The 57,169-nt window shown below is 58.0% G+C and carries 52 protein-coding genes and 4 pseudogenes (2 of these 56 only partly in view); 31 read left to right on the top strand and 25 right to left on the bottom strand.

Translation table 11 applies throughout. The features are described from left to right. Positions 1-903, bottom strand: partial view of a hypothetical protein gene (locus tag JFU37_RS01590; protein WP_201112175.1) — the 5' portion only. It extends 450 nt beyond the left edge of the window; only the first 903 of its 1,353 coding nucleotides appear in the window; the start codon lies at positions 901-903; its stop codon lies beyond the left edge, outside the window. A 196-nt stretch (positions 904-1,099) separates the two neighbouring features. On the opposite strand from JFU37_RS01590, the gene JFU37_RS01585 reads away from it, so the two are divergent. Continuing rightward, positions 1,100-2,674, top strand: coding sequence for an MFS transporter (locus JFU37_RS01585; protein WP_201112173.1), 1,575 nt, complete (start codon positions 1,100-1,102; stop codon positions 2,672-2,674). 31 nt (positions 2,675-2,705) lie between these two features. Then, complete coding sequence (locus JFU37_RS01580; RefSeq protein ID WP_201112170.1) at positions 2,706-3,626, top strand: TauD/TfdA family dioxygenase; 921 nt, start codon at positions 2,706-2,708, stop codon at positions 3,624-3,626. A 60-nt stretch (positions 3,627-3,686) separates the two neighbouring features. Here the strand turns inward: JFU37_RS01580 and JFU37_RS01575 are convergent, their stop codons facing one another. From JFU37_RS01575 to JFU37_RS01535, 9 genes are all read right to left on the bottom strand, one after another. Continuing rightward, a complete protein-coding gene (locus tag JFU37_RS01575) occupies positions 3,687-4,544 on the bottom strand; it encodes a metalloregulator ArsR/SmtB family transcription factor (protein ID WP_201112168.1) in 858 nt (285 codons plus the stop codon). A gap of 86 nt (positions 4,545-4,630) precedes the next feature. After that, on the bottom strand, positions 4,631-6,283 hold the full coding sequence (locus JFU37_RS01570; RefSeq protein ID WP_201112166.1) for an AMP-binding protein: 1,653 nt from the start codon (positions 6,281-6,283) through the stop codon (positions 4,631-4,633). Then, a complete protein-coding gene (locus tag JFU37_RS01565) occupies positions 6,280-7,119 on the bottom strand; it encodes an SDR family NAD(P)-dependent oxidoreductase (protein WP_201112164.1) in 840 nt (279 codons plus the stop codon). The genes JFU37_RS01570 and JFU37_RS01565 overlap by 4 nt, the downstream gene beginning before the upstream one ends. A gap of 28 nt (positions 7,120-7,147) precedes the next feature. Next, positions 7,148-7,921 (bottom strand): SDR family NAD(P)-dependent oxidoreductase, encoded by a 774-nt coding sequence (locus JFU37_RS01560; RefSeq protein WP_201112162.1) that lies wholly within the window; start codon positions 7,919-7,921, stop codon positions 7,148-7,150. A gap of 54 nt (positions 7,922-7,975) precedes the next feature. Beyond that, complete coding sequence (locus JFU37_RS01555) at positions 7,976-8,734, bottom strand: SDR family NAD(P)-dependent oxidoreductase (RefSeq protein ID WP_201112160.1); 759 nt, start codon at positions 8,732-8,734, stop codon at positions 7,976-7,978. 15 nt (positions 8,735-8,749) lie between these two features. After that, positions 8,750-10,048, bottom strand: a complete 1,299-nt coding sequence (locus JFU37_RS01550) for an acyl-CoA dehydrogenase family protein (protein WP_201112158.1) — start codon at positions 10,046-10,048, stop codon at positions 8,750-8,752. 34 nt (positions 10,049-10,082) lie between these two features. Further along, complete coding sequence (locus tag JFU37_RS01545; RefSeq protein ID WP_201112156.1) at positions 10,083-11,150, bottom strand: phosphotransferase family protein; 1,068 nt, start codon at positions 11,148-11,150, stop codon at positions 10,083-10,085. Positions 11,151-11,254: 104 nt separating this feature from the next. Further along, a complete protein-coding gene (locus tag JFU37_RS01540) occupies positions 11,255-11,776 on the bottom strand; it encodes a MarR family winged helix-turn-helix transcriptional regulator (RefSeq protein WP_201112154.1) in 522 nt (173 codons plus the stop codon). 157 nt (positions 11,777-11,933) lie between these two features. After that, positions 11,934-12,668, bottom strand: coding sequence for an SDR family NAD(P)-dependent oxidoreductase (locus JFU37_RS01535; protein WP_201112152.1), 735 nt, complete (start codon positions 12,666-12,668; stop codon positions 11,934-11,936). 233 nt (positions 12,669-12,901) lie between these two features. Between JFU37_RS01535 and JFU37_RS01530 the strand changes: the two genes are divergently transcribed. The 5 genes and pseudogenes from JFU37_RS01530 (at position 12,902) to JFU37_RS01510 (ending at position 19,020) form a co-directional block, all read left to right on the top strand. Further along, complete coding sequence (locus JFU37_RS01530) at positions 12,902-14,092, top strand: amidohydrolase family protein (protein ID WP_201112150.1); 1,191 nt, start codon at positions 12,902-12,904, stop codon at positions 14,090-14,092. Positions 14,093-14,204: 112 nt separating this feature from the next. Beyond that, a pseudogene (locus JFU37_RS01525) lies at positions 14,205-15,458 on the top strand (IS3 family transposase). 365 nt (positions 15,459-15,823) lie between these two features. Beyond that, complete coding sequence (locus tag JFU37_RS01520) at positions 15,824-16,291, top strand: MarR family winged helix-turn-helix transcriptional regulator (protein ID WP_201112146.1); 468 nt, start codon at positions 15,824-15,826, stop codon at positions 16,289-16,291. Beyond that, a complete protein-coding gene (locus JFU37_RS01515) occupies positions 16,284-17,489 on the top strand; it encodes an HlyD family secretion protein (RefSeq protein ID WP_201112144.1) in 1,206 nt (401 codons plus the stop codon). The genes JFU37_RS01520 and JFU37_RS01515 overlap by 8 nt, the downstream gene beginning before the upstream one ends. Beyond that, positions 17,482-19,020: a DHA2 family efflux MFS transporter permease subunit gene (locus tag JFU37_RS01510; protein ID WP_201112142.1), complete on the top strand. Its 1,539-nt coding sequence runs from the start codon at positions 17,482-17,484 to the stop codon at positions 19,018-19,020. The genes JFU37_RS01515 and JFU37_RS01510 overlap by 8 nt, the downstream gene beginning before the upstream one ends. A gap of 167 nt (positions 19,021-19,187) precedes the next feature. Here the strand turns inward: JFU37_RS01510 and JFU37_RS01505 are convergent, their stop codons facing one another. From JFU37_RS01505 to JFU37_RS01495, 4 genes and pseudogenes are all read right to left on the bottom strand, one after another. Next, complete coding sequence (locus JFU37_RS01505; protein ID WP_201112140.1) at positions 19,188-19,376, bottom strand: AbrB/MazE/SpoVT family DNA-binding domain-containing protein; 189 nt, start codon at positions 19,374-19,376, stop codon at positions 19,188-19,190. 266 nt (positions 19,377-19,642) lie between these two features. After that, positions 19,643-20,356: a methyl-accepting chemotaxis protein gene (locus JFU37_RS31200; RefSeq protein WP_446738732.1), complete on the bottom strand. Its 714-nt coding sequence runs from the start codon at positions 20,354-20,356 to the stop codon at positions 19,643-19,645. A 144-nt stretch (positions 20,357-20,500) separates the two neighbouring features. Beyond that, positions 20,501-20,704 (bottom strand): annotated as a pseudogene (locus JFU37_RS31195) (HAMP domain-containing protein); the annotation flags it as partial. 983 nt (positions 20,705-21,687) lie between these two features. Next, on the bottom strand, positions 21,688-23,271 hold the full coding sequence (locus tag JFU37_RS01495) for an MFS transporter (protein ID WP_201112136.1): 1,584 nt from the start codon (positions 23,269-23,271) through the stop codon (positions 21,688-21,690). Between the two features lie 181 nt (positions 23,272-23,452). Here JFU37_RS01495 and JFU37_RS01490 point away from each other — a divergent pair, with 181 nt between their 5' ends. Genes JFU37_RS01490 through JFU37_RS01470 form a run of 5 tightly spaced genes read left to right on the top strand, consistent with a single transcriptional unit; the run spans position 23,453 to position 28,075 of the window. Further along, positions 23,453-23,824, top strand: coding sequence for a Zn-ribbon domain-containing OB-fold protein (locus JFU37_RS01490; protein WP_201112134.1), 372 nt, complete (start codon positions 23,453-23,455; stop codon positions 23,822-23,824). Between the two features lie 10 nt (positions 23,825-23,834). Then, complete coding sequence (locus JFU37_RS01485) at positions 23,835-24,608, top strand: SDR family NAD(P)-dependent oxidoreductase (protein ID WP_201112132.1); 774 nt, start codon at positions 23,835-23,837, stop codon at positions 24,606-24,608. After that, on the top strand, positions 24,605-25,846 hold the full coding sequence (locus tag JFU37_RS01480) for a CaiB/BaiF CoA transferase family protein (RefSeq protein WP_201112130.1): 1,242 nt from the start codon (positions 24,605-24,607) through the stop codon (positions 25,844-25,846). Before JFU37_RS01485 ends, JFU37_RS01480 begins: the two co-directional genes overlap by 4 nt. 10 nt (positions 25,847-25,856) lie before the next feature. Next, positions 25,857-27,017, top strand: a complete 1,161-nt coding sequence (locus tag JFU37_RS01475; protein WP_201112128.1) for an acyl-CoA dehydrogenase family protein — start codon at positions 25,857-25,859, stop codon at positions 27,015-27,017. Positions 27,018-27,025: 8 nt separating this feature from the next. Beyond that, a complete protein-coding gene (locus tag JFU37_RS01470; protein ID WP_201112126.1) occupies positions 27,026-28,075 on the top strand; it encodes an acyl-CoA dehydrogenase in 1,050 nt (349 codons plus the stop codon). 56 nt (positions 28,076-28,131) lie between these two features. Here JFU37_RS01470 and folE read toward each other — a convergent pair whose 3' ends face one another. From folE to JFU37_RS01455, 3 genes are all read right to left on the bottom strand, one after another. Further along, positions 28,132-28,692: a GTP cyclohydrolase I FolE gene (folE, locus tag JFU37_RS01465; protein WP_150752559.1), complete on the bottom strand. Its 561-nt coding sequence runs from the start codon at positions 28,690-28,692 to the stop codon at positions 28,132-28,134. Positions 28,693-28,806: 114 nt separating this feature from the next. Then, positions 28,807-29,994 carry a thiolase C-terminal domain-containing protein gene (locus JFU37_RS01460; protein ID WP_201112124.1) on the bottom strand — a complete coding sequence of 396 codons (1,188 nt, stop codon included), beginning with the start codon at positions 29,992-29,994 and terminating at the stop codon, positions 28,807-28,809. Positions 29,995-30,045: 51 nt separating this feature from the next. Beyond that, positions 30,046-30,909 (bottom strand): SDR family NAD(P)-dependent oxidoreductase, encoded by an 864-nt coding sequence (locus JFU37_RS01455; protein ID WP_201112122.1) that lies wholly within the window; start codon positions 30,907-30,909, stop codon positions 30,046-30,048. A gap of 193 nt (positions 30,910-31,102) precedes the next feature. Between JFU37_RS01455 and JFU37_RS01450 the strand changes: the two genes are divergently transcribed. The 3 genes from JFU37_RS01450 to JFU37_RS01440 are packed head-to-tail and all read left to right on the top strand — an operon-like array spanning position 31,103 to position 33,708. After that, positions 31,103-31,972 (top strand): MaoC/PaaZ C-terminal domain-containing protein, encoded by an 870-nt coding sequence (locus JFU37_RS01450; RefSeq protein WP_201112120.1) that lies wholly within the window; start codon positions 31,103-31,105, stop codon positions 31,970-31,972. A gap of 20 nt (positions 31,973-31,992) precedes the next feature. Next, the gene (locus tag JFU37_RS01445; protein WP_201112118.1) at positions 31,993-32,793 is read left to right on the top strand and encodes an enoyl-CoA hydratase; all 801 of its coding nucleotides are present in this window, start codon (positions 31,993-31,995) and stop codon (positions 32,791-32,793) included. A 57-nt stretch (positions 32,794-32,850) separates the two neighbouring features. Then, the gene (locus JFU37_RS01440; RefSeq protein ID WP_201112116.1) at positions 32,851-33,708 is read left to right on the top strand and encodes a MaoC family dehydratase N-terminal domain-containing protein; all 858 of its coding nucleotides are present in this window, start codon (positions 32,851-32,853) and stop codon (positions 33,706-33,708) included. Positions 33,709-33,710: 2 nt separating this feature from the next. Here the strand turns inward: JFU37_RS01440 and JFU37_RS01435 are convergent, their stop codons facing one another. Further along, complete coding sequence (locus JFU37_RS01435) at positions 33,711-34,463, bottom strand: TetR/AcrR family transcriptional regulator (protein ID WP_201112114.1); 753 nt, start codon at positions 34,461-34,463, stop codon at positions 33,711-33,713. Positions 34,464-34,779: 316 nt separating this feature from the next. Here JFU37_RS01435 and JFU37_RS01430 point away from each other — a divergent pair, with 316 nt between their 5' ends. From JFU37_RS01430 to JFU37_RS01410, 5 genes are read left to right on the top strand one after another with little or no spacing between them, the layout of a single operon-like run. Then, positions 34,780-35,682: an SDR family NAD(P)-dependent oxidoreductase gene (locus JFU37_RS01430; protein ID WP_191633593.1), complete on the top strand. Its 903-nt coding sequence runs from the start codon at positions 34,780-34,782 to the stop codon at positions 35,680-35,682. Positions 35,683-35,723: 41 nt separating this feature from the next. Beyond that, on the top strand, positions 35,724-36,200 hold the full coding sequence (locus JFU37_RS01425) for a MaoC family dehydratase (protein ID WP_201112112.1): 477 nt from the start codon (positions 35,724-35,726) through the stop codon (positions 36,198-36,200). 22 nt (positions 36,201-36,222) lie between these two features. Continuing rightward, positions 36,223-37,242 carry a zinc-dependent alcohol dehydrogenase gene (locus JFU37_RS01420; protein WP_201112109.1) on the top strand — a complete coding sequence of 340 codons (1,020 nt, stop codon included), beginning with the start codon at positions 36,223-36,225 and terminating at the stop codon, positions 37,240-37,242. A gap of 52 nt (positions 37,243-37,294) precedes the next feature. Next, positions 37,295-37,462: a rubredoxin gene (locus JFU37_RS01415; RefSeq protein WP_201112107.1), complete on the top strand. Its 168-nt coding sequence runs from the start codon at positions 37,295-37,297 to the stop codon at positions 37,460-37,462. 26 nt (positions 37,463-37,488) lie between these two features. Next, positions 37,489-38,751, top strand: coding sequence for an NAD(P)/FAD-dependent oxidoreductase (locus JFU37_RS01410; RefSeq protein ID WP_201112105.1), 1,263 nt, complete (start codon positions 37,489-37,491; stop codon positions 38,749-38,751). Positions 38,752-38,802: 51 nt separating this feature from the next. On the opposite strand, the gene JFU37_RS01405 is transcribed toward JFU37_RS01410, so the two are convergent. Further along, entirely contained in the window at positions 38,803-39,663 is an 861-nt protein-coding gene (locus JFU37_RS01405; RefSeq protein WP_201112103.1) for a cache domain-containing protein, read from the bottom strand. Between the two features lie 260 nt (positions 39,664-39,923). On the opposite strand from JFU37_RS01405, the gene JFU37_RS01400 reads away from it, so the two are divergent. After that, positions 39,924-41,249 carry an amidohydrolase family protein gene (locus JFU37_RS01400; RefSeq protein WP_201112101.1) on the top strand — a complete coding sequence of 442 codons (1,326 nt, stop codon included), beginning with the start codon at positions 39,924-39,926 and terminating at the stop codon, positions 41,247-41,249. 40 nt (positions 41,250-41,289) lie between these two features. Here the strand turns inward: JFU37_RS01400 and JFU37_RS01395 are convergent, their stop codons facing one another. Genes JFU37_RS01395 through JFU37_RS01385 form a run of 3 tightly spaced genes read right to left on the bottom strand, consistent with a single transcriptional unit; the run spans position 41,290 to position 44,055 of the window. Next, a complete protein-coding gene (locus JFU37_RS01395; protein WP_201112099.1) occupies positions 41,290-42,318 on the bottom strand; it encodes an aldo/keto reductase in 1,029 nt (342 codons plus the stop codon). Positions 42,319-42,375: 57 nt separating this feature from the next. Further along, positions 42,376-43,305 carry an electron transfer flavoprotein subunit alpha/FixB family protein gene (locus JFU37_RS01390; protein ID WP_201112097.1) on the bottom strand — a complete coding sequence of 310 codons (930 nt, stop codon included), beginning with the start codon at positions 43,303-43,305 and terminating at the stop codon, positions 42,376-42,378. Continuing rightward, positions 43,306-44,055: an electron transfer flavoprotein subunit beta/FixA family protein gene (locus tag JFU37_RS01385; protein WP_201112095.1), complete on the bottom strand. Its 750-nt coding sequence runs from the start codon at positions 44,053-44,055 to the stop codon at positions 43,306-43,308. 179 nt (positions 44,056-44,234) lie between these two features. Here JFU37_RS01385 and JFU37_RS01380 point away from each other — a divergent pair, with 179 nt between their 5' ends. The 8 genes and pseudogenes from JFU37_RS01380 to JFU37_RS01345 all read left to right on the top strand — a co-directional run. After that, the gene (locus tag JFU37_RS01380) at positions 44,235-44,534 is read left to right on the top strand and encodes a hypothetical protein (RefSeq protein ID WP_201112093.1); all 300 of its coding nucleotides are present in this window, start codon (positions 44,235-44,237) and stop codon (positions 44,532-44,534) included. Positions 44,535-44,545: 11 nt separating this feature from the next. Further along, positions 44,546-44,998: a MaoC/PaaZ C-terminal domain-containing protein gene (locus tag JFU37_RS01375; protein ID WP_201112091.1), complete on the top strand. Its 453-nt coding sequence runs from the start codon at positions 44,546-44,548 to the stop codon at positions 44,996-44,998. Continuing rightward, positions 44,995-46,494: a glycolate oxidase subunit GlcD gene (gene glcD / locus JFU37_RS01370; RefSeq protein WP_201112089.1), complete on the top strand. Its 1,500-nt coding sequence runs from the start codon at positions 44,995-44,997 to the stop codon at positions 46,492-46,494. The genes JFU37_RS01375 and glcD overlap by 4 nt, the downstream gene beginning before the upstream one ends. Next, entirely contained in the window at positions 46,494-47,552 is a 1,059-nt protein-coding gene (glcE, locus tag JFU37_RS01365) for a glycolate oxidase subunit GlcE (protein WP_201112087.1), read from the top strand. Before glcD ends, glcE begins: the two co-directional genes overlap by 1 nt. A gap of 2 nt (positions 47,553-47,554) precedes the next feature. Further along, positions 47,555-48,787: a glycolate oxidase subunit GlcF gene (gene glcF, locus JFU37_RS01360; RefSeq protein WP_201112085.1), complete on the top strand. Its 1,233-nt coding sequence runs from the start codon at positions 47,555-47,557 to the stop codon at positions 48,785-48,787. Further along, the gene (locus JFU37_RS01355) at positions 48,784-49,185 is read left to right on the top strand and encodes a heme-binding protein (protein ID WP_201112083.1); all 402 of its coding nucleotides are present in this window, start codon (positions 48,784-48,786) and stop codon (positions 49,183-49,185) included. The genes glcF and JFU37_RS01355 overlap by 4 nt, the downstream gene beginning before the upstream one ends. Before the next feature lie 11 nt (positions 49,186-49,196). Then, a pseudogene (locus tag JFU37_RS01350) lies at positions 49,197-51,375 on the top strand (malate synthase G). Between the two features lie 1,060 nt (positions 51,376-52,435). Continuing rightward, positions 52,436-52,720, top strand: a pseudogene (locus JFU37_RS01345) (helix-turn-helix transcriptional regulator); the annotation flags it as partial. An 11-nt stretch (positions 52,721-52,731) separates the two neighbouring features. Here the strand turns inward: JFU37_RS01345 and JFU37_RS01340 are convergent. Continuing rightward, positions 52,732-53,103: a hypothetical protein gene (locus JFU37_RS01340; RefSeq protein ID WP_201112081.1), complete on the bottom strand. Its 372-nt coding sequence runs from the start codon at positions 53,101-53,103 to the stop codon at positions 52,732-52,734. Between the two features lie 391 nt (positions 53,104-53,494). Between JFU37_RS01340 and JFU37_RS01335 the strand changes: the two genes are divergently transcribed. Continuing rightward, complete coding sequence (locus tag JFU37_RS01335; protein ID WP_201112079.1) at positions 53,495-54,355, top strand: CAP domain-containing protein; 861 nt, start codon at positions 53,495-53,497, stop codon at positions 54,353-54,355. Between the two features lie 325 nt (positions 54,356-54,680). Here JFU37_RS01335 and JFU37_RS01330 read toward each other — a convergent pair whose 3' ends face one another. Together JFU37_RS01330 and JFU37_RS01325 are read right to left on the bottom strand one after the other, a co-directional pair. Further along, positions 54,681-55,313, bottom strand: coding sequence for a Vgb family protein (locus JFU37_RS01330; protein ID WP_201112077.1), 633 nt, complete (start codon positions 55,311-55,313; stop codon positions 54,681-54,683). A gap of 35 nt (positions 55,314-55,348) precedes the next feature. Further along, the gene (locus JFU37_RS01325; RefSeq protein ID WP_201112075.1) at positions 55,349-56,569 is read right to left on the bottom strand and encodes a helix-turn-helix domain-containing protein; all 1,221 of its coding nucleotides are present in this window, start codon (positions 56,567-56,569) and stop codon (positions 55,349-55,351) included. A gap of 102 nt (positions 56,570-56,671) precedes the next feature. Between JFU37_RS01325 and JFU37_RS01320 the strand changes: the two genes are divergently transcribed. Next, positions 56,672-57,169, top strand: partial view of a DUF899 domain-containing protein gene (locus tag JFU37_RS01320; protein WP_201112073.1) — the 5' portion only. Its footprint extends 267 nt past the window's final position; 498 of the gene's 765 nt are visible here — the first part of the coding sequence; its start codon is at positions 56,672-56,674; its stop codon lies beyond the right edge, outside the window.

Raw genomic sequence — 57,169 nt, 5'->3', positions numbered from 1 at the left:
CCCAATGATGCTGTCGGGATGGAAGTCGCCGTTGGCAATCCCGCGCTCCCGCGCCCGTTCGATGATTGCCAGGTGTTGCGCCCAGAAGCCGATCAAGTAGATCGGCTCGTGGCGATGATCCAGAACCCGGTCGGCGAACTCACGCATCTCCTGGGTGCCCTGCTGCCCTTTGACGACCGACTCGGCTTCAAACTCGGCCACCTCGGTGGGGGTTGCCGTACCGTCAGCCATTTTCTTGCGCATCGAAGCCATTTTGCTGACTTCGCTGATCCGCAGCGGCTCCTGGGTCAGGGTGAACACCGCACCTTCGCGCCCCCAGTTCTCCATCGCAAACTGGCCAGCCTCCACCGCACTGTTCGGGCCCTTGATCTGCCCCATCCAGAATACTGGCCGATCACGGCTGGCAACCTGTACCGGCCACGCTGCGCAGTATTTGAAATGACGCTTTTTATTGGCTTGGTCACCCGCGGTATGGTTAAGGAAGGAGCATTTTCCACTCGAACCGCTGGTAGCCAGCACTCGATGATCTGCAGCCCACAGACGCTCAAGCCATTCATCAACATTGGTCACCGTGCTGACATCAACTCCACTCAAGTCCAGTACCGACAACGAATCAAGCCACTTCAATAAACGGTCCCATTGACCTTTTTCTACAAAAGATGCCGGGTACGACTTATACGCCGTATGGGAAAACAGTAGCGGCACCAAGTCCGAAAGTTTCTCAATTTTTGAGATACCGGCCTCTTGCGCGCGTTGTTTAAGCAGTGGAATCTGTTCAATTCGCTGTGAAAATAACTCTTGCGCCGCCGCAAGCCGCAAAGGAAGAAGTTGCGCCTCACTCATGGAGAATGCCTCATCGGGCTTCTCTATCAAATCCAGTAACATTTTGCGCTTCGGGGTCATTCGTCTCGCTCCGACCTTATATAACCTGGTTAAGTAATTGAGTTCGCCAAAAGACCATATTCCCCGGCTATCGAAATGATCAACCTTAATCACATAAGCACTGACTTATATGATTGTCAGCGCAAACAGAAGAGAACTCACCTAGCCTAGGCGCACAACAAGAAAGCGTGCACATCTGGTTCTTCTGGAGAAACCCATGAACTCAGAACATGAAACACTCACCCCCCGTTCAGCCTGGATTATTTATTCAGTGCTGCTTTTCAGTACGTTCGTGACCATTGAAGCCATGACGTTTCAAGCACCAGCCTTGCCCAGCATCGTTCGGCACTACGGTGCCTCCATGAACGCTGCGGCCCTGATCATCCTGATCTTTTACATAGGGTCGACGACGTTCTCACCGATCATGGGGCGATTGGCCGACAATGTCGGTCGTAAAAAAGTCGTGATGATGGGTCTGGTCATCTTTTGCATTGCCGAATTTGCCGCGGCACTGAGCCCGACGTTTTCCGCCTTGCTGATGGCCAGACTGGTACAAGGCATTGGGGTAGCCTGCATCCTGCCGGTGATCCTGGCCTACATCAGCTACCTGTTTCCAGAGCACAGGCGTGGTCTTGCCTTGGGCATTTTTACCGCGGCGATGTCACTCGGTGCGACCACCGGCGCCCTGGCCGGTGGCTTGTTGGTCGATGCCTTCAGTTGGCAAATCATCTATTGGCTCAGCGGCGCCCTAGGTGCTGTCGGCCTGGTGTTGATCTGGTTTTTCGTTCCGCATACACCGGTCGCAGCGACGAAGCGTGGTTACGACGCTGCCGGATCCTGCCTGCTGTTTCTGGCGCTCAGTGGTCTGCTCTCGATTCCGACGGCCATCAGCAAGCTGGGCTTCTCCTCTCCCTACACCTGTGCGGCGCTGGCCATCGGTATCCTTGCCGCCTTGCTGTTGTGGAAAGTCGAGCAACGCGTTGCCGATCCGATCATCGATGTGGCGCTGCTGCGCCAGGCCGATTTCATTCTCCCAGCCGGCCTGTACCTGCTTAGCGTGATGTGTCTGTCCGGGTTGACTTACTCCCTGGCTTTTTTCATCAGCGAACGCCCGGGCGGCAGTGCCTCGCAAGTCGGCTTCATCAACATGTGCGTCTATGGCTGTTCCATGCTCTGTTCGCCCTTTGCCGGGCACCTCGCCGACCGTTACGACCTACGCAAAATCGTGGTCAGCGCGATGGTGGTAATTCTGGTCTTCATGCTGATGATCGGCACCATCGAGCTTTCTACCCCCCTGTGGATCGTCGCCGCGCTGGTCATGGCAGTCGGCTTGGCCAATGGCATGAAGACCCCGGCCCTGATGAAGCTGTTGATCAGCGCCATACCCAAGACAAGGATGGCCAGTGGCAGTGGCTTGTTTACCCTGATGAAGGACGTTGGCTCCCCCTTGGGCGCGACTTTCGGCCTCAGTGTTTTCGGCAGTGCGGCAACCCTGTTTTCGCAGCGTTCAATCAGCGAACAAGCGCGGCAAGCCGGTGCCGACCTGACACTGCTGACTCAACTGGATCAACACACGGGGGACAGTCCCACGCCTGCGCTCACCCACCAACTTCAACAATTGGGGCTGGATGCAACACAGCTATTCAGCGCGGCCAAACATGCAGGCATGGCCAGTGCGATTCCGTGGATCACGTGTTCGTTGGCAGCGGTACTTATAGTGATGTTGCTGTTAAGCCTACGCTTGCAACGACGCCCGAAAATCATTGAACTCAAGAACGCACAATTAATTTGAAGCACGCTCATTACTTTCAAAGGGAGTTACTGTGAACATTAAAATAAAACCACTGCCCAATGGAATCGGCGTTGAATGCATCGGTCTGGACCTGAGCCAACCTATCAACGAAGCGATCAAGCAAACGCTATATAGCAGTTGGATCGACAACGGCATCATGGTGTTCAAAAATGCGGCCCACACGATTGAAGAACAACTTAACCTAAGTCGATGCTTTGGCACACTTGAAGTTCATCCGGTCAAGAGTCTGGTCAGTGAAAGTGATTACCCCGAACTGATGGTGCTCGAAAGTACAGCCCAATCAAAGTTGAGTGTTTATTATCGAGAAGCCGAACCGCAGAAGCCCTTTGTCGGTTTTATTCCCTGGCATAGTGACCTGGTGTTTACGACCCAGCCCAATCATGGAGCGATTCTGCGCTCCGTGGAGAATCCAGCCCAGGGTGGACATACCGCATGGATCGATACCATCGCCGCCTACGAGGCCTTGCCCGCAAGCACCAGGAAAGCCATTGCCGATTTGGAAGTGGAATACAACTTCTGCACATCCCTGCTTGATGCCCCCTATGGACGTGACCCGCAACTGCGAATGCAACACAAAGGCGAGCGTAACTTCCCTACATTCCCGGCGGTCGCGCATCCACTGGTACGCCAACACCCGGTCAGTGGGCGTCTGCTGCTGAATTTGAGCCCGTTGCACCTCACGCGCATCGTCGGCATGGACGACCGACAAAGCGATGAATTGCTGCAGGAGTTGGTTGCGCACGTGACCAGGCAACGGTTTTCCTATGTCCATGAATGGCAACCGGACGACATGGTGTTGTGGGACAACTGGAGAACCTTGCACTCAGCGCTGGGATACCCGCTGGGAGAGCGGCGCCTGGTGCACCGCACCACCATCAGCGGCGGCGGGCTTGCCATGGGAAGGACGCTTGAGCAAACGGCCGTGGCGTGATTTAACATCTGCCTGGCGAATGCCCTCTGCCGCTCAAGCGTTCGCCAGGTTGAGCAATACTTAGCTGTCAGGGCTTTCCAACTCGCCCAGCGACTCACGCAAACTGCTCATTAAGGGGCGCAGTGCCAGTGTCAAACGCATGCGCTCTTCTTCACCCATCTGATAAACCGCTGCATGTTCTTGCTCGCGTTGCGATGTCATTATCCTGCGCAACACATCACGTCCCTTGTCGGTCAAGCTTATGAGGTTGGAGCGGGCATCGCTCTGATCCCGGCGACTGTGTATCAAGCCGCGCTTTTGCGCATATCCCAGATGCCGTGCAGTGGCTGGCATCGACATGACGCTGATCCTGGACAGCTCGGTCAGAGTGCTTTCATGGCCTGGCCCCAAGCGGTCAAGTGTCGCGAGCAGCATCAGTTGCACAGTATTGAGTTGATAGCGCGCCGCTGAGTGTTCCGAGAGCTGCTCCAGTGTGCGCGCAATAAGCCGCAGGCGAACGATGACGCCCACTGTCAGGCCATCATGCTCAGGCCAAACCTGTTCCCATTGCTGCATGGCAGCATCGATGGAGTCCGATGCGTTGGGCGCACCTTTGCCTGACCCTATGACCTGGGCTTGGTGCAACACCTGATCGTGGACATTTCCAAAATGTAAAGACAGCCAATCCAGCGCCACCGGATTGGCCGCATACAGGCAACACCGCCCTCGCCGCTCGCACGAGAGCAGTTTGGCTTGCATGAGAATTTTCAAATGCTGGGAAACGGCGGGCTGTGAAATAGTCATCTCCGCAGCGATAACTTTCACCTCCATTGGCCGCTCAAGCAACCGGTAGAAAATGGCCCGACGACTCGGATCTACCAGAGACCCGAATCGAGCCCAATCGAGTTCGGCCAACGTTGCACTTTCAGAGGTTTGCATCGAGCAATCTTCCTTGCAGTTTCCATGGCTGGCGCAACAAATAACACATTGTCATTTATAGCGCGACCTTCCTGCAGCAAGATGGCTCAACGCTTGTCAAACGTCACATTGGCCTTGACCCGATCCCAAGTCGTGGCAGTGACGCCCTCGTCGCGCAACTCATACTTGAGAATCCGCCCGACCGGGCTACGAGGCACCTGGGTGCGAAACTCGATATAACGCGGCACCGCATAGTAGGGCACGCGGTCGATGGCCCAGCGACACAGCTCTTCTTCGGTCACATTGCTGCCCGGACGCAATACCGCAGTCACCTTGACCTCGTCTTCGGAGAGTTCGGAGAACACGGCATGGACCGCGACATCCTCGATCTGTGGATGCGCCGCGAAGGTTTTTTCCATCTCATAGCTGGAGATGTTTTCGCCACCACGGCGCATGTAATCCTTCTTGCGGTCGAGGAAAAAGAAGAAGCCTTCCTCATCGATCATGCCGATATCGCCAGTGTGGAACCACATGTTGCGCATGACTTTCAGGGTGTCGGCGGGACGATTCCAGTAACCCTCGAACATCACGTGGGGCTTGAGCGGACGCACAATCAGCTCACCGGGTGTGCCATAGGGCAGCTCGACGTCATTGTCGTCCACCACGCGAATATCGAAGGAGCCGCAGCGCTTGCCGGCGCAATTGGGTTTGTAAGGGTCGCCGAACGGCAACATGGTTACGATGGCGCATTCGGTCAGGCCAAAACCTGCGCCACCCACGGCATGCCGCACGCCAAAGCGCTCACGCCAGCGTTGCTGCAACTCGGGTGGAAATGGCGCGCCATACACCTTGTCCAGTTGCCCATAGCAACGCTTCATCGCGTCGTTGTCGGGAGCACCGGCGAGTAGCGGTACCATCGATGCCAGCAGGTTTGCCTCGTTGGCGCCACTGCGCTCGATATCCGGCCAGAACCCGGAAACCGAGAAGCGCGGATAAACCACTGCGCGTGCGCCAATCATCAGGTTGCACAGCACCGTGGTCACTGTGGCATTGAGGTGAAACAGCGGCAACGGCGTCCACGTGATCGACTCTCGCGTGCGACCAAGGCAGATGATCATCTGCCGCGCTTCGTTGCACGCATAGTTGTGGCTGATCATGCATCCCTTGGACGGTCCGGTGGTGCCACCGGTGTAGATCAGCATGGTCAGATCGCCCGGTGAGACCTTGACGTCGGGATCTTGATCATCATCACTGCGCATACTTTCCAGGTCGACGATCTCGATATTGCCAACACACTCATTGGGCGCATCACCTCGGTGGACCAGGTAGCGCAGGTCAGGCAACTGATCGGCGATCTGGCCGACACGTTCGGCGTAAGCGGTCTCGGCGATAACCACCGCCGCATTGGCGTCGGCAATCTGGTGACGCAGAAACTCTCCCTTGAACGCTGTGTTCACCGGAACGCTGATAGCACCCAGTTTATTCAAAGCGAACCACATCAACACGGCATCGCAGTTGTTGTCGAGAATGGTCACAACCGTCTGGCCCTTGACCACGCCCAGTGTTGCCAGGCCATTGGCCAGGCGGCAAGCCTCACGCTGGATGTCATTGAAGCTGAGCACCTGGCCCAGGACATCGAGGAAAGGTTTGTCGCCGAACTCGCGGGCAGCGCGTCGAACAACGTCGTTGACCGTGTCGGACTCGCCCGCGGACCAGCCTGGCAGTGCTTGCGGATTTTGAATTGAAGGCAAAAGGGTCATGCTTGTGAGCTCCGGTAATGGGGTGAGCAATCGCGTGTAAGCCGCTGCCAGCGCTGGCCGGCAAGCTCCAGTGAGTTTTCGTGAGTCAACACGTAGAAGCGCTTTTCATGAATGCCAATCAACAGCTGCATGGCCACCTGATCAGCCGTCACGGTCGCAGTGTTCAGGGCTCTCTGCGCGTGCTGGTGAAACGCTTGTGCGGTTGCGCCGGGAGGTGCTGCCCGGGATTGGGCATGATCCGCACCCGGCCCGGTCAACCCTGTACGCACAAGCCCAGGGCACAGCACTGAGACGGCGATATCGGCGCCGAGACTCCCAAGCTCCAGATCCAGGGATTCCGAGAGCGCAACAAGCGCCGCCTTGGCTGCTGCGTAGGGACTGATGAAAGGCAACGCCATCAGCCCTCCCATGGAGGCTGTATTGACGATATGCCCTTCCCTGCCCTGTTCCAGCATCATCGGCACAAAGCTGTGCAATCCATTGACCACGCCAAGCAGATTGACGTCCAGCACCCGACGCCAGTTGGCAAGGTCATGCTCCCAGCTGCAGCGCGGCAGGTCCCCGGTAATACCGGCGTTATTGCACAGCAGATCGACGCCGCCCCCGGCCTTGACCTGCTCGGCCAGCGCGGCCATCGCCAGCGGGTCGCTGACATCGGTGGGCACTGCCGTCACCTGTCCCGTCTTGAAGCTTTGAACAGCAACATCGAACGCCGCCCCCGGCAAGTCCGCGAGCACCACATGCATGCCCTCGGCCACGAATAACCGCGCCATGGCCAGACCCAGGCCACTGGCGGCGCCCGTCACGACGGCCCTCTTGTTCACCAGTTCCAACATGAAGCTCACTCCATATTCGAAGCCATTGTCAGCGTACGGGCACCGTGCCGCCGTCAACGCTCAGGGTTTGCCCAGTGATGAAACGGGCGCCGTCGCTGGCGAGGAACACCATCACCGGTGCCAGGTCACGGTCGGCATCCCCCAGTTTGCCACCCAGCGGGATGATCGATGCCAGGTGCCGGTCATGGGCGCTCAACTCTTCGGCGCTCATCTTGGCGCGGTGGGCGTCGTACATCGGTGTCCAGATCATTGGCGCTACGGCGTTCACGGTAATGCCGTAACGCGCCCACTCCTGTGCCACGGTGCGAGTCCAGGCCAGGACGGCCCCCTTGGATGCTGCATAGTGAGCGGCGCCCGGCATGCCGGTGAGCCCTGCCGCCGAGCCGAAGTTGATGATGCGGCCACCGCGCTCATGCATATGATCGAAGGCCGCCTGGTTGGTGTGCAGAGTGCCACGCACATTGACATCGAAGATCAGGTCCCAATGGTCCCGAGTGATGTGCTCGGCGGGTGCGGTACGTTCGACACCCGCGATATTGGCCATGGCATCGAGTCCACCCATAGCGCCGACAGCCGCTGCGAATACTTCGGCGACTTCATCGCTATTAGCGATGTCGCAGTGATAAAAGCTCACGGCGCCCGGGAACTGTTCATTGACCTGGGCGGCGGTGTGCTCGCCCTCGGCGTCCAGCACATCCAGCGATGCCACCTTTGCACCCTGCGCGGCGTACGCGCGCACGACGCTGGCGGCAATGCCGCGCGCGCCGCCGGTGACGATGATTTTCTTGCCTTGAAGCTGCATGTTCCTGCCTCTTGTTGTTATTCAGGTGTTATGCACGTTTGCAGCCAAATCTACCTATGGCAGTCCACCGTCGACCTTGATCAATGACCCTGTCGTATAGCTGGAGTACGGGCTAGCCAGGTACAACGCCGTCGTGATGATTTCTTCCGGCTTGCCGGGGCGACCCAGGGCATTAGCACAGGTCTCGCGCATCTCTTCGCTCCAAGCCTTGGATATGTCGGTTAGGAAGGGACCTGCGGAAATGGTGTTGACCCGCACCTTGGGACCATATTCCTGCGCAAAACCAACGGTCATGGCGTTCAACGCAGCCTTCGCCCCGGAGTACGGCACGATCTGTGGTGACGGGCGCAGGCCGCCGGTGCTGCTGACGTTGATGATTGACCCGCCCCTGCTTTCGGCCATTCGCCGGGCAACCAGGGCACCGAGGCGAAACGGCCCCTTGAAATTAAGGCCGACGACCTTGTCGAACAGCTCCTCGGTCACTTCGTGTGAAGGCACGGCCGGCGACATGCCGGCGTTATTGACGAGCACGTCGATGTAACCGAATTCGGCGTAAGCCACGTCAACCAAATGCTCAACTTCCTGCCACTTGCCGACGTGACAGGCCACCGCTAGGGCGCGCCGTCCCATTGCCCGCACTTGCTCGGCAACGGCCTCGCAGGCATCCTGCTTGCGACTGGCAATGATCACATCGGCGCCTGCCCGTGCGAAAGCCAGGACCATCTGGTATCCCAGACCACGACTACCGCCCGTGACCAGTACGACTTTTCCCGTCAGGTCGAACAACAACTTGTTATAAGGTGCATCAGTCATCTCAAATCCACCGTCTCAATCATTGAGGATGTGTGCATAGCGAGCACGCGCCGCCGCGATTTTCGGCGGCAGGTGTTCGCTGGGGAACATGCCGTCGGCCGGCTTGTACCGACGGAGCAATTCGCGGGCTACAGTCACCCGGTGGACCTCGGTCGGGCCGTCAGCGAGGCCAAATGTCGGTACATTCATCCACATGTAGGCCAGCGGAGTTTCAAAGGTTGCGCCCAGGGAACCATGCAGGTGCAGAGCACGCTGGACGATATCGTGATAGATCTTCGCCATGCCGACCTTGACCATGGCGATGTGCGCACGGGCCTGGCGCGGATCGCCATGGCTGTGATCGATAATCCAGGCGGTCTTCATGACCAGCAGGCGAAATTGCTCGAGTTCGATCTGGCTGTCGGCAATCATCGTTTGCACGGTGCCCATATCGGCCAGTAGTGTGCCTTGGGTGCGGCGACTGAGCGCCCGCTCACACATCATGTCCAATGCCCGCTGGCATTGTCCGACAATACGCATCGCGTGATGCACCCGACCGCCGCCGAGACGCGCCTGGGCCACCGCAAAACCACCGCCCTGCTCACCGAGCATATGGTCGAGCGGCACGCGCACATTGTTGTAGTGCAGATAGCCCTCGGTAGCCTCATCCTGCTCCAGGCGCTCGCCCATATACGGCACGTTGCGGATCATCTCCAGGCCTTCGGTTTCCCGCGGTACGATGAACATCGACATGCGTTTCTGGATGGGCGCCTCGGGGTCGGTAACCGCCAGCACCAGCACGAACTCGGCATAACGCGCATTGGAGGAGAACCATTTCTCGCCATTGATGACCCAATGGTCACCGTCACGTACGGCCGTGGTGGTGAAGACCCGAGGATCTGCGCCACCTTGGGGCTCGGTCATGGAAAAACAAGAAACGATGTCGCCATCGAGCAGCGGTTGCAGGTAGCGAGCCTTTTGCTGGGAGGTACCGAACATGGCGAGGATTTCCGCGTTGCCGGTATCCGGCGCGGCCGTGCCGAACACGGTCGGTGCCCACAGGGAGCGGCCAAGACGCTCGTTCATCAAGGCCAGGGCAAGTTGACCGTAGCCTTCGCCGCCCAGCTCCGCACCGAGATGACAGGCCCATAGCTTCTGACGCTTGACCTTGTCCTGAAGAGGTTTGAGGATGGCCCGCGACACCTCATGACGCGTGTTATAAACCACGCTTACCGATGGAAAGAGCACATCCAGCGGCTCCACCTCCTCAACCAGAAAACGGTCGATCCAGTCCAGCTTCTTCTGGAACTCAGGGTCGGTCGAAAAATCCCACATGTTGTTTTCCCCAGGCAACGTTGCAATGAGCCGCTCAGGCGGCAGCGATAAGTTGGCGAGCCTTGGCCATCAGCCAGGTGGCGTAGTTATGCAGGTAGTCACCCATCTCCTTTGGCGCCTTGCCAATCAAGGACCGCGCATAGGTACCTTCGAGCAGGCAGGCGAGCTTGAAGCAGGCCAGAACGAAGAACCACGGCAGGCTGGACAGGTCACGGCCAGTCAATTGGCCGTACAGCTCAATCAATTCTTGCCGGGACATGAACCCGTCCCATGGCTCGACCACCGGCTTGCTGCCTGGCCCCGGAATCTGCGGGTCGCCTGGTTCACGCCAGGATGTCAGCACCCAGGCAAGATCCAGTAGTGGGTCGCCTAGGGTCGACAACTCCCAGTCGATCAGGCCACTGATGCGCGGTGACTCCAGGGAAAACATCACATTGGGCCATTGATAGTCGCCGTGGATAATGCCAATGCGGCCATCTTCCGGGACGTTGTCAGCGAGCCAGCGTCCAACTTCATCGACGCTGGGTAAGCCACTCTGCTGATAGCCGGGAGTATCGCGGTAACCATCCAGCTGCGAGCGCCAGCGATCGACCTGGCGACCATGCCAGTTCTCGGGCCGGCCGAAGTCCGCGAGCCCGGCCTGCTGATAGTCCACCTGACTCAGCGACGCCGCCGCACGAACGAAGGCTTCACCCATCTGATAGCGCCAACTCGCGTCGGTGGCATAGCGACCTTGCAGTTGACCTGCCGGAGAGAAGCCTTCAAGCGGCTCCATGAGGAAAAAATTCACGCCCATCATCGAGCTGTCCGTACAGACAGCCAAGAGCGCCGGATGAGGGACGTCGCTGCCCGCCAGGGCCTTGAGCACCCGGGCCTCACGCAACATGGTTTCATTGCTGTTGGCACGCAGATGTCGAGGTGGACGGCGCAGCACCATTTTCCTGGTGCCGCGGTTGAGCATGAACAAATTGTTCTGCGAGCCACCGGTAAGCTGGCGGACCTCTGTGATCGGACCGTCACCGGGCAAGCCTGCGTCGTCAAGCCATGGCTGCAACACGGACCAATCGAGCAAACCGTCGAAATCGGGAAGTGTCGGCTTCATACGAGGCTACCTCCCCCGCTGCGGTTCGGTTCAGCACTTAGCAAGCGCCGATCATGTCGGCCCTGCATGCGTAACGAAGTCTCCATCATCCGCTATCCCCATCGTTATTGTTGTTCGGTCACTCCTTGCGCAGCGGAGTTCTTGTCCTGCTCAAGGTTTCGGCGCACTTGTCTCAACACTTCCAGCGTCTGATCCAGAACCGCAACATCCAGGCCCCGCGAAATACGCTCGGTCCACTCGGCACTTTCCCGGTTCACCTGTGCATACACCTGACGCCCCAGTGTGGTGGCAACCAACTGCTTGGACGTTTTGTGATGCGGGTTGTCCTCGTAGCTCACATACCCTTCTGCGGCCAGTACATCGGCCAGCCGCTGAATGGCCTGGCGCGTGTAGCCCAGACTGCGGGCGATTCGCGCAACGGTTGGTGGCTCGGCCGCCAACACTACCGAGGCCAGCACGAAGGTCTGGCCAGGGCCACCCAACACTGATGGCCTCTTCACGCTCATTACCCGTCCATGCAGACGCAAGACCTCATCCACCAATTCTCCGAGACGACCACCAACCTCGCTATGAACCGAATGGTCGAAGGTCGGCACAGGCCTTTCCTCAGCTTTCTTGCTAGCCATACTGACACCTCATTTCCATATTGACAACATGCTGTCATTTTATTTTATGCGATTTACCGAAATTCAGCATCGTGTGTGAGCCTCACATCCTCAGTGGACGACTCTACAGACACAACTAGGGGGAGCAAGCTCCCCCTAGTTAAATCGTGTTGAACGATCAGACTCCGCAGGCTGTATAGCCTCCATCAATCGGCAAAAGAGCCCCAGTAATGAATGAGGCGGCCGGCGAACAGAGGAACACAATGCCCTGCGCGATTTCCTCCGGCTGCCCCCACCGCCCCAAAGGTGTACGCCCCAGCACCCGGGCATTTCGCTCCACATCAGCCGACATGCCACGGGTCATCGGCGTGTCAGTCCAGCCTGGCGCTACTGCATTGACGCGAATGCCTTCCTTGCCCCACGCCACAGCCAGGCTCTTGCTCAACTGCACGACACCGCCTTTGCTCGAGGCATAGGCGGGTGCTGTAGGACTACCGAAGGTGCTCATCACCGAGCCTAGATTGACGATACAACCGGCACTGGCCGCCAGCAGTTCACGTGCTGCGTAACAGCAGCGCATGGTGCCGAACAGGTTGATCTCCAAAGTGCGCAGGAAACCTTCTTCAGTGAACTCGCTTGCACCACGACCAATGCCTGCGGAGTTGACCAGGATGTCGAGCCGGGAAAGCCCGGAAAAATACGCGGTGACAGCAGCGGAGTCGGCGACATCAAGCACAATGAAATCAACAGCGGCCAGCCCGCTGTCATCCTGGCAAGACTGGACTTCAGCCAGCGACACACCGGTCGCCTTAACCGCACAGCCGGCTTCCAGCAATCTGCGAACAGTTGCCAGGCCAATACCACTGGTACCGCCAACAACCAGGGCCGTTTTATTGCGCAAATCGGTCGTCATAAACTCTCCTATTAATTTCCCTGGGCATCCCGCTGACACCCTGACAGCTACAAGATGACATAGAGTCAGTTTATAGCGCTATATCCATATCAGCCTCACAGCACCGGTATACCTCAGCAAAACACTTGGATTACTGTGGATAACAGCACTTTTGGAGAGGAGACTTGACGCAGAAAAATAACTGACATATGGTCATCTTTACCAAAACAACACGCCTGCAACCCGAGGTCAGCATGCCAACCGTCAACTACCCGATCTATGACGTAGACCGTCACTTCTACGAGCCGCCGGAAGCCTTCCTGCGCCATCTGCCCAAGCAGTTCCGTAAAGAATTCCAGTATGTGCAGGTCAATGGCCGCACCAAGTTGGCGGTTGGCGGCGTATTGAGCGACTACATCCCTAACCCTACTTTCGATGTAGTAGCCGCTCCCGGCTCCCACGAAATGTGGTATCGCGGTGAAAACCCGGAAGGTCTGTCACTGCGTGAGTTCGGTGGCGATCCAGTGCCTTCCCATCCAGCCTTCTTCAACGGTGAAGCGCATCTGAAGGTCATGGACGAACAGGGTATTCATGCCGGCCTGTTCATTCCGACACTCGGCTCGGTCATTGAAGAACGCCTGTCACACAAGCCTGACGCCATTGCAGCCCTGTTTCATTCGTCCAACCAGTGGCTGGCCGAAGAATGCGGTTTTGCCCGCGACAACCGCCTGTTCCCGGTGCCGATGATCAACCTCATCGATGTCGATAAAGCGGTACAAGAACTGGAATTCGTCCTTGCTGCCGGGGCACGGGTCGTCGGTGTTCGCCCTGCACCAGTCGCCGGTTTGACGGGTGGTCGGTCAATGGGCTTCACCGAGTTCGACCCTTTCTGGGCTCGCGTCAACGAAGCGAAGATTTTCGTCATGCTGCACGTTTCCGACTCCGGCTACGACAAGATCAATAGCTGGTGGACGGCGGGTGGCAAAGGTGAGTTCAGGCCGTTCGAGAAAGAGCCATTCGGTGAAGTGCTGGACTGGATGGGTCGTGCCATCTCGGACACCCTGGCGGCATTGATCTGCCATGGCGTTTTCGATCGCTTCCCAGATGTGCGCGTGGCGTCGCTGGAAAACGGCACTTCCTGGCTGGAGCCGCTGCTGGGACGCTTGGCACACATCTACAAGAAGATGCCGAAGTCGTTCAAACGCGATCCGGTGGAAACTTTCCGCCGTCATGTGTTCGTTTCACCGTTCTATGAAGATCCAGTAGACAAGCTCATCGAGCTGATCGGCGTCGAACGCGTACTATTCGGCAGCGACTGGCCGCACCCGGAAGGCCTCACCCATCCGCGGGACTTCTTCAAGGACATCGACATGCTTGATGAAGCACAGACCCAACGCGTCATGAGCAGCAACCTCAAGGGCTTGCTTGAGGGTGCTCGGGACTGATATTGGCTGCAGAAAACAAAAAGGGCATGAGCATCCCTCATGCCTTTTTTATTGACCATGTCCCGTCCTGAATAAGGTTTACACCTTCTGATCTGTTTTTCAGGAGGACGTAATGGAATCCGCAAAAAGGCGTAGTCAGCGAGACTACACGCTGACCTTTAAATTGTCGGTCGTCGACCAGGTCGAAAAAGGCGAGCTGAGTTATAAAGAGGCTCAGGAGCGCTACGGGATTCAAGGCAAAACGACCGTTCTGACATGGTTACGCAAGCACGGTCGTCAAGATTGGAGCCCCGGCACCTACATTGGCTCGCCGAGGATGGGGTCTATGCCCGACAAAAACCGACCATTAACGCCAGAGCAGCGCATCAAAGAGCTTGAAGAGCAGTTGGCGCTGTCCAATCAGAAAGCGCAGTTTTTCGAGGCCGTCGTGGACGTCTTGAAAAATGACTACGGTCTCTCTGTCGTAAAAAAGCGTCCCGGCAAGTCCTCGCGCAAAAACGAATCCAAAACCTGAGCATCAGCAGGGCTTGCCAGTTCATGGGGATAAGCCGACAGGCTTACTACAAACGCAATCGCGCCGATGCTGCTCGTCTGATTCTGGATCAGAAAGTTGCCGATTTCGTTCAGCAAAAGCGCCTGCGGCAGCCGCGGTTGGGCACTAGAAAGCTGCATTACCTGCTGCAATGTCAGCCACTGCTTGAGCTGCAAGTAGGGCGAGATCGCCTGTTTTCGATTCTGCGCGAACGGCGTTTATTGGTAGCCCGTAAGCGGGCGTATCACAAGACAACCGACAGTCATCATCGCTTTCGACGCCATCCGAACCTGCTCAAACCGGGGCCTGAACAGGTTGTTCCCAGCGGCCCGGAACAGGTCTGGGTGGCTGACATCACCTATCTGCCCACTCAGGAAGGCGTGGCCTATCTGAGCCTTGTGACGGATGCTTTTTCGCGAAAGATCGTGGGCTATCACGTCCATGAAAGCCTGCACACCGAGTCGGTCGCGCAGGCGCTGCGCCGGGCGGTGAAGCACCGTCGAACGGAGCAGCCACTGGTTCATCACTCGGACAGAGGCAGCCAGTATTGCTCGGGAATGTACCAGGAACTGCACGCAAAACACGGCATCAGGTGTTCGATGACGGACGGCTACGACTGTTATCAAAACGCCCTGGCAGAGCGGGTCAACGGGATATTGAAGACGGAGCTTTTGCTCCAGCGACCACAGGATTTAACGCAGGCGAAGAAAATGGTGAGCGAGTCGGTATCGATCTACAACCGCGAGCGTCCGCACCTGTCGTTGAAATACAAAACGCCCGATGCGATGCATCGGGCGTTGGGGTGAAACAGGTGTAAACCTATTTCAGGACTAGACACCACAGAAAGCCATGGAGACCTCCCCTTAACTTTCTGTGTGGGACGGGCCGCGGGTGCCGCCCCCTAAAACCCCTTGGCGATTTCGACAGGCAGTAGTCGGCAATCTGCGCCGACTCCTGCTCATCCATTACCCAACCCAATTCCCGGTTTCAGCCTTCAGCGAATAATTTGCCGCCGATCATTCACGGGGGGCTGTTTTCCATCGGCGAAAGGCACGGGGCCAGGCTGCTGGCACCGCTGAAGCCCAATCTGCCGGAGTGACTGATGTCAGCCAGTCTTGTCGAACAATCCACACATTTAGATAGCACACTAATCACAAGCTAAACTATGATGAGGTAACTCCTTAGTCGCAGACTTCGACATGACTGACACATTGACACTTGGCTTCGCCCTGCATGACAGCGCACGGTTGATGCGCAAACGCTTTGAGCAACGCGCGCGGCATGTCGGCCTCACCCGCTCGCAGTGGCAAGTACTGGCCATGTTGTCGAAGAACGAGGGCATCCATCAAAAAGGCCTCGCAGATTTACTGGAGCTGGAATCGATCACCCTTGTGCGCTTGCTGGACAAAATGGCGGAACGTGGGCTGCTTGAACGACGCAGTCATCCTACGGATCGACGCCTGTCCCTGCTTTTTTTGACCGAGCAGGCACACCCGCTTCTGGAACTCATGCGAGACATGGGCCGGTCGACACGCCTGGAGGCCACCGCCGGATTTTCTGAAGAAGAAGAACAACTGCTGCTGCTGATGCTCAAGCGGATGAGGTCCAACCTGATCGAAGCCTGCAGTCTTCCCATCGACGACGAGGAGACGCGTCGCCATGACTGATCAACACCTGAAGTCAGCGGCGCAGAAGCCTGTGATGCCCGCGACCTCACGACTGCAAGCCCCCTCTTCAACCGAGGCGCGCAAACCAACCCCGGGGCAAACTGAGGGTAGCCAGAGCAATGCCTCCCCTGCCCGTCCAAAGCGGCAGAGGGTGCGTACTGCACTCTTTACCCTGTTACCCATCGCCCTACTGGTCGGTGGTTACCTGTATGTCACGGGCGGGCAAATCATTTCCACCGACAACGCCTACATACAGGCTGATCATGTCGGCGTCTCCACGGATGTCTCGGGCCTGGTCGCCTCGGTGGTTGTCAAAGACAATCAGCGGGTCGTCAAAGGTCAAGTCCTGTTCACCCTGAAACCCGAGCCGTTTCAGATTGCGCTGGCGAGTGCCAAGGCGCAACGGGACAACGTGCGCAATCAGATCCTCAATCTCAAGGCCAACTACAACCAGGCACTGGCCGAAATCGATCAGGCGCAAATCGACCTCGCGTACTACCAGGCCAGTTTCCAGCGCCAGCAAACCCTGGTCAGCGTTTCTGCGGTGTCCAAAACCAACTTCGACGACGCCAAGCATGCGCTGGACAGCACCCGGCAAAAAATCGCCGTTGCCAAGGCCACGGCGCAAATGGTACTGGCGCAATTGGGTGGGCATATCGAGACACCCGTCGAACAACAATCCACATTTCTACAGGCACAGGCCGCCGTCGACGAAGCGCAGCGCAACCTGAACAACTCAGTCGTCAGGGCGGCGTTCGACGGTGTCGTGACCAACGTTGATTCGCTGCAAGTCGGCTCGTATCTGCAACCCCCACAATCGGGCATCAGCCTGGTATCGGCCGATCACTTGTGGGTGGCAGCGTCCCCCAAGGAAACCGAACTGACCCACATGAAGCCCGGTCAGCCCGTCGATATCAGCGTCGACAGTTACCCCGGCGTCCGGTGGCACGGCACTGTCGAAAGCATCAGCCCGGCGTCGGGTTCAAGCTTCTCGTTGCTGCCTGCACAAAACACCACGGGCAACTGGGTCAAGGTCGTGCAACGGATTCCCGTGCGCATCAGCATCGATGATGCCGCGAACAAACCGTCGCTGCGCACTGGCATGAGTGTGCAAGCAGAGATCAACACAGGCTCGGCACGTGGCCTTCCGCACCTGTTCTCGGGGCTGTTGGCGAGCGAGGCCCCCGCTCATGAGTAATCCGGCAACGACGCAACCGGTGGCCCATCGCGGGATGATCACCGCTTGCGTCGTGCTGGCCGTGATCATGCAAGCGCTCGACACCACCATTGCGAACGTCGCCCTGCCCTACATGCAAGGCAGCATCTCGGCCAGCTCGGACCAGATCAACTGGGTGCTGACGTCCTACATCGTCGCCGCTGCCGTCATGACGCCGCCCTCTGCTTTCCTGGCCAGACGCTTCGGTCGCAAACGCGTGTTGCTGTGGGCGATTACCGGCTTCGTCGTCTCGTCGATCCTTTGCGGCCTGGCGCAGTCGCTGGAGGAAATCATCCTGGCCCGTCTGCTGCAGGGGCTGGCGGGCGCGGCGTTAGTGCCATTGTCCCAAGGCATTCTGCTGGACATCTACAGCCTCAAAGAGCGCGGCTCAGCCATGGCGCTGTTTGGTGTGTCGGTCATGGTTGGCCCGGTACTGGGTCCGATGCTTGGCGGCTGGCTGACGGAGAATTTCAGTTGGCGGTGGGTGTTTTTCATCAACTTGCCCATTGGTTTGCTGGCACTGGCCGGGATTGTCTACTACGTCAGCGAAACGTCGACCGACACTGCGTCACGACTGGACTGGCTCGGCTTTGGTTCCTTGAGTGTGGCGATCATGGCCCTGCAACTGTTTCTGGATCGAGGTGAGCAACTTGGCTGGTTTTCTTCCGGTGAAATCCTGATCGAAGCGGCGGTGGCCGCTGTCGCCACCTACGTGTTTCTGGTCCATACCTTCACCAGCGATGCGCCCTTCATCAGCCCGAAGCTGTTCAAGGATCGTAACTTTTCGATCAGCGTCATCTTCATTTTTATCGTCGGCATTACCTACCTGGCCTCGCTGGCGCTGATGACCCCTTACCTGCAAACCCTGATGGGCTATCCGGTGCTGACCGCCGGCATGGTGATGGGCCCACGCGGGTTGGGCACGATGCTGACCATGTTCCTCGCCGGCCAACTGCTGGGCAAAGTCGATATCCGCCTGTTACTGCTGACGGGGCTGGGTTTGTCGGCGCTGTCGATGTGGCTGATGACTGGCTGGACGCCTGATGTGTCGATACAAACCATCATCGTAGTCGGGTTCATTCAAGGCACCAGCCTGGGCATGCTGTTTGTACCATTGACCACGGTTGCCTTCGCGACACTGCCCGCCTCCTTGCGCGCAGAAGGCACCGGGCTTTACAGCCTGTCACGAAACGTCGGCTCCAGCGTCGGGATCTCCATCGTGACCGTGCTGCTCACTCAGAACATCCAGGCCAATCACGCAGAAATAAGTGCTTACGTCACGCCATTCAACCGCGCCTTCGAGGCCTGGCCGATCAAGCACTTTCTGGACCCGATGGTCGCTTCCGGGCGCGCAACACTGGACGCAATGGTCACGGTGCAAGCCAGCTGGATCGCTTACGTGGATGACTTCAAACTGCTGATGGTGTTGTCACTGGCAGTCATGCCGCTGCTGCTGATTATCAAAACGCCGAAAATTCAGTCGAGTGCAGAACCGACGGCGGTCATGGAGTAACTAGAGTCCGCGTCCGTTCGATTGCAGCTATTCGTGACAGGCACCTATTGGCCGATGCCTGCCTACCACGACCGCCGGAAACCGACCAAAAGCGGTCTGTCGCCGTCGTTGAGATGTGCCATTCGCCTATGCCCGTTTGATGATCAGGTCAAGCGCGCCGACGCGATTCAACGTGTAGTTGGGTCGCTCGACTTCGGCGTCAGAACTATCGCGCCGTCGATCACTTCAATGGTCAGTACGTCGCCGACGCTCAGTCCTAAGCTGGCAAGTAAGTCAGGCGGCAAGTCGATGATGACGTCACCATTTCCATCCGTAGGATCTTGGCATTTCACTATCCAGCGTTGGGCTTCGGCCATGATGCTACTCACACTTTAGTCTTGGCGGGAGCGATTCATTATGCGCGCAATGTCTTCGCCAGTTGAAGCGTGGTGCTAGCTGCTGATGACTTCCTCTGGCCGATTTTTGTCTGTCGCCACCATCAACTCTGGGTCACTCTCTGCCGTAATGACCACGTCAAATCCTATAAAAATGGCTGAGCCGTACCCACCACCCAATTACCGCAGCTCCGACAGCAATCGTCTTCAAACTTTATCCGACTGCCCCACCACTCGCGCTGCGCTTCTCAAATCCGAAACGCGCCAATTTCCTTGCGCAAGACATTGACCAATCCATGCAAATCCTGGCTTGCCTGCTCGGCGCGGATGACGCCTCTAGAGGTCTGCTCTCCCGCTTGGCTGATGTCCACAAGACTCTTGTCGATCTCCATCGAAACCTGGGTCTGTTGCTCCGCCGCAACAGCTATCAGCTGGCTCTGCTCAACAATCAGCCCTGTAGCCCGGACGATATTCTCCAGTGTCTGTTGCACATCATCGGCTTGGCTGACCGTGGCTCCCGCCGTCTTGTGACTGTTGCCCATGGCTTTGACTGTCTCAGCGACCCGGCTGTGCAAGTTACCGATCATCTGCTCGATCTCAAGTGTCGATTGCTGCGTGCGTCGCGCAAGTGTGCGCACTTCGTCGGCGACCACAGCAAATCCCCGGCCCTGTTCACCGGCGCGGGCGGCTTCGATGGCCGCATTGAGTGCGAGCAGATTGGTTTGTTCGGCGATATTGCGAATCACCTCCAGGACCTGACCTATCGCCTCGCTGTCGGCCGCCAATTGGTGAATCAAGTGCATGGAGCTATCAATTTCTCCCGCCAACCGCTGGATTGCACCGACCTGGTCTCGCACCCTGAGACGACCCTGCTCAGTTTCCCGGTTCACCTCGCGGGCGCTGCTGACCGCAATCTCAGCATTGCGTGCGACCTGGCGTGCAGTAACCGCAAGCTGGTTCATGGCTGTGGCAACGACCTCCAGTTGCTCACGCTGCCCGGTGACTTCACGCGCGCTGGAACGGGCAACCGATTGCACCAGATCGGTCTGTTGACCGACTTGCAAGACCACGCCATCGACTTGCCTGATCAGGTGCTGGATCTGCCCAACCGTACCGTTGAACACTGTACCGAGCGCTGCCAACTCGTCCTTGCCTAGCACCTCGAAACTCACGGTCATGTCGCCTTGGGCGACTTTGCCCATTACCCGGCTCAAGTCATCCAGGATTCCACGAGTCGCCAAATAAAAAGCGCCATACAGGTAGGTGATCAGCAACAAAATGGCGAATGAAAACACGGACAACAGAATCATTTCGCCGCGGGCCTGCCCAAGCCGCTGTTGCAATGACTCGGTGAGCGATGCCAGCGCTGCATCGTTCAACCCTTGAACCTTGTCACTCAAGCCGGTCATCTGATCGAAATAGACAGGCCACTCCTGCATTGGCTCCGCAGCATTGAGGATTTGCTCATCGAGTATTTGCTTGCCTCTTTCGATGCTTTGCAATCCGACCTGCAGCGCCGGCGCTAGCGACCTGGCACTCTGCGAGTCAAACACCTGGAATTTCTGTGCACTTTCGGCGCCGACGCGATCCATACCTACTACCAACTGTTCCAGGGCAACGCTGTCGGCGGCACTCGGATACCCTTGGCCCAATGTAATTGAGCCTAGTGTTCGAGCATTGTTCAACAGCGCCGATAGCCGCGGCACTTGAACCGCGATCAGGGTACTGAGTTGACGCACTCGCGGCTCATCGTTCTGGCTCAACCCGGACTGTTCGACAATGCTTTCCAGGAACAGCGCACCTTGAGCCGCCAACTGACCGCTCAACTCCGACCGGGGTGCTGCGCCCTCCGTCGTGCGCAAGGTTTGCAGCCCCTGGATCAACGCCGTGCGCTGGCGCTTGATCGCTGGCTTATCAACGTCTGAAATGTCCAGCCGGTTAATGGTGGAGACGGCAGCTTCTTCAGCCAGTTTGATGCGCTGGCTGATATCGCTTTTCTTTTCTACCTGGCTTACTCGCTGTCGGATCAGGGCCAGATCCTTGAGTAGATCAAGCTGTTGCTGCAACTGCATAGACTCCCGCACCACGGCCAGGCTACTGAGTACAACTGCACTGATTCGCCACTGGTGATAGGCAATGCCAACCAGGTACGTATTGGCTCCCAGCAGCGGCACGAAGAACAAAACACTGATCAGGCTGAATTTCATGGCGAACCCTAGACGGTTCATCAGCCAAATTCCCGGATAAAACAAAGCCTTCATAACGCACTCCTTCTCTTATTGTTTTTATGAGTTCAACGCTCTAGGCGCTCACCAATGAAATGCGAAATTTTCGGCGGGCCATCTCCACAGTGAAACGCTCTGACCTTTGCCTCAGCCTGCTGGTCTGCAAGGGTGGTTCGGGCTTGCTGACGCAAATAATCCGACCATGAATCGACAATGAATCGCTCGAGGTAGTGATCCGGGTGATCCAATTCCCGATAGATCCGCCAAAAGCTGGCGCCGTCGCGGCGACGCTGAGCACCGATACGATTGATCTGGCGCAGGAACTCTTCGCGGCTCCGCGGACTGACCTGATAGGCGATCTGCACCGCCACAGGTCCCTCGCCCGGGTCGAGGCCGGCAAAATTGAATACCGACGGGTCTGCGCTCGACGGAGTTACTTCGTCGTCGTCACCGAGCCAGGCCGGATAACGCCACATAACCATCATCGACAGTGCCACCGCTATCGCTGCGAACATCATTGCTGTACGACTGCCGAAGTGACTGGCTGCAGCCCCCCACAGCGCACCGCCAATGGCCAGGGACCCCTGAAACACCAGCATATAGATCGCCACTGCACGGGCACGAATCCATGGTGCAACCGAGGACTGGATAGCGACCAGGTTACTGGTACCTACAGCGAGCCAACCGATGCCGGCGAAAAACAACGCCACACACTGCACTACCGTGCTGGACGCCAACGCGACCAACAGACAATTGAACGCATACAACAATGCCGCCAGCGCAAGCATCAGGTTGAGCGACATCCGAGCGCGCACCATGGGCATCAGAAAAGCCCCCACCATGGTGCCCACGCCGAGACTACCCAACAGCACGCCATAGTTCCCGGCGCCACCCGACTCGCTGGCGACCACCGGCAACAGCGCCCACAGACCACTGGCTGCACCGACAAAGGCAAAGGTGCGCAAGCATTGCTCACGCATTACGGCCGAGTGCCGCACGTAGCGCAATGTACCGCGCAACCCGGCCCACAGCGTTTCGGGTGGCAGGCTGGAATCACGAGCCGGTACCTTCATGCTGATCACCACCAGCAATGATCCCAGCAACAGCAGCCCGCAAATGGCAAACACGCTGACCACATTCGACATAGCTACCACGCTGCCTGCCAGCGCTGGGCCAACCGCGCGCGCTGAACTGTATGACAACGACGACAGCGCGAGTGCCGAGGCCATGAATGGTCGTGGCACTGACTCAGCCTGGGTGGTGTACCAAGCCGGCCCTTGCAGAGCAAAACCAATACCAAAGCAAAACGTCAGCCCCAGCAGCAACCAGGGCGTGACCAGACCCAGTGCACTGCAGGTAATCAAGGCGGCGGCTGTGCAAAACATCCCTATCTGGGTGACCAGTAGATAACGGCGTCGATTGAAGATATCGGCAAAGACTCCGCCTGGCAGCCCAAAGAAAAACGCCGGCAGGCTGATTGCTGTCTGCACCAGCGCCACCAACATCGGTGAGTTGGTCAGCGACACCATCAGCCAGGCGGCGCCCACGTTCTGCATCCAGATCGCCAGGTTCATTGCCAACGCGCCCAGCCACAAGGCGCGGAACGAAGCAAATCGCAGCGGCGCCCATAACGAATTCGAACTGTCTGTCATCGAAACCTCGCCTTCTCTGATGCAGTCCCCGCGCTTGACTGGCGAAAGGAATGACCGCATATTAAAAACTAACTGTTTGACAGTTTTATATCAGATAGGACAACAATAATCGACAATACACCGCCATCAATTGTCAATTACTGACACTGTGGCAGTTTAGTGATCACGGAGCAGGCTTTCGATGACGACTATTCGCCCCGACGCCGACTTTCAGGAATTTCTGAAGAAAGGCCAATTCATGCTCCAGCGCAGTCGCTCGAGCCAACGCTGCTTTTTTTATCCTCGGGTGCTTGAGCCGCAAACCGGCAGCACCGATCTGGAATGGGTGCAAGCCTGTGGGCTTGGCACCGTCTACTCAGCGACGGTCATTCGCCCCAAGCCTCCTGCGCTGCCGTACAACGTGTCCCTCGTCGACCTTGATGAAGGTCCTCGAATGATGACTCGCATTGAAGGCATGCCCGCCGAACAGGTCACGATCGGCCTGCGTGTCAAGGCCCGCATCGTCGAGGAAGTTGATCAGTTTTTTGTCGTTTTCGACCCACACCACCACTAGGCGATAGATCATGAAAAATCCGATGTCACTTGCCGGTCGCACGATTGTTGTGACCGGTGCCGGTCAGGGAATCGGCCTAGGCATTGCGCGACTGGCCATCGAATTGGGTGCCAACGTCGCGGCTGTCGACCTCAATGCCGATGCTTTGCACAGTGCCGCCCATGAGCTGGGCGAGCAATATCTGCCACTGGCGGGCAGTGTCAGTGACCAGTCCTTCGTACAGTCGGCCGTGGAACAGGCAGTCAGCCACTTCGGGGCTGTCCACGGTCTGGTCAACAACGCCGGCATTGGGCGGCCGGCCATGATCGAAAAAATGACGCTGGAGCAGTGGCAACAGGTGATCGATGTGCACCTGACCGGGTCATTCTTCTTCACCCAGGCGGTTGGCCAGCACTTGCTGCAACGTGCCCGGGCGGGCGACAGCGCTCCGGGCTCTATCGTGTTCATCTCCTCCGATGCCGGTCGCCGGGGCAGCCTCGGCCAGATCAACTATTCGGCGGCCAAGTCCGGCATGTTCGGCATGGCCATGACTGCTGCGCGCGAATGGGCAAAACACGGCATACGCGCAAACGCCGTGTGTTTCGGCATGGTTGAAACGGCCATGACCGAGAAAGTGCGTACTGATCCGAAGTTTCTCGAGACGTACCTGGCGCAGATTGCGCTGGGCCGCTTCGCCTCTCCCGAAGAAGTTTCAGTCCCTGTCTGCTTCCTGCTGTCCGAGGCGGCTTCCTATATCACCGGCCAAGTCCTTTCGGTCAATGGCGGTTACACCATAGCGGTATGACTATGCACAATATTGCCAAAGAAGCACTTGCAGGCCTGCGCGTACTCGACATGACCCGCGTCATCGCCGGCCCTTATGCCGGGCAGATACTCGCCGACCTCGGTGCCGACGTCCTCAAGGTCGAGCGCCAGGGCGAAGGCGACGACATCCGTCGCATCGGCCCACCTTGGATCAAGGGCACCGAGAACGAACCACACCAGGAATCCACATACAGCCAATCGGTCAACCGCAATAAGCGCTCAATCAGCGTCAATTTCGCTGAGCGCGAAGGCGCCGAGCTGTTGCGCCAGCTTGCGGCCAAATCGGACATCCTGCTGGAGAACTATCGTACTGGCACCCTGGCCAAATACGGCCTGAGTTATGAAGAGCTACGCGAGATCAACCCGCGCCTGATCTACTGCTCTATCACCGGGTTCGGCCAGACAGGTCCCTACGCTAACCGATCAGGTTATGACTACCTGATCCAGGCCATGGCCGGGGTCATGTCTGTGACCGGTCACCGCGACGAACATGCCGGCAATGGCCCCATGCGAGTCGGTGTTCCAGTGGCAGATATCTGTGCCGGCCTTTACGCCGCAATCGGCGTACTCGCCGCGGTCAATCACCGCCATGAGAGCGGTGAAGGCCAGCACATCGATGTGTCGTTGTTCGACTCCCAAGTAGCGGCGCTGCTCAACACTTTCTCAGCCTGGTTCAACGGCGGCAAGGAACTGGGCCGCACCGGCAACGATCACCCAAGCGCATCGCCCTACGGCGTTTACGCGGTGGATGACGGGTTTATCCTGGTCGCCACCTTTAACGACCGTGAATTCGCCCGGTTGGCAGCCGCCGTCGACCGCGCCGAGTGGATCGAAGACCCTCGTTTTGCCCGTAACGGTGCGCGCGTCGCCAATCGCCAGGAACTGTCGGCCCTGCTCACCGAGGCATTACGTGGCCGCAGCAAGGATGAGTGGATCGCTCACCTCAATGCCGCCACCGTATCTTGCGGCCCGATCAATAGCATGGCCGATCTGGAGCGCGACCCACATGCCATCGAGCGCGAAATGATTGTGCCGCTGGAACACCCGGTAAATGGCACGATTCGTACCGCGGCGAGCCCGATGCGGTTTTCCGCGACACCGGTTCAATACAAGTCGGCGCCACCGACCATTGGCGAGCACACCAGTGAAATTCTCGGTGACTGGCTGGGGATGAACCCAGCGCACATCGCAGAACTGCGTGAACGCAACGTAATCTGAGGGATCTGCCGTGACATCAACCTTCAGCTTCAAACCCTTACAGCTGCCTGCCGCCCTGGAGCCATTACGCCAGGAAGTCAGGTCGTTCCTGCAAGACAGTGCCAGCCAATGGTCCGGCTGGAAGATCGGCCACTCCTGGACGGGTTTCGACCGCGAATTCAGCCTTGAAGTCGGTCGCCGCGGCTGGATCGGCATGACCTGGCCCAAAGCCTATGGCGGTCACGAGCGCTCTGGCCTCGAGCGATACGTGGTCGTCGAAGAAATGCTCGCCGCCGGCGCGCCGCTGGGTGCGCACTGGTTCGGCGACCGACAGAGCGGCCCCCTGCTCCTGCGCCTGGGCAGTGAAGAGCAACGCCGTCGCTTCATTCCACTCATCGTCAAAGGCCACGCCTCGTTTTGCATTGGCCTTAGCGAACCCGACTCCGGCTCCGACCTGGCTTCGCTGCGTTCACGCGCTACCCGCGTCGACGGTGGCTGGCGACTCAATGGCCGCAAGGTCTGGACCACCAACGCACACCTCTGCGATTTCATGATCGGGCTGTTCCGCACGGGTGCCAGTGCTGACTCGGAGCGCCACAAAGGGCTCTCGCAGTTTCTGATCGACATGCGTTCATCCGGCATCGAAGTACGCCCCATTCATGATCTGACCGGCGAAGCCCACTTCAATGAAGTCGTCTTTGACGATGTCTTTGTCCCTGACGATATGCTGGTGGGACAAGAAGGTGACGGCTGGAGCCAGGCCACTGCGGAGCTTGCTTTCGAACGCAGCCAACCGGACCGTTATATGAGCAGCTTTCCTCTGCTGCCCTTGACCATCGAGGCCCTGCATGGCGACCACAAGGCGGACCGCTTGGCGGCACGCAAACTGGGAGAGGCCTTCGCGGAACTGACGGTGTTGCGCGAAATGTCGCTGTCCATCCTTGGCCAACTTCAGGATGGCCACTCCCCTGCCAAGGAAGCCGCCCTGGTCAAGGACCTGGGCAACACCCATGAGCAACGAATCCCGGAGCTCGTCCGCGAACTGCTCGACACGCCATCCACCATTGTCAGCGGAAACAAGTTGAGCGAATTGCAGGGTTTCCTGGTACAGAACGTGCCGAGCTTCTCCCTGCGCGGCGGAACACGCGAGATTTTGCGCGGCATCATTGCCAAGGGGCTTGGACTGCGATGAGTGAAGACATGAACATCAGCGAAATGCTCGCAGAACAAGTGAACCGATTGTTCAGTGATCGTATCGATCGCAAAATCTGGGTCGAGGCCGAAGATGGCCAACCGGCGACAATCCTCTGGACAGAGATCGAGCAGTTGGGTATCCCACTTGCCATGTGCCAGGAAGAGCATGGTGGCGCCGGACTGAGCTGGACCGAGACCGAACCTATGCTGCGCCTTTGTGGTGCCCATGCTGTTCCGTTACCTGTTGGCGAAACTGCCATCGCGGCATGGGCGCTTTCCAGTGCCGGACTGCACGTACCTGAAGGCCCCATCGCGGTATCGACCAGCTTGTATCAACTGGATGGGCAAGATCGCTTGCAGGGTCATGATCCGCAACTGAGCTGGTTGCCGCAGGTCGAGCATGTCGTATTACTCGCTGAGCGCGAAGGCGGCTTGTACCTCTGCCTGATTCGCGCCAGCGAAGGTGAACACCAAATAGTCGAAACTCTGGACCGTCTTCCCTGCGCACAATGGAGCCTGTGCGACGCGCGTCCCAACCAGTTTTCAGCCACACCAGCAGCGCTTGGAACGAGTACGCTGCAACCGCTGATCGCTGTGCTCAGAAGCATACAGATGGCCGGTGCTCTGGCTAAAGTGCTGGAGCTCTGTGTCGACTATGCCAACACACGTGTGCAGTTCGGCAAACCGATCGGCAAGTTCCAGGCCATTCAGCACATGATTGCCGAGCTAGCCTCCCAGGCAGCCGCCGCCCAAGTTGCCGGCCTGTATGCGGCACGGATGATCGATGCAGGCAATCCCTTCCAGGCGGCGGCAGTGGCCAAAGCGCTGGTTGGAAAGGCTGCGGGACGAGCTGCCGCCATGGCCCACCAGGTATTTGGTGCCATCGGCGTGACTGACGAGCACAGCCTGCACTATTACACCCGACGCCTGTGGCAATGGCGTGCGGATGCCGGCAGCGAACACTACTGGGCAGAGCGCTTGGGGCAGCAGATTTTGGCCCGCGACGGTGCAGCTTTATGGAGCATGCTGACCCAACCAATGGAACAGCCTGCCTAGCATCAAGATGCTGTCGGCCTTGATTTCAGGGCCGACAAGCTATCAGTCACTTCGTATCACTTCTGGCTTTTGATCAACTGCAAAAACTCTTGGCGAGTGTTGGCGCATTCGCGCAATTGTCCGAGCATGACCGAGGTGGTCATCATCGAGTTCTGCTTTTCCACACCGCGCATCATCATGCACAGGTGCTTCGCTTCAATTACCACCGCGACGCCGACGGCATTGGTGACTTGCTGGACCGCCTCGGCAATTTGCCGCGTCAGGTTTTCCTGGATCTGCAGGCGGCGCGCAAACATATCGACGATGCGGGCAATCTTCGACAAGCCCAGTACCTTGCCGGACGGAATGTAGGCCACATGCGCCTTGCCAATGAACGGGAGTAGATGGTGCTCGCACAACGAGTACAGCTCGATATCCTTGACGATTACCATCTCATCATTGCTCGACTCGAACAGCGCACCGTTAACGAGTTCTTCGACGGTTTTCTGGTAACCATTACACAAATACTGCATGGCCTTGGCCGCACGTTTTGGGGTGTCCAGCAGCCCTTCACGCTCGACATTTTCACCAAGGCCCTGAAGGATGGCCTGATAGTGCTGGGACAGCTGCTCGCTCATATCGCCCTCACGAAACCGCGTTGGCTAATACCTACGCAGACAAATCAATCGACTGGAAGAAAGCGGGCTCGTCCATGCAAAGCGAACGAGCCCGTCGGCCTGGAGCGCCGGGGGTCAGAGCTTTTTCAGAATGGTGACGACGCACGCGCCACCCAACCCAACGTTGTGTTGCAGACCCAGACGTGCGCCAGGTACCTGGCGATCACCCGCCAATCCACGCAAATGCCAGGACACTTCAGCGATCTGCGCCAGGCCCGTCGCACCCAATGGGTGCCCCTTGGACAGCAGCCCACCGGATGGATTGGTTACCACCTGGCCGCCATAGGTGTTGTCCCCGTCCAGGACAAAGCGCTCGCTACCGCCTTCAGCACACAAACCCAGTGCTTCGTAACTGATGATCTCATTGGAGGAGAAGCAGTCATGCAGCTCAACCAAATCCAGGTCCTGAGGTCCGACACCTGCTTGCGCATAGGCCTGCTGAGCCGCCAGAGCGGTCATGCCAGCACCCACCACTTGAATCATGCTGCCCGACTCGTAGCTTTGTGGTCCATCCGTAGTCAGGCTCATACCGGCGATTTCCACGCAATTGGCTAGCCCATGTTTACGTGCATACGCTTCGGACACCACCACGGTCGCAGCTGCACCACAAGTCGGTGGGCAGCACATCAGGCGAGTCAAGGGACCGAAAATCGCTGGAGAGCCCATCACTTGCTCCAGCGTTAGCGGATCGGTGAACAAGGCATAGGGATTGCGCCCGGCGTGGCTGCGTGCTTTGACCGAGACACGACCGAACAGCTCAGCACCGACGTTATATTTCTCCATGTACTCGGCCCCCGCTCCGCCGAAGTACTGTGGTCCCGAAGGAGCGAGCTCGTCCCACCCACGAATACGCCGAGTGGCTTCATCGATACGCACGGTAATTGGCGTTCGGGCAGCGGCATCACTGCCGGCCAGGGCACCGGGATTCATTTGTTCAAAGCCGACAGCCAATGCTACGTCGACAACGCCACTCATGACTGCCTGACGCGCCAGGAACAAGGCCGAAGACCCGCTGGCACAGGCGTTGTTTACGTTGATCACCGGAATCTGAGTCAAACCTGCATGGTAAAGCGCAGTCTGACCGGAGCAGGTGTCACCGGAAACAAAGCCGGCATACGCCTGTTGCACTTGGCCATATTCGATACCGGCGTCCTTGAGGGCATTGGCAATCGCTTGCGCGCCCATGACGTCGTACATTTCACTCTTGCCGGGCTTGGTGAACTTGACCATGCCAACACCGGCCACCAGAACTTTATTACTCATGCTGTTCTCCACCGGACGATGCGCGTCCGAGATGAGTTGACGGGCGCTTTGTCAGCGGGAGAAATCCATGATGGTCAATGCGGTTTCCGAACGGAAAACCTTGTCCTCCTCGTTCGCCAGCCGCTGAGCACTGAATTGCGGATCGACGCCACCGCCGCGAATACCCTCGGCGGACACCAGCTTCAGCTCCCGCACGCTCTGACCGGAGGCGAACAGGCAATGCCCGGTGCGCTGGCCGGATAGCTCACTAACCATGTACAGCACCACTTGGGCCACATGCTCGGGCGCCAACTGGGCCTTGCTGACTTCGTCCATCAATGGCGCGGTCAGCGCGGAAACCGCGGCCGGTGCCAGGGTCCAGACTCGCACGCCAAACTTGGCAGCTTCGATCGCCAATACGTTGGAAAAGCCCCAGGCGCCACACTTGGACGCCGCATAATTGGCTTGGCCGAAATTGCCAACCAGACCTGATGTGGAAGAGGTATTGACGATGACGCCGCCACCGTTCTCCTTCATCCAGCCAAATACCGGCTGGGTAACGGCGTACATGCTCTTGAGGTTGACGGCGATCACCGCGTCCCAATCCGCCTCGCTCAACTTGAGGAACGATTTGTCACGAAGGATCCCGGCGTTGTTGATCAGGATATCCGCGCGACCGAAATGCTCCAGCGCCGCCGCGCACAAGGTCTGACCACCTTCGACGGTTGAGATGTCCTGGGTGTGGGCGACTGCCTGGCCGCCACTATCACGAATGCCCTGAGCCACTGATTCGGCAATATAGGCTCCACTTTCGTCGCGCCCCAGGTCATTAACCACAATCGCTGCTCCCTCGGCGGCCAGAAGCGTTGCATAAGCAGCCCCCAGCCCGCGCCCGGCACCGGTGATGATTGCTACTTTCCCACTCAATAAAGCCATTGTCTGTCTCCAAAGCGTTCTTGTTATGAGTGAGGGTTCAGACGTCCAACTGAACCTCAGTCACTAATTTATTACCAACAGCCTATTTTTAGCGGCCTCACATGAATACTACACCGCATAACTGACTATTTGACAGTTTTAATGTTAGAGGCAATGCTATGACTCAGCAACCACCCTGGCCGAGGTATAAAACGTGTCTCTCGATTACCAACGTATAAAAAACTGGCCCATTCCAGAGGCCAGACAAACCTACAGCGAACGTGACACCATCCTTTATGCGCTGGGTGTCGGCGCCGCTACCTGCAACCCTCTTGCCGCCGAAGACTTGCAGTTCGTCTACGAACCCGGATTGAAAGCCCTGCCCACCATGGCCAGCATCCTGGCCGGCGGTGCAGCCTGGCTGGCCGATCCGGCAACTGGCATTGACCTGAGCAGGGTCCTGCATGGCGAACAGTTTCTGACCCTGCATCACCCTCTTCCCGCCCATGGCGAGGTGATCGGCCGCGACCAGGTTGATGAGATATTCGATAAGGGCGCCGACAAGGGCGCGGTGATGTACATGTCGCGACGCATCTACTGCGCGCGTACCGAAACGCTACTGGCGACTTCGAAATGGTCGACCTTCATGCGTGGCAACGGCGGCTTCGGTGGCTCGGCCGAAGGCCAGCCCAAGCCACATCCAATCCCTGCGGACCGGCCTTGCGATTTGAGCATCGAGATGGAAAGTCGTCCTGAACAGGCCGTGATTTACCGGCTGTCCGGAGATTTGAATCCCTTGCACATCGACCCCGCCTTTTCCGCTCTCGCCGGATTCGACAAGCCGATCCTGCACGGAATGAGCAGCTACGGAATGGCTGGCAGAGCATTGATCAAGCTGCTTTGCGACAACGACCCCGCTCGACTGAGGGTACTAAACCTGCGCTTCGCCGCACCCATGTATCCCGGTGAAACGTTGCGTATCGAAGCCTGGCGCGAAGGCCCCGGCCAGGCCTCCTTCAGGGTTACCGCTACACAGCGCGACATCACCATCCTCAACAACGGTTACGTTGAGTTCGACGCATGACTGACAACAGGAAAACCATCATGGAATACCAAGACATCAGCTACGAAATCATCGGCAATGTGGCCCGCATCAGTCACAACCGGCCCGGCAATGCCAACGCCGAATCGGAAAATCTGCTCGCCGAACTCGACCACGCCCTGGATCTCGCGAAAAAAGACGACAATGTCCGCGTGCTCATTATCGGCGCTAAAGGCAAGCACTTCTCGGCCGGACACGACTTGATGGACGGTATGGAAAAACGTGGCCAGTTCTCGCCCGAGCAACACTGGCTTTGGGAAAGCGAACATTACTTGGGCAATGCCCTGCGTATCTGGGACTTTCCCAAGCCTACGATCGCCCAGGTGCAAGGCGCCTGTATTGCCGGCGGCTTCATGGTAGCCAACATGTGCGACATCATGATCGCTTCCGACGACGCCTTTTTCAGTGATCCCGTCGCCCACAGCCTGGCGGCGGCTTCGGTGGAAACACTGGTTCACCCTTGGGTAATGGGCATTCGCAAAGCCAAGGAATTTCTGTTCACCGGGCAGAAAATCAGCGCAACCGAAGCCAAGGAATGGGGCATGGTCAACCATGTGGTGCCCCGCGCGGAACTAGAGCAATACACCATGAACATGGCAGAGCACATCGCCAAGGCACCACCCATTGGCTTGCGCATGCTCAAGCGCTCGATCAATCGCTCAGCGGACATAATGGGTTTCCGCAATTCGATCATGGCGCACTTTGACACTCACATCCTCAGCACCTCAACCAACGAGCACTTCGCTGTAGCCGCCGCCGGCATGCGCGCCTCGCTGGAAGCCGCCAAAAAAGCCCAATCCTGAACCACGCGGGCAGGCCCACGGGCCTGCCCAATCGTGCCATCGTCTGGAGCAACCGTAGTGTCCCTTGATTATCAAACGCTAATGAATTGGCCGTTTGCGGCCTCCACTCGCACCTATTGCAGAGCTGACAGCATTCGCATTGCAGAAGGCTTCGGTGCCGGTGTCGACCCGAACTGGCAAGCCACCGATAACCGTTACATCGAAGACACCCTGACACTAGCCATTTTGCCAATGAGCGCCGTGGCCCTGGCCGATGGCGAATTCTGGCAGCAAGACCCACGCAGCGGGATCGTCTGGCAGCAGATGGTGCATGCCCAGGAAAGTCTTCGCGTGCATCGCCCCCTGCCCGTCGAAGGAAGTGTAGTGCTAACCCAAAAGGTCAAGGACCTGTTCGACAGAGGCCCTGAAAAAGGCGCATTGATGGTTCAAGAGCAACTGCTCAGCGACGAGCTGGGCAACGCACTGGTGAGCATTGAAGTCACAACGGTATTGCGCGGCAACGGCGGCTTTGGCGGTCAGCCGCAACCCTCCCAGCGCCCGGAAGCGATACCTGACCGCAGCCCTGACTGCGCATTGAAAATTCGCACGCCCGAGGGCGCCGACACATTGTTCCGGCTTTCAGCCGATATTGCTGTCGCCGCTCAGGCGCAAGCCGACTCTCAGCAGTACATGCTGCGCGGACTGGGTTGTTTTGGCTTGGCCGGACGCGGAGTGTTGAAAATGGCCTGTGATAATGAACCTGATCGCCTGCGAGCTATCGGCGTGCGTTATGCAGGTCCGATGCTCACAGGTGAAACCATGCGCATCGATTTGTGGCATATGCGCTCAGGTTTTGCGTTATTCAAGATGCACGCCTGCGAACGCGACGCACCAGTACTAAGTTATGGTTTCATCGAGTTCGAGCCTACGGCCTGATATCAGCGTTGCTCTTCAGCCAATTCCGGGGCAGCGACTTCTTCGGTCGCAGCCTTGGTGGCCTTGGGCGCGCGCTTGGGCTTACCCGGGGCGACCTGGTTTAATGGAACTGCATCGGTGGACTGGCCGACCAGAGTCTGCACAATAATCCGCGCAATTGCCGCATTGACACGTTTAGCGCCAAGCCCCCGCTCCATAACCACGGGATCCAAACCCGCCAAGCGCTCCATAGCCGCATGCAATACCGTTGCCTCAGCGTAGGCGTCACCTCTCTTGCGCCCACCCATAGCTGGGTGAACCGCGAGGATCAACTGAGCGAAGCGTTCAATGAACGGGATATAAGTGTTCATACGCAGTTCTTCGAAACGTGGATCGCCACGGTCTGCTTCCAGGTTCCGGTACCGCAGCACCTCGCGGTGGCGACTCCAGACCAGGTTCATCGACTCAACAATTCGCAGCGCCTCCTCTTCATAACGAGCAGGTTCCCATGGATGCTCAAGTAGGCGCGCCACGCCGGCCATCTCCTCACCAGCATCCAGACTGAGTGCATACAGCACATCCTGCACATCATCGAAATACATATAAAAGCTTGCCGATGACGTACCCGCCGCCTTGGCAATGGCTACCGCGGTGATATCCGGGAGTGGGTGCGTATAGAGCAATCGGCGTGTGGCGGACATCAGCCGCTGCCGTGTTTCCAAGCCTTTGCGTCCGAGCGTCTGGCCCTGCTTATTCATCGTGACGTCGTTTGCCATGGGTTGAGTCTCGCTCCATCTAATCGAAAATTTGTGGGTCTTGGTAACCCAAAAATAAAAAAGTCCTGCCTCGATCGTTTTTTCAGAGCAAACGGCACCAAAAAACAACAATCGAACAGCTATTAGTGAAACCTATACAAACTGTCTCACAGGCGCAACTGTTGTCTTCCTATCGATTTAAGACCTCAAGCGCAAAAAGGTGTCTTGCTGCGCAAAACCAATAACTGACATAATGACAGTTATGGTGATAGCATAGCGAAGCCACGCAGATACACAATCCTTATCGGAAACCGCACTCAATACGTAGGAGACGGGCATGCCTTCCATGGTTCAAGATAAAGTCGTCGTTATCACCGGGGCCGGTAGTGGTATTGGCCGCGAATACGCTCTTGCCTTCGCCGCCGAAGGCGCGCGGGTCGTAGTCAATGATCTGGGTCGCACCCCGGATGGCGGCAGCGCTGCCGAGGCAGTTGCCCACGAAATACGCCAGGCTGGCGGTGAAGCAGTGGCCAGCATCGAGAGCGTTGCTCAGTGGGACTCCGCACACCGCATCGTCGAATGCGCGCTGGACCAGTTCGGCCGGATCGATACCGTAATCAACAACGCCGGCATTGTACGTGACCGCTTCTTCTTCAAGATGAGCCTTGAAGAATGGCAGGCTGTGGTCGATGTCCACCTCAATGGTTCGTTCTACGTCGCCCGTGCCGCGGCCCCGCATTTCAAGGAACAGGCCAGCGGTAGCTACATCCATATGACCTCTACCAGCGGCCTGATCGGCAACCCCGGACAAGCCAACTACGCTGCAGCAAAAATGGCCGTGGTCGGGCTCTCCAAGAGCATCGCGCTGGACATGAAGCGCTACAACGTGCGTTCGAACTGCATCGCGCCCTGGGCATGGACCGCCATGACCGCTTCAGTGCCGACTGATACCCCCGAAGCCGCTGCGCGTATGGAAAAGCTCAAACTCATGGAGCCGCGCAAGATCGCCCCACTGGCGGTGTACCTGGCCAGCGATGCGGGGGCTGATGTTTCCGGGCAGATCTTCGGCGTGCGTGCCAACGAAATTTATCTGTTCTCTCAATCCCGGGTCATCCGCTCAGTACATCGCAGCGAGGGCTGGACTGCAGAAACTATTGCCGAGCACGCGATACCGGCCATGCAGACCTCCTTTTATGCAAACACGCCTTCACCAGAGCTCACCACCTGGGATCCGATCTGATCCCTTGCTCCCGACTTTGCAACCAGACACGAGATAACAAGATGAGCGAACTAGAAACCATTGGTATTGGCTTTCCCTGGGAAGACCTACCGGTAGGACGCACCTTCAAAACACTCGGGCGTACCGTAACCGAGGCTGACATTGTCAACTTCATTTCTGCGACCGGGATGCTCGAAGTGTTGTTCACAAACGTCGAGTTCCTCAAGGAGGCCGGCTTCAATGGGCGCCTGGTACCAGGTGGGCAAGTGTTCTGCTTTGCGGAAGGACTGCTCTTTCAGACAGCTCTGCAAGGCGTTGGCGTGGCTTTTCTGCACATGGAACTGGACATCAAGGGGCCGACCTTTGCAGGCGACACCCTGCACGTTGAAGTCGAAGTCATTGAATCCAGGCCTAGCAAAGGCAAGCCAGGAATGGGGCTTGTGCGCACCCGCAACCAAGTGGTCAAACAGGACGGCACAGTGGTGATGGTCTATACGCCGCTACGCCTGGTCAAGGGCCGCGCCAATCTGGCCGGCTGAACCGACTCAACGAGGCCACCCGATGAAACAAGTACGCTTGTATGGAGTTCAAGACCTGCGAATCGTCGACGTGCCGATGCCAGAGGCCGGCCCGCTCGATGTAATTGTAAAGGTCGCTATGTTCGGCATCTGCGGCAGCGATCTTGGTTTTGCCCGCGACGGTTACATTGGTCGACCGGGTGGTCAACCATTACCGTTGGGGCATGAACTGGTCGGCACCATTCACGCTGTCGGCAGTGATGTACAAAACATCCATCCTGGCCTGCGAGTGGTAGTAGACCCCATGAAGGGCTCAAGCCGTATTGGTACCGGAGACCCTGACCACGGCGGCTTTGCCGAGTACCTGCTGGTGCGAAATGCACGGCTGGGCGAAACGCTATTCCCCTTGACCGACTCGCTGGACTTTCAGCGCGCCGTACTGACCGAGCCCATTGCCGTGGGCATGCATGGCCTGAACCAGGCTGGCGTTAACACTCTAGATCGTGCCGTTGTCTTTGGTGCAGGCCCGATTGGCCTGGGTGTGATAGCCGCATTGAAGTACCGCGGAGTGGCCAAAGTGGTTGCCGTGGACTTGACCGACGAGCGATTGGAGCGCGCCAGTCAATTAGGAGCCGACCACGTCATCAACCCCGGGCGTGCAGATTTGCAGACAACACTGCAGGAGCATCTGGGCATGCAAACCGCCAAGCTCACTGGGCTACCCGTGGTCGACGCCTCGTTGTACATCGACTGTGCCGGGCATGGTCCGCTGCTTGAGCAAATGGTGGAAATGGCCGGGGATAAATCGCGGATTGTAGTACTGGCGACGCATAAAAAGCCGGTTCAACTGAACATGATCCAAGTGATGATCAAGGAGCTCGTGCTGATCGGCTCTCTCTCCTATCCCGATGAATTCCCGGAAGTCATCGAGATGCTCAGCGATTCGCAGCTTGATATCACCCCGATGCTCAGCCACTCGTTTGATTTCGATCAGTTCGCCGAAGCCTTTGCCATGGCCCAGGTCCCCGAACTGTCCGCCAAAGTCGTAGTGAGGATGGAGTGAAACTTACACGACGGCTTTCCATTTCCACGCATTAAGAAGGTGAACGACGATCATGAAAAAGTGGCAGTGTTTTTTTTGCAGTTACATCTACGACGAAGCTCTCGGCGCGCCAGCCGAGGGCATTCCCGCTGGCACACGCTGGGAGGATGTCTCCGAAGGCTGGATTTGCCCGGAATGCGGCGCCACCAAAGAAGACTTCGCCATGCTGGAAATCGCCTGAATTGACGAGTCGCCGGGAGACTGTACATGAACCATTCTGATTCCCCTTGTACCCTGATCGTCGGCAGCGGCCATGCTGGCGCAGAAGCGGCCATAGCACTGCGCCAGAACGGTTACACCGGACGCATCGTGCTGATTGGTAATGAAGCGAGCCTGCCCTATCAACGCCCTCCTTTGTCCAAGGGGTTTCTGGCCGGAGCGGTCGATCATCCGGCCTTGCTGATGCGTCCCGCCGATGCTTATGAAAAAGCCAATATCGAGACACGTATCGGCGTTCAGGTGACAAGCCTGGACGCCGCGCGAAAGCTCATCGAACTGTCTGATGGGGGCAGCTTGGATTATAGCCACTTGATTCTCGCCACCGGCAGTCGGCCCAGACCGCTGTCCGGCCTGGATCCAGAGTGCCCCCTTGTCAACCTCCATTACCTGCGTACCCTTGCCCATGCGCAGCAGATGCGTGAGCAGATGATCGAAGGTAAGCGCCTGGTCATCATCGGCGGCGGTTACATAGGACTGGAAGTTGCCGCCGTGGCCCTCAAGCAAGGGCTCGAAGTCAGCCTGATCGAAAACATGGACAGGATTCTGGCTCGTGTAACGTCAGCAGAAGTTTCCAACTTCTATCAACAGGTCCATCAGGCCGCCGGACTGAAGTTGCACCTCAACGCCCGCTTCGATCGTTTGAATCTGGATGCTGAGGGCAAAGGGGTTGAGTCCGTGCAGCTCAGCGATGGCAATCGGTTACCGGCCGACCTGGTACTCGTCGGAATCGGCGCGATTGCCAACACAGAACTGGCCGAGCAAGCAGGCCTTGCAGTCGACAACGGTATTTTGGTCGATGAGTTCACTTGTAGCAGCGACCCATTTATCCACGCTATCGGTGATTGCTCCAACCATCCCAGTGAGCGGTACGGTCGACGGCTGCGCCTGGAGTCCATACCCAATGCCATCGAGCAAGCCCGGACAGCAGCACTCGCGATTTGCGGGAAGCCTGCGCCCTACCGGTCCATACCCTGGTTCTGGTCCGATCAATACGAGCTGAAACTGCAAACTGTCGGCTTGTCTCAAGGTTACGACCAGACCTGTCTACGGGGCTCCCCGGCAACTCGTTCGTTTGTAGTGTTCTATCTGCGCGAAGGTCAGGTAATTGCCGCCGACTGCATTAATCGTCAGTTGGAGTTCGCCCTGATCAAGAAGCTGGTTCAAGGTGGACAAACACCCAACGCCCAGTGGCTTTGCGACGACTCGACACCACTCAAAGACATTCTCGCTCAAGCAAACGCTATTGCCTGAAAACACCCGGCCACAACGCCAAAGCGATCCGCGCAGTGAACTTGCGACGGACTATTGTGCGGTGGATTGGTAATACCCTACGGCAATCAGGTAATGGTCTACCTTACGAAAGTAGGCATGCTTGTGCTCGATGCTATGGGTCAACGGGTTCAGCCAGTCATATTGGAATTCCCCTGCCCCCTTGCGCTGAACCATCCGCAGAAGCGGGGCCCCTAGTGGCTTACCATGGGCATCATTGATTGTGCTGAAATCCGTCCCCACCATCCGCTTGCTGGATCCATGAGCAACAAAGCGCCGGGTGTTCAGGTCGATGACATACGGGTAAAGATCATCAAGCCGAAAGGCGGGGTCTAATTGATTGATGGCCTCCAGCGTCGAGTTCGGATTTGATGCAATTGCACTTGAGACCTTATCGAGCATCGACTGGGCATGCTCCGATGTTTGCCGTGAAATGTAGTAGCCAACAGCAAAAAGCTTGTCATCGACGCGGCGGTAATAGACCACTTTGTTCTCATCGCGGTCGCCATTCCAGACTTTCCAGTTGTATTCGGCCTTTTGCACCCCTTGGACTGCCTCGGTCTTCAGGGCCTCGGAGAAAGCCGCCGTCAACTCCTTGGGCAAGGATGCGCCGACGTTCTTTCCGATCAAGAAACTGGACGGCCCGCCACTGGCCAGCATGACACCCTGGGTATTGAGAACCATCACATAGCAGTTATTATCGATAAAGTCCCCTTGGCGACTGAAAGCAGCCATGGCACTTTCGTGGTGCTCCTGATAGTAAAGAACTGCACGCTCAAGCAATGCCTTGGCCCGCTGCGCATCGTCCTGAGAATCCGTCGCCCCTACCTGAGCAGCCACCAGTAACAACATCCAGCATGCTGCCTGCCTGCCCAACCTTTGAAACAGCTTCATGTACTGCACCTGCATCGATAGATAAAGTTACAAATTAACTGACATAGTATCATTTGCAGTACCTTGACATGCAATTAGCGCGACGCAAGGCGATCACAGATCACCCTGCTCGAACCATTAGCTAACAATGTGTCGGTTATTGCTTGCCGAGCCAAGGCAAAAGCCTTAATGTTCTCCTAGCCAAAAACAAAAACCTGAAGCAGCCCGTGATGCTGGCCCTGCCTGGCCAGCGGCAGCATACGAAATGGAGACAGCAGCCAATGAAAGTCGATGACTTGATCCTGATTAGCGTTGACGACCACATCGTAGAGCCTCCCACCATGTTCGATCAGCACCTGACAGCGGAGCAGAAAGCCTTCGCTCCCAAGGTGCTCAAAGACAAGAATGGTGCGGACTACTGGCTCTTCGAAGGCCGTCGCGCTGGCAATATCGGATTGAATGCCGTGGTCGGGCGCAACCGGGAAGAATATGGCTGCGAGCCCATATCCTTCGAACAGATGCGTAAGGGTGCCTGGGATATCAAGGCGCGCATCGATGACATGAACGCCAACGGCCTGCTGGCTTCATTGAACTTCCCGAGCGTCGTGACCTTCGATGGCAGCCTGTTCCATCAGTTCGATAACAAGAAAAACGCACTGACCCTGCTCAAGGCCTACAACGACTGGCATATCGACGAGTGGTGCGGCAGTTTCCCGGGACGCAACATTCCCAATGCAATCGTTCCATACTGGGACATCAACGCCACCGTCGAAGAAATCAAACGCGTGGTTGCCAAGGGCTGCCACGCCATCAGCTTCACCGACAACCCATCCCTCAAGGGTCAACCGAGCCTGCACGACGCCCACTGGGAACCGCTGTGGAAGGTCTGCGCGGAAAACAAGGTAGTCATTAACATTCACATTGGTTCCGGTGCCCAGGCTCCGCACGCATCGATGGACACTCCGATCGATGCATGGATCATCACCATGCCGATTTCCATCGTCAATTCGGCAGCCGACTGGCTTCACCTCAAGGCCTTGCACCGTTATCCGGACCTGAAGATAGCCTTGTCCGAAGGCGGCATTGGCTGGATTCCGTATTTCCTGGAGCGCGCAGATTTCGTGCACGACCACCACCGCGCCTGGACTTATGCCGATTTCGGTGGCAAGAAGCCTAGCGAAGTGTTCCGCGAGCACTTCCTTACTTGCTTCATTGATGACAAGTTCGGTCTGAAGAACCTCGACGATATCGGCGAAGACAACGTTGCCTACGAGTGCGATTACCCACACTCTGATACCGTCTGGCCAGAGTGCCCGGATCGCTTGATCGAAACAGTCTCGCACCTGTCGGCCAGCACCATCGACAAGATCACCCATGGCAACGCCATGCGACTCTACAACTTCGATGCGTTCAGCCTGATGGGGGGGCGAAAAAACTGCACGGCGGGTGCTTTGCGTGCTAAAGCAGCCCACATTGATACCCGCCCACAATCGTTCGGTGGCCCGGCGCCGCTGGCTGAAGGCGAAACCCGTCGCTGCGTGACCTCGGGCGACATCATCAAGATGTTCACCCAGGTATCCAAGGAAGACGGCAAAATCGAAGCATGAGGCAAAACCCCTCACGGCTCAGCCGTGAGGGGTATCCAACCTAGCGATCGGCATCGATCTGCGATTGAAAGCCTGCGTTGATCAGGCTCTGATACTTGTTCAAATAATCGTAAGGGTAATGGGCAACCGGCTTGCCTGATGCACCCAGTTCGGCCAAACAAGCCGAATCCAGATCAAACTCAAGACACCCCATATTGTCCAGTAACTGAGCCTGGGTCCTCACACCCAGTAGCGGAATGACATTCGGCTGCCCGCGTAACCAGTTCAAGGCCACTTGCGCAGGGGTCCTGCCAATTTCCCGGGCGATTTTACCGACGGCCTCAGCCATGGCCAGCCCCCGCTCGTCCAGGGATTTCATTGCCGCAACATCCAGGCGCTTGCTTTCACCCTTGGCGACTTCGGCACTGTACTTACCGCTCAGTATCCCGCTGGCCAGTGGAGACCAGGCAGCTAGGCTCAAGCCTTCGCTGCGGCACATCGGTAATAGTTCGTGTTCGATCGAACGCTCGAGCAAATTGTACTCAGCCTGCATGGCGATAAAAGGCGTCCAGCCGTTAGCACGAGCCAATGTATTGCATTTGGCCACAACCCAGGCCGGTGTGTTGGAAATGCCGAGGTAAAGCACTTTTCCCTGCCTGACCAAGTCATCCAGAGCTCGCAGCATTTCCTCGAGAGGCGTCAATGCGTCCCAGGCATGTACCCAGAGCAGATCGATATAGTCGGTACCCAGCCGTCGCAGGCTCGCCTCGACCGAACGATGCAGGCTTTTACGATGATTGCCGCCAGCGTTGATGTCTTGGCCACCAGGAAGCGCCAAGGCATACTTAGTGGTCACCACCATTTGATCGCGATGGCCCTGCAATAATCGCCCTAGCATCTCCTCGCTTGCACCGCCTGCATAGATTTCATTGGCAGTATCGAGGAAGTTGCCGCCTTGATCGCGAAAGTGCGAATAAAGCCTCGCCGCTTCGGCTTCCTCCGTGCCCCATCCTTGGTTGCCGAATGTCATGGTTCCCAGGCACAGCTCCGAAACCCGTAGACCGGATCTTCCCAATAGTTTGTAACGCATGTTGCCTCCTTTGACGGTGAGCAAGGCGAGCTGACGCCCACCTTGCTGCAAGATGGGTCAGACGAGCTGTTCAAATTCCGGCACAGCTTCGAACAGGTCAGCCACCAGGCCGTAATCGGCCACCTGGAAGATCGGCGCTTCTTCGTCCTTGTTGATCGCAACGATCACTTTGGAGTCTTTCATGCCGGCCAAGTGCTGGATCGCGCCGGAGATACCGACCGCGATGTACAGCTGTGGCGCAACGATCTTGCCGGTCTGACCGACCTGCATGTCGTTGGGTACGAAACCTGCGTCGACCGCGGCGCGCGAAGCACCGACGGCAGCGCCCAGCTTGTCGGCCAAGCTGTACAGATGTTTGAAGTTGTTGCCGTTCTGCATGCCGCGGCCGCCGGAAACGACGATCTTGGCAGCGGTCAGTTCCGGACGATCGGACTTGGCCAGTTCCTCGCCGACGAAGCTGGAGATGCCCGCGTCGTGAGCAGCGCCAACCGCTTCAACAGCAGCCGAACCACCGATAGCGGCAACCGGGTCGAAACCGGTGGCACGCACGGTGATCACTTTCACTGCAGCGTTCGATTGCACGGTAGCAATAGCGTTACCGGCGTAGATCGGACGCTTGAAGGTATCGGCGCTTTCTACCGAGATGATCTCGGAGATCTGGTCGACGTCCAGCGCAGCGGCAACGCGCGGCAGGATGTTTTTGCCGTTGGAAGTAGCGGCAGCCAGGATGTGGCTGTAGCCCTTGCCCAACTCTGCAACCAGCGGTGCGACGTTCTCCGGCAGCTGGTGAGCGTAGGCGGCGTTGTCGGCCACCAACACTTTAGCCACGCCAGCGACTTGGGCCGCGGCTTCAGCCACGACGCCAGCGCCCTGGCCGGCAACCAGAACGTGGATGTCACCACCGATTTTGGCGGCAGCCGCAACGGTGTTCAGCGTGGCCGGGGCCAGTACTTTGTTGTCGTGTTCAGCAATAACCAAGATAGTCATTTAGATTACCTTCGCTTCGTTTTTCAGTTTCTCAACCAGTTCAGCCACCGACTTGACCTTGATACCCGCGCTGCGTGCCGCTGGCGCTTCGACTTTCACGGTCTTGTTGGTGGAGGCAGTGGAAACGCCCAAAGCGTCCGGAGTCAGCACTTCGAGAGGCTTCTTCTTGGCTTTCATGATGTTTGGCAGGGACGCGTAGCGCGGCTCGTTCAAACGCAGGTCGGTGGTGACGATGGCCGGCAGTTTCAAGGAAACTGTCTGCGCGCCGCCGTCGACTTCACGAATCACGGCAACGCTGTCGCCGCTGATGTCGACTTTCGAAGCGAACGTGCCCTGACCGTAGCCGCTCAATGCAGCGAGCATCTGGCCAGTCTGGTTGTTGTCGCTGTCGATGGCCTGTTTGCCAAGGATCACCAGCTGAGGCTGTTCCTTGTCGACAACAGCTTTCAACAGTTTGGCAACGGCCAGGGACGTCAGATCTTCGGCGGACTCGACGAGGATGGCGCGGTCGGCACCCAGAGCCAGCGCGGTGCGCAGTTGCTCTTGAGCGGTGGACGGGCCGACGGAGACGACGACGACTTCAGTCGCAACACCTTTCTCTTTCAGGCGTACGGCTTCTTCAACGGCGATCTCGCAGAACGGATTCATCGACATCTTGACGTTGGCAAGATCGACGCCGGAATTGTCCGCCTTGACGCGAACCTTGACGTTGTAGTCGACCACCCGCTTGAGAGGGACCAGGATTTTCATGTGCATTCTCTATTTGGCGATAACAGGAAAAGGCCGAAATGACCTGCCACTCCACTCTTGTTCCCGCCTGAAAAAATGTCAACATTTAAGACGTCAATAACTGACATTTTGTTATTTTTTTAATAAAAAGGCAGCTATAGTGTGAACGTCATCCTTTTGCTGAATCCTGGAGGTACTCCATGCTTTACGCCTATCAACAATATTTGATGGCCTGTGAAAAAGCAGGCATGGAACCGCGATTCCTGAATGCAGAACAAACAAATGGCCTGATTGAGCTGCTTCAAAACCCACCACCTTTTGAAGAGGCAGTGCTGGTCGACCTCTTTGCCAATAAAGTTTCGAGTGAAACAAAAGCCATGAAGCTGAAAAGGAGTTATCTCCAGGCAATTATCTCAGGCGAAATTTACTGCTCAATCATTGGTAAGCAACGTGCCTGCGAGATGCTGGAGCAATCGCCGGACAATGACGAACCCATGTAAAGGATTTTCCAATGACTCGCTTCAGACAGCGTGCCTCGGAGGAGCTTCAGGTTGGGGACAGTTTCACAGCCTCTCGCCGCTTTAACATTGAAGACATCCAGCTTTTCACGAGAATTTCTCGGGACTATCAACCTGCATTTTTCGATGCGTGTTGTGCCGAGGCCGCTGTACTCAAAGCACCTGTTTCCCATGAGTTGCTGACAGCCAGCCTGGTCACAGAAATCGGCAGGAAAATTGGCTGGATGGGTGACAGCATCGCCTTCCGCTTCACGCGGCCGGTCTATACCGGCGACACGATCACCTGCCAATGGGTAATCAAGACTTTGGGCAATCAAGGCCATGCAACGGCCCAAATCACGATGACCAACGAAGCGGGAGTGACAGTAATGGACGCCGAAGCCTGCGGGGTTGTTTCGTCGTTGGCCGGTCACAACAATAAGAAAGGGTTGTTTGCCCCAATATGAACATTCTCTACGACGAACGCGTTGACGGAGCTCTTCCGACTACCAACAAAAACGCGCTTATTCAGGCCTTGCTTGAGCAGATGCCTGACCTTGAAATCCTACACAGCCAGGAGGAACTCAAACCGTATGAGTGTGACGGATTGTCCGCCTACCGCACCACGCCAATGCTGGTGGTGTTGCCCCGCGAAATCGAGCAAGTCGAGAAACTGCTGAAGATCTGCCATCAACAGCATGTTCCAGTGGTACCGCGCGGAGCCGGTACAGGCCTTTCCGGCGGAGCACTGCCACTTGAAAAAGGCGTGTTGCTGGTGATGGCGCGTTTCAACAAAATTCTCGAAATAGATCCTGCCGGGCGGTTTGCCCGCGTACAACCGGGAGTACGCAACCTGGCGATCTCTCAGGCTGCCGCCCCCTATGGTTTGTATTACGCACCGGACCCCTCTTCACAAATCGCCTGTTCCATCGGCGGCAACGTCGCGGAAAACGCTGGCGGTGTCCACTGTCTGAAGTATGGCCTGACCGTGCACAACCTGCTGAAAGTGGAAATGCTCACGGTCGATGGCGAGCGACTGACTCTGGGTTGCGACGCCCTCGACTCTCCCGGCTTTGACCTGCTGGCACTGTTCACCGGCTCCGAAGGCATGCTCGGGGTGATCACCGAGGTGACCGTCAAGTTGCTGCCCAAACCACAATCAGCCAAGGTGCTACTGGCAGCATTCGACTCAGTGGAAAAAGCCGGTCGTGCAGTAGGTGACATCATTGCTGCCGGCATTATCCCCGGTGGCCTTGAGATGATGGACAACCTGGCCATTCGCGCCGCCGAGGACTTCATCCACGCAGGCTATCCAGTAGACGCCGAAGCCATCCTGTTGTGTGAACTCGACGGCGTCGAAGCCGATGTCGACGACGACTGCGAGCGCGTCCGACAGGTCCTGGAGCAAGCCGGTGCCACCGAAGTGCGCCAGGCCAAAGACGAAGCCGAACGAGTGCGCTTCTGGGCCGGACGCAAGAATGCTTTTCCCGCTGTCGGGCGCCTCTCGCCGGATTACTACTGCATGGACGGCACCATCCCGCGCCGCGAACTGCCCGGTGTTCTACGGGCAATCACCGAGTTGTCCGCCGAGTACAACCTGCGCGTCGCCAACGTCTTTCACGCCGGAGACGGCAACATGCATCCGCTGATTCTGTTCGATGCCAACACACCCGGAGAACTGGATCGCGCCGAAGCACTGGGCGGCAAGATCCTCGAACTATGCGTAAAAGTCGGTGGCAGCATCACCGGCGAACATGGTGTAGGTCGGGAAAAAATCAACCAGATGTGCGCCCAGTTCAGTAGCGATGAATTGACCCTGTTCCACGCGGTCAAGGCAGCCTTCGATCCCAGTGGCCTGCTCAATCCCGGCAAGAACATTCCCACCCTGCATCGTTGCGCCGAGTTCGGCGCCATGCATGTGCACATGGGGCAGTTGCCCTTCCCTGAACTGGAGCGTTTTTGATGCTTGGCCAACATTCAAACGACGCTGGCGCGGACCTCTTGCAACAGGTTGAGCATGCCCTGCGCAGCCATGTTCCATTGCGCATACAAGGAGGGAACAGCAAGGCTCATCTGGGTCGAGAGGTTCGCGGTCAACTGCTCGATACTCGTACGCATCGCGGCATTGTCACCTACGACCCTACGGAACTGGTGATCACGGCACGCGCCGGCACGCCGCTGGCCGAATTGAACGCAACGCTGGACGCCGCCGGGCAGATGCTGCCTTGCGAACCACCCTACAGCGATGACGGCGCCACCCTTGGTGGCATGGTCGCCGCCGGTTTGTCGGGACCACGCAGACCGTGGGCCGGCTCGGTTCGCGACTACGTGCTGGGAACCCGCGTCATTACCGGCCATGGCAAGCATCTGCGCTTCGGTGGCGAAGTGATGAAGAACGTGGCGGGCTACGATTTGTCGCGCTTGATGGCGGGCAGTTTTGGCTGCCTGGGGCTGCTGACCGAAGTATCCCTCAAGGTGCTGCCAAAGCCGAGACATAGCCTCAGCATCGCCCTGGAAATGAGCAGCGAGCAGGCCCTGCTGAAACTGGCGGAATGGGGGCAACAACCCATCCCCATCAGCGCAGCCACCCATGACGGACAACGCTTGCATTTGCGCCTGGAGGGTGGCGAAGGCTCGGTAACGGCCGCCCATGATCGTTTGGGCGGCGAACTGCTCGACGCGGGTTACTGGGACGAACTCAATGCCCAGCGCCTGACTTTCTTTGCCGATGCTCGCCCGCTCTGGCGCCTGTCACTGCCGACCCACACTGGCCCATTGAGCCTGCCAGGCGAGCAGTTGATCGATTGGGGCGGCGCCCAGCGCTGGCTGAAATCCAACGCCGAGGCCGAGACCATCCGCGCCATTGCCAGGCAAGCTGGAGGACATGCCACCTGCCATGCAAATGCCGAGCAGCCCTTCCAGCCACTGGCAGCACCGCTGCTGCGCTACCAGCAATCGCTCAAGTCACAACTGGACCCACAAGGGATTTTCAATCCAGGCCGAATGTACGCAGAGATCTGATCATGCAAACCACCTTGAGCGAAAACGCCCAGCGTCTGGAGCGCGCCGAAGAAGCCGAAAGCATCCTGCGCAGTTGCGTACATTGCGGTTTCTGCAATGCCACCTGCCCGACCTACCAACTGCTGGGTGATGAACTGGATGGCCCACGCGGGCGCATCTACCTGATCAAGCAAGTGCTGGAAGGCAACGAAGTCACAGCCAAAACGCAGCAACATCTGGACCGCTGCCTGTCGTGCAGAAGCTGTGAAACCACCTGCCCGTCCGGCGTTAACTATCACAACCTGCTGGACATTGGTCGTGCTGTGGTTGATCAGGCAGTGCCGCGCAGCACGGGTCAGCGCATGTTGCGCCATGGCTTGCGGGCTTTGTTACCCAACCCGATTCTGTTCAAGCCGCTGCTGAAAATAGGCAAAAAACTGCGCCCCGTACTGCCGCAAACCTTACGGCTGAAATTGCCGCGGTACATCACCCTGGCAAAACCCCGGCCTACGCGAACACTTGCACGAACGATGTTGATGCTCGAAGGCTGTGTGCAACCGAGCTTGTCCCCGAACACCAATGCTGCCACCGCGCGGGTGCTGGATCGCTTGGGCATCAGCATCACGCCGATCAGCCAAGCTGGATGTTGCGGTGCCGTTGACTACCACCTGGACGCCCAGCAAGCGGGGCTGGAACGCGCCCGGCGCAATATCGACGCCTGGTGGCCGGCCATCGAAAGTGGTGCCGAGGCGATCGTGCAGACCGCCAGCGGCTGCGGCGCGTTCGTCAAGGAATATGGCCATCTGCTCAAGCATGACCCGGTGTACGCCCAGAAGGCTGCCCGAATCAGTGCCATGAGCAAAGATCTGGTCGAGGTCCTGCAATCGGAGCCTCTGGAACAGCTTGGCACTCGCAGCGAGCAGCGCCTGGCCTTCCATTGCCCGTGCACACTGCAACATGCCCTCAAGCTCGGCGGCGCGGTCGAGAGCGTGCTGACGCGCCTGGGGTTTCACCTCACCGCCGTGCCCGACAGCCATCTCTGCTGCGGCTCTGCCGGCACCTACTCAATCACTCAACCTGCGCTTTCGCGTCAGTTGCGCGACAACAAGATGAAGGCGTTGGAGAGTGGCTCACCCGCCGTTATTGCCACCGCCAACATCGGCTGCCAAACCCACCTCGACGGTGCCGGCCGCACCCCGGTTCGACACTGGATCGAAGTGGTCGAAGATGCCATTCACTCACAGGAAAACCCATGAACAGCAAAGCCGTATTGAGCCAGAAAGAAGTCGGCCTGATCCTCGCTGCCGCGCGCAGCGAAGCCCTGCGCAACCAATGGAATGTCTGCATTTCCGTGGTGGATGATGGAGGTCATCCATTGGCCCTCGAGCGCCTGGACGGCTGCGCGCCGATCGGTGCCTACATCGCCACTGAAAAAGCCCGGACATCCGCCCTTGGTCGCCGCGAGTCGAAAGGCTACGAAGAGATGGTCAACGGCGGACGTAGCGCATTCCTCTCGGCGCCGCTTGTGACGTCCCTCGAAGGCGGGGTACCCATTGTTGTCGAGGGTCAAGTAGTGGGCGCAGTTGGTGTTTCCGGCGTCAAGGCCGATCAGGATGCACAGATTGCCACAGCCGGCGCCCGAGCCTTGAACTGAGAGAAGTACCAATGACTGAGTACGCAAAAATTCATGGCCTGCAGGTCGCGTCCGCACTGCAGGCATTTATCGAAGAAGAAGCCCTACCCGGTACCGACATTGACGTAGACGCCTTTTGGAGCGGATTCGCCGACCTGGTCCAGGAACTGGCACCGGCCAACCGTGCCTTATTGGCTGAACGCGAGCGTTTGCAGCTAGAACTGAATATCTGGCATAAAGCCAACCCAGGGCCCATCACCGACATGCCGGCGTATCGCGCGTTCTTGTCCTACCATCGGCTACCTGCAACCACCACCTGCGCAAGTACAGGCCAGCACCACCAAGGTCGATAGCGAAATTAGCCAACAGGCCGGACCGCAGTTGGTCGTGCCCGCCATCAACGCGCGGTACGCCCTGAATGCGGCCAATGCGCGTTGGGGCTCGTTGTATGACGCCCTATACGGCAGCGACGTGATCAGCAGTGACAACGGTGCCGAATCCGGCATGAGTTACAACCCGGTGCGTGGCGCCAAAGTAGTCGCCTTTGCAAAAGCCTTTCTGGATGAAGCCTTTCCATTGCAGTTGGGTTCGCACGCCGACGCCACGTCGTACCGCATCATAGGTGGTGCGTTGGCTGCCATGCTCAAAGGCAATCAGCACACCACATTACGCCAGCCCGAAAAGCTGGTTGGATATCAAGGTACAGCCGCTACGCCGACGGCCATCGTACTGCGCAACAATGGTTTGCACATCGAAGTCCAGATCGATCCGGACAGCCCGATCGGGCGCATCGACACCGCTTCGGTGAAAGACCTGCTGATCGAATCGGCATTGTCGACCATCATTGACTGCGAAGACTCCGTCGCTGCCGTCGATGCCGACGACAAGGTACGGGTATATCGCAACTGGCTGGGGTTGATGAAGGGCAACCTGTCGGAGACGCTGGAGAAGAACGGCAAAACCGTGACCCGCCGACTCAACGCGGACCGTGTATACACTGGCGTCGATGGTGCTGCCTTCAAACTGCACGGCCGCGCCTTGCTGCTCATTCGCAACGTCGGACACTTGATGACCAATCCGGCCATGCTCTATGGCAATAACCGGGAAATTCCCGAAGGCATTCTGGACGGCATGGTCACCAGTCTGATCGCCCTGCACGATCTAAAGCGCCAAGGCAACTCGCGCACCGGCAGCGTCTACATCGTCAAACCGAAAATGCACGGGCCAGCCGAAGTCGCCTTTGCCGAGCGCTTGTTCAGCTGTATCGAAGACGTGCTGCAGCTTGAACGCCACACGCTGAAAATGGGCATCATGGACGAGGAGCGCCGCACCAGCATAAACCTCAAGGCCTGCATTGCTGCCGCTGCGTCACGTGTCGCTTTTATCAATACGGGCTTTCTTGACCGCACCGGCGACGAGATCCACACGGCCATGGAAGCGGGCGCGATGCTGCGCAAAGGCGACATGAAAAGCACCGCCTGGATACAAGCCTATGAGCGCAACAATGTACTGGTCGGCTTGAACTGCGGATTACGCGGCCGAGCACAAATCGGCAAAGGCATGTGGGCCATGCCCGACTTGATGGCCTCCATGGTCGAGCAAAAAATCGCGCACCCGAAGGCAGGTGCCAACACAGCCTGGGTGCCGTCGCCCACTGCTGCAACTTTGCACGCCTTGCATTACCACAAGGTTGACGTAGCGGCGATTCAGCAAGAACTCGAAAGAACTGACCTGACAGCCGTTAGAGACGATCTGCTCGCAGACCTGTTGACTGTGCCAGTTGCGGTTGACCCCAACTGGACGGAGGAGCAAATCCGCGAAGAAGTGGAAAACAACGCCCAGGGACTGCTTGGCTATGTGGTGCGCTGGGTCGAGCAAGGCGTGGGTTGCTCCAAGGTGCCGGATATCCATGATGTCGGCCTGATGGAAGACCGCGCCACACTGCGCATCTCAAGCCAGCACATCGCCAACTGGTTGCGCCACGGTGTAATCGACCAACAGCAGACGCTGAAAATCCTACAGCGTATGGCACATGTGGTGGATCAGCAAAACGCTGGTGATCCGCTGTATCGACCGATGGCGGCAAACTTCGATAAATCTGTGGCGTTCCAGGCAGCTTGCACTCTTGTGTTTGAAGGCGCGCACCAACCTAGTGGTTACACTGAGCCACTGTTGCATCTGTTCCGTGCCGTATTCAAACAACAAAAGTAAAATGTTGACCGCATTCTCACGTCGAATGTGGGAATGCGGCCACCCGACGTCAGCTTAACCATTCGACTCTTTTGCGTATCGATCGATATAGGGTGCTTTTTTCTATTACATCCTGCGCGTGATGTCAAAAGGTCGTGGGGCGGGCTAAAGACTACCGGGCCTTTGGCAAAGTCGTTGTTGGAAAATAGGCTGGCGGCTGAGATCACCGCTATATCCCCGAGCTCGATGCCCAATAGTGAATCAGCACGCTGAACGCCCCGTTCACCGTGAGTTTCGTAAAGCTTTGACCTTTGACTAGGCTGAAGCGATGCAACGCAACAGCATCTTATTGCTCAAGCATCGAAACAGAACTCGCCCCCGATAATGGCCGTATCTATTGTATGAAAAGTCGAGTGGCTGGAGGGGTATATGTGCCGCACTCTTGAAATGCTCAGCGACCTGCCATTTTTTCGTTTTGACTTTGCGCTTACCTTTCATCACGGATCTCGAAGTGAATCACGAACGTCTACTCCCGATGGACCGCCCTGGGACGCCTCTAGAACCCACGCTCGTTGCTCCAAAGGTAGCACTCGCATTGATTAGGGTGAGACACACTTGTCCTAGACGTACCGGCAACCATGGCTATCGCCCAAAAAATGTTCTGGGGTTTGAGAATCTTGTCTTCTCAAACGTCAGGATTTGCCCGCTTTCACGATCACTGGTGGCGCTATACAGGCGTAAAAATATGGTCTGTAACGCGGAACACAATCGTCCGCCGCGCAATGATTTCGACTCAGGCGTGCTGTCGCGCCGCCAATGTCCAACGGACTCACCGATGCCAACATTACGCAGAGCGGTCATGTCGACTGGCAATGCGTGGTCAGATGCCACACCATTAATGGGGCGTTCGCACGACGTCCGTGGTGTTCCCTGACGCCGCGGCCGATGTTGCGTGCCGGCTTGCCGACCTTACATCAGCACTGTCTTGGGGACCTTCCTTGAGCGGTGGATCAGCTACTAGGAACCTTATGTTTAGCCCTAATCTTTCAGACCTGCTGGCTCAAGTCACCGAGGTGGTTAGGTCGTGGACGAAGCCAGGATCGTGCAGCACATGAATCAGGCGGGATACGAAGCAGAAGTGTTTTTTCGTGCGTCCGACGATAAGGAAATCGTCGCGCACAACTGCGTCTTTCACCGCCTGGCGGCTGCTCATCCGGTCGTCTGCGAACTGGACGTGGCCTTGATCGGCGCACTGGGCGGTGGTGAAGTCGAGCATACGGAATGCATGGTGCGGGGCGGTCATGTGTGTCGTTTCAAACTTCGGCCGATCAAGAATCCGGACACTGATACGGATCCTGATGGTTGATCAGCGCCTCTTCAACGCCGAGTCGAGCGCTTGCGTGCGAGGCGTTGCTGCCAGTTTCCGGCATTGTCACGCTGACATTGCTCCTCAGAGTCGAACCGCACACAGGCCGCCACCGGGCTGACCAATACATCCGCCTCACGTAACGCCACGGCCGTCAGGTCGACCATGCGTTCTCCTTGTCCACCGGCCAACGCCTGATCCTTCTGGGCCTGGCTATCGAAGACCCAGATGACCTCCAGACTGGACGGAAATACAGCGTAATCGATCTCATGGGTCAGCCAGGCAAACCCGATAATTTCTGCCTTGGCCGTCTCACACGCCTCGGTCAGGGCGGCAACCAGGCGACGTTCGATATGTGCCTGATTGCGCTTGCTTAATTCCATAGGTTGGTCCTTGTGAATGGTGGAAAATAGCCATCATACGATAGCTCCCCGCACACTTTGTCGGACGCACGACCGCGCCGAAAAAAATGCCCCCGCCTCCCGTGAACCTTGTGTCGAGACCCCAGTCTTAGATCCGCGCTATTTCTAATGCCGATCAATTAAGTCGCAACACGATCTGTAGCAGCTGGCGAAGCCTGCGTTCGGCTGCTCAGCAGTCGTAAAGTCTGAGCGCGAGGTCTTCCTGAAACACCGCGTCGCCTGATTTCACGACTGCTGCGCAGCCGAACGCAGGCTTCGCCAGCTGCTACTCGGATTGCGTTATTGCTTAACTGATCGGCATTAGGCGCTATTCCCCATTCATCATTGTCATCTCATTAGAGCTGTCCGCCTCATGCGCCCGACTTTCCTCGCCTTCCGCATTACTTCGCTGTGTCTGCTCACTTTTCTTCCTGTTCTCGCCAGCCCCGCCCATGCCAGTGCCGAAAGGGATTTGGTGGAGGCCATCAACGATTACCGCGCGCATCCGCGGGGATGCGACCGGCGTCCCGCGCAACGCTTATCGCCGCTGGCGCTGAAGTCGAACCTGGCGTTGCCGGTCGGCTACGGCGGCGGTTTGCGCGACAGGTTGAAGGATTCCGGCTATCAGGCAGTGACGGTGCGGAGCATCCGCGTGGTTGGGGCGCAAGATGCCGACGAGGCGTTCGACATGCTCCAGGACAACTATTGCGGGGCTTTGCTCGATAGCCAATTCGCCGATATCGGCGTCAGCCGCGCCAGGACTGAGTGGCAGGTGGTGCTGGCGCAGCCAGTGCTCGATAGTCGGGTGGGCGATACACGAAGCATCAGCAAGGCGTTGCTGGCGCAGGTCAATGCGGCACGCGCGAAGCCGCGCCTTTGCGGTCGCCAGCGCTTCGCCGCCGCAAGGCCGCTGACATGGAACGCGGCCTTGGGCGCTGCCGCGCAAGGCCATAGCAAAGCAATGGCCTACGGCAACTACTTCGCACACCAGGACCCCGACGGTGAAACATCGTACGACCGGGCGAAAGCCGCCGGCTTCCGTGGCCGGCAGATCGGCGAGAACATCGCCGCCGGACAAGGCTCACCGAGCAAGGCCATGACAGGCTGGCTCGCCAGCCCCGGGCATTGCGCCAATCTGATGAACCCGATGTTTACCCAAGTGGGCGCAGCCTACGCCGCCGACGCACGCAGCGACAAAGGTGTTTATTGGACGATGATGTTTGGGGCACCTTGAAGGATAACCGGCAGTGGAGTGATTTCGACTGCCGTTGGACGCTGGATACGCCGCTGCAGGTGTTAAAGCAGAAACACCCCTGCGTCGGCGAGAAAGCGCACTGGAATGTTTTTAAACATGACTCTCAGACCGGCGCAAATTCCCTGTAGGAGCGAGCTTGCTCGCGATGGCGGAGGCTCAGCCAACATCACTGTTTAATGACGCACCGCATTCGCGAGCAGGCTCGCTCCCACATTTGATCCGGGTACATCTGCAAGAGATTGGTCGGCTTTCAGGCCGCCTTCGCAGGCAAACCACCCATCATTTTTATCTCCCCCTAACCGTCTCATCCTGGTCGACGAACCACCCTCACCTTACCGCTCCCACCCCCACCACAGAAAAACCGGTCGCCGCCATCAGACTCAAGCCCGGACACCCCGACGCCTGCTGGCAGCTTCACGCTTTCCAGCACCTCCCCGGTTTTCGAGTCGATCCGCCGCAATTCGCTTTCATCGCCTTCCCACGTGCCATGCCATAGTGATCCTTCGACCCAGGTGACCCCGGTGACAAAGCGGTTGGACTCGATGGTGCGCAGAATCGTCCCGGTCTCGGGATCGATCTGATGAATCTTCCGGTCTCGATACTCACCCACCCACAAGGTCCCTTCGGCCCACGTCAGCCCCGAGTCGTTGCCGCCGCCGGGGGCCGGGATGGTGTTGAGGACGCGGCCCGTCTGCGGATCGATCTTGCGGATGCGATCCTCGGCGATCTGGAACAGATACTGACCATCGAAGGCCGTGCCGGCATGGGCGGCGATATCGATCGAACGCAGGGTCTTGCCGCTCGCCGGGTCAAGGGCAGTGAGTTTGTTTCCGGTGGCAAACCACACGTGCTGGCCGTCCCACGTAACGCCATGCACGGCTTCAACTCCTTCAAAGGGACCATATTCACGGAGGATGTCGGCGGTTGAATGTTTCATTTGGGTTTCCTCGTCACGGATGTGTGGCGTTCATCCTAGTCACTGGGCAGAGGATGCGGGAGTAACAAGGTCGTCGCGAAACCCGGCATCGGTGGGGTCATCCAGCGACGCGCCCGCCCGCGACCGAATGACTGCACCTTGCCGCTGGAGCCCAGTTCGTCGAGTACCCGTTGTACCGTGCGCTGGCTGGTGCCGAGGGCCAGCGCCAGGGCCGAGCTCGACCACGATTCACCGTCGGCGAGGAAGGCGAACACCGCCGCGTGTTTCTCTTCGACGAGACGCGCCAGCACCACGACGTCGGCCGCAACCGACGACACCAGCGCAAACCCGCGCGGGGTGGCCGTCACGCTGGCCAAGGGTTTAAGCGCCGCGCGCAGTCGCCCGATTTCGACGCGCAATCGCGCGCGGTGGGACTCATCGCCGAGCTTCAAGCGAAAGGCCTGGGCGATCAGTGTTTCCCTCGACACGTCGGCGGGCCAGGCTTCGGCCAGCACCCGTGCGAGGGTGAACAACACCGGGCGCGTGGCGAGGGATATCGACATGCCGACGCCACGCACGACGTATCGGCACGCGTCGACAACCAGCGATGTTGACCCGAGCAACGCCTCAACCTCATCCAGCAACAGCGGTCGCTCTTCACCGTGGGCAATCAGTCGAGCGGCGGGGCTGTTGAGGACGCGGGTTGCGCTTTGCACCTCGGCCGTCAGCGCAGGGATACCGGCGGCGCGTGCGGCGAACTCGGCCCTTGCCAGTGCAGACCGCGCCCGCTGCGTCTCTAGCCGCCGCAGGGCGATCCCCGCCACGACCAGTTCATGAGCCGCGCGCAAGGCTGGCGGCAAAGGCTCCGGATCCAGTTCGGCGAGCAGCCCTTCGGCCTGATCGAGACGCTCGATCAGCAGTAAACGCCGCAGCTCGAGATACCGCGCATGGGCCGCGTTGACCCGATCACCGTGTGCCTCCAGCGTCACCCGCGCCGCCTCGAGCGCCTTCACTGGCCAGCCAAGCTCCCGAGAAGCCAACGCGACCTCAGCCTCGGCAACCACGCACCGCGCCCGCGCCACGGGTTCTTTCGGCCCGAAGGCCCGCGCCGCTTTTTGCAACAGCGCCTTCGCCCGAACCAGATCGCCGAGTTGCGCCATCGCGATCCCCCGCAGCGCGAGCGCCGGCGCATCGTCGCGCAAGGCAACCCGGTCCAGCGCGCCGAGCGGATTACCGGCTGCCAACGCCTGCGCGGCGGCCGTGATCAGCGAATCCATCTGAATCCCGCCACACTTGTCACTCCCATCCTCGGATGTTCGCTGGTTAGTCTATCTCACGACGACTCACCATGAAGGACGACCCTAAGGGAGCGAATAATCATGACCAGGCACCTAACCGCAACACGCGAAGAATGGCTGGCGGCGCGGCTCGAATTGCTCGCGGCAGAGAAAGCGCTGACCCGGCGCAGCGACGAACTGGCGCGGCAACGCCAGGCGCTGCCGTGGGTTCGGATCGACAAGGCTTACCGATTCGACACCGAAGAAGGCCGCGTCACCTTGGGCGACCTCTTCCAGGGGCGCTCGCAACTGCTCGTCTACCACTTCATGTTCGGGCCGGACTATAAGGCAGGTTGCCCGTCCTGCTCGGCCATCGCTGACGGCTTCGATGGCATCGCCATCCACCTGGCCAACCACGATGTCACCTTGATGGCGGTGTCCCGCGCCCCGCTCGCAACGCTTCAGGCGTACAAACGACGGATGGGCTGGACGTTCCCCTGGGCATCCGCGCGAGACAGCGATTTCACCGCTGACTTCAACGTCTCGTTCACCGAAGCGCAACAGCGCGAAGGACAGGTTGAATACAACTACCAACGCGGC

The sequence above is a fragment of the Pseudomonas sp. TH41 genome (genome assembly GCF_016650695.1).
In the GTDB taxonomy this organism is placed as follows: Bacteria; Pseudomonadota; Gammaproteobacteria; order Pseudomonadales; family Pseudomonadaceae; genus Aquipseudomonas.
This window is presented reverse-complemented; position numbering and strand designations above follow the sequence as displayed.

Bases quoted from the DNA above. Each gene is read 5' to 3' on its own strand.
- JFU37_RS01380 (WP_201112093.1), top strand. From the start codon at position 44,235: ATGCTTTACGCCTATCAACAATATTTGATGGCCTGTGAAAAAGCAGGC.
- JFU37_RS01325 (WP_201112075.1), bottom strand. From the start codon at position 56,569: ATGGATTCGCTGATCACGGCCGCCGCGCAGGCGTTGGCAGCCGGTAAT.
- JFU37_RS01330 (WP_201112077.1), bottom strand. From the start codon at position 55,313: ATGAAACATTCAACCGCCGACATCCTCCGTGAATATGGTCCCTTTGAA.
- JFU37_RS01480 (WP_201112130.1), top strand. From the start codon at position 24,605: ATGACTATGCACAATATTGCCAAAGAAGCACTTGCAGGCCTGCGCGTA.
- JFU37_RS01410 (WP_201112105.1), top strand. From the start codon at position 37,489: ATGAACCATTCTGATTCCCCTTGTACCCTGATCGTCGGCAGCGGCCAT.
- JFU37_RS31200 (WP_446738732.1), bottom strand. From the start codon at position 20,356: ATGAACCAGCTTGCGGTTACTGCACGCCAGGTCGCACGCAATGCTGAG.
- JFU37_RS01515 (WP_201112144.1), top strand. From the start codon at position 16,284: ATGACTGATCAACACCTGAAGTCAGCGGCGCAGAAGCCTGTGATGCCC.
- JFU37_RS01415 (WP_201112107.1), top strand. From the start codon at position 37,295: ATGAAAAAGTGGCAGTGTTTTTTTTGCAGTTACATCTACGACGAAGCT.
- JFU37_RS01420 (WP_201112109.1), top strand. From the start codon at position 36,223: ATGAAACAAGTACGCTTGTATGGAGTTCAAGACCTGCGAATCGTCGAC.
- JFU37_RS01395 (WP_201112099.1), bottom strand. From the start codon at position 42,318: ATGCGTTACAAACTATTGGGAAGATCCGGTCTACGGGTTTCGGAGCTG.
- JFU37_RS01540 (WP_201112154.1), bottom strand. From the start codon at position 11,776: ATGGCTAGCAAGAAAGCTGAGGAAAGGCCTGTGCCGACCTTCGACCAT.
- JFU37_RS01435 (WP_201112114.1), bottom strand. From the start codon at position 34,463: ATGGCAAACGACGTCACGATGAATAAGCAGGGCCAGACGCTCGGACGC.
- JFU37_RS01520 (WP_201112146.1), top strand. From the start codon at position 15,824: ATGACTGACACATTGACACTTGGCTTCGCCCTGCATGACAGCGCACGG.
- JFU37_RS01505 (WP_201112140.1), bottom strand. From the start codon at position 19,376: ATGGCCGAAGCCCAACGCTGGATAGTGAAATGCCAAGATCCTACGGAT.
- JFU37_RS01400 (WP_201112101.1), top strand. From the start codon at position 39,924: ATGAAAGTCGATGACTTGATCCTGATTAGCGTTGACGACCACATCGTA.
- JFU37_RS01445 (WP_201112118.1), top strand. From the start codon at position 31,993: ATGGAATACCAAGACATCAGCTACGAAATCATCGGCAATGTGGCCCGC.
- JFU37_RS01530 (WP_201112150.1), top strand. From the start codon at position 12,902: ATGCCAACCGTCAACTACCCGATCTATGACGTAGACCGTCACTTCTAC.
- JFU37_RS01570 (WP_201112166.1), bottom strand. From the start codon at position 6,283: ATGACCCTTTTGCCTTCAATTCAAAATCCGCAAGCACTGCCAGGCTGG.
- JFU37_RS01340 (WP_201112081.1), bottom strand. From the start codon at position 53,103: ATGGAATTAAGCAAGCGCAATCAGGCACATATCGAACGTCGCCTGGTT.
- JFU37_RS01510 (WP_201112142.1), top strand. From the start codon at position 17,482: ATGAGTAATCCGGCAACGACGCAACCGGTGGCCCATCGCGGGATGATC.
- JFU37_RS01425 (WP_201112112.1), top strand. From the start codon at position 35,724: ATGAGCGAACTAGAAACCATTGGTATTGGCTTTCCCTGGGAAGACCTA.
- JFU37_RS01470 (WP_201112126.1), top strand. From the start codon at position 27,026: ATGAACATCAGCGAAATGCTCGCAGAACAAGTGAACCGATTGTTCAGT.
- JFU37_RS01490 (WP_201112134.1), top strand. From the start codon at position 23,453: ATGACGACTATTCGCCCCGACGCCGACTTTCAGGAATTTCTGAAGAAA.
- JFU37_RS01585 (WP_201112173.1), top strand. From the start codon at position 1,100: ATGAACTCAGAACATGAAACACTCACCCCCCGTTCAGCCTGGATTATT.
- JFU37_RS01335 (WP_201112079.1), top strand. From the start codon at position 53,495: ATGCGCCCGACTTTCCTCGCCTTCCGCATTACTTCGCTGTGTCTGCTC.
- JFU37_RS01575 (WP_201112168.1), bottom strand. From the start codon at position 4,544: ATGCAAACCTCTGAAAGTGCAACGTTGGCCGAACTCGATTGGGCTCGA.
- JFU37_RS01455 (WP_201112122.1), bottom strand. From the start codon at position 30,909: ATGGCTTTATTGAGTGGGAAAGTAGCAATCATCACCGGTGCCGGGCGC.
- JFU37_RS01535 (WP_201112152.1), bottom strand. From the start codon at position 12,668: ATGACGACCGATTTGCGCAATAAAACGGCCCTGGTTGTTGGCGGTACC.
- JFU37_RS01460 (WP_201112124.1), bottom strand. From the start codon at position 29,994: ATGAGTAATAAAGTTCTGGTGGCCGGTGTTGGCATGGTCAAGTTCACC.
- glcF (WP_201112085.1), top strand. From the start codon at position 47,555: ATGCAAACCACCTTGAGCGAAAACGCCCAGCGTCTGGAGCGCGCCGAA.
- JFU37_RS01385 (WP_201112095.1), bottom strand. From the start codon at position 44,055: ATGAAAATCCTGGTCCCTCTCAAGCGGGTGGTCGACTACAACGTCAAG.
- JFU37_RS01430 (WP_191633593.1), top strand. From the start codon at position 34,780: ATGCCTTCCATGGTTCAAGATAAAGTCGTCGTTATCACCGGGGCCGGT.
- JFU37_RS01390 (WP_201112097.1), bottom strand. From the start codon at position 43,305: ATGACTATCTTGGTTATTGCTGAACACGACAACAAAGTACTGGCCCCG.
- JFU37_RS01485 (WP_201112132.1), top strand. From the start codon at position 23,835: ATGAAAAATCCGATGTCACTTGCCGGTCGCACGATTGTTGTGACCGGT.
- JFU37_RS01550 (WP_201112158.1), bottom strand. From the start codon at position 10,048: ATGTGGGATTTTTCGACCGACCCTGAGTTCCAGAAGAAGCTGGACTGG.
- JFU37_RS01555 (WP_201112160.1), bottom strand. From the start codon at position 8,734: ATGACTGATGCACCTTATAACAAGTTGTTGTTCGACCTGACGGGAAAA.
- JFU37_RS01405 (WP_201112103.1), bottom strand. From the start codon at position 39,663: ATGAAGCTGTTTCAAAGGTTGGGCAGGCAGGCAGCATGCTGGATGTTG.
- JFU37_RS01355 (WP_201112083.1), top strand. From the start codon at position 48,784: ATGAACAGCAAAGCCGTATTGAGCCAGAAAGAAGTCGGCCTGATCCTC.
- JFU37_RS01495 (WP_201112136.1), bottom strand. From the start codon at position 23,271: ATGACAGACAGTTCGAATTCGTTATGGGCGCCGCTGCGATTTGCTTCG.
- glcE (WP_201112087.1), top strand. From the start codon at position 46,494: ATGCTTGGCCAACATTCAAACGACGCTGGCGCGGACCTCTTGCAACAG.
- JFU37_RS01545 (WP_201112156.1), bottom strand. From the start codon at position 11,150: ATGAAGCCGACACTTCCCGATTTCGACGGTTTGCTCGATTGGTCCGTG.
- folE (WP_150752559.1), bottom strand. From the start codon at position 28,692: ATGAGCGAGCAGCTGTCCCAGCACTATCAGGCCATCCTTCAGGGCCTT.
- JFU37_RS01565 (WP_201112164.1), bottom strand. From the start codon at position 7,119: ATGTTGGAACTGGTGAACAAGAGGGCCGTCGTGACGGGCGCCGCCAGT.
- JFU37_RS01375 (WP_201112091.1), top strand. From the start codon at position 44,546: ATGACTCGCTTCAGACAGCGTGCCTCGGAGGAGCTTCAGGTTGGGGAC.
- glcD (WP_201112089.1), top strand. From the start codon at position 44,995: ATGAACATTCTCTACGACGAACGCGTTGACGGAGCTCTTCCGACTACC.
- JFU37_RS01560 (WP_201112162.1), bottom strand. From the start codon at position 7,921: ATGCAGCTTCAAGGCAAGAAAATCATCGTCACCGGCGGCGCGCGCGGC.